This window comes from Pseudomonas sp. R84, from assembly GCF_009834515.1.
Classification (GTDB): domain Bacteria; phylum Pseudomonadota; class Gammaproteobacteria; order Pseudomonadales; family Pseudomonadaceae; genus Aquipseudomonas.
The window spans coordinates 4808397-4864495 of record NZ_CP019426.1 but is presented as its reverse complement, the minus strand read 5'-3'; the positions used below and the strand labels follow the sequence as shown (position 1 = coordinate 4864495).

The following is a 56099-nucleotide window of genomic DNA, read 5'->3' as shown; positions in this document are numbered from 1 at the left end:
CTACGACGTGGTCGCGGCGCTGAATGCACAGAAGATCGTCGACAAGGCGCCGACCAGTTTGCGCGATCTGGCCATTGTGCAGGATGTGTTCAATCAGTGGCATGAGCAGAGCGGCGGGCGGCCGATGAGTCAGATTTCGATGATGCTGGCTTACACCGTCAATCATTGAATAGCTAAAAGATCGCAGCCGTCGGCAGCTCCTACAGGGAAACGCATTTCAAATGTAGGAGCTGCCGAAGGCTGCGATCTTTTCAATCAGGCGACGGAGATTTCGCCTTCGCCAGCCAATTTACGATTCAACTGATACCGCCACCGCACATACAACAGCGCCGAGCAGAACACCGCCAGGCTCGCGATCATCTCCAGCACACCAAACCACTGGCGGCTCGGGTCATACGCCGCCAGTGCGCCCTTGATGAAATACAGATTCACCACAAAACACATCCACGAATGCCCGCGGGCGCTGCCCATGATCATCGCCGGGGCAAGGACGATCCACGGGATCAGTTCGACCAGTAGAATCACCCACGGTCGCGCGCCGTGCAGGTCGGCGAACAGCAGGTAGTAGGCCGCGAGCAGACCGGCGAGGGCAAAAAAGCTCAGCAGGCTGAGCGCCCGCATCGCCTTCACTCGCGGCTCAAGCCATTCGACCGAGGGCAGGACTTTCGGCTTCTTCGCCACTGTCAGCGCTCCAGTTTCTGCGCAGTCCTGGCCAAGCGCAGACCCAGCGCACGGCACAGCGCCACTTCATGCTGATCGAGGCCTTTTTTGCCGTCAGCCCCAGCGTGATGACTGGCACCGTAAGGCGTACCGCCACCCTGAGTTTCCAGAAGTGCCGACTCGCTGTACGGCAGACCGGTGATCAGCATGCCGTGGTGCAACAGCGGCAACATCATCGACAGCAAGGTGGTTTCCTGACCTCCGTGCAGACTGGCGGTAGACGTGAACACACCGGCCGGTTTACCGACGAGGGCGCCGGTCAGCCACAGATTGCTGGTGCCATCGAGAAAGTACTTCAGCGGCGCGGCCATGTTGCCGAAACGCGTCGGGCTGCCGAGGGCCAGCCCGGCGCAGTTCTTCAGATCATCCAGGCTCGCGTACAGCGCGCCTTCGTCCGGGATATCCGAAGCCACGGCTTCACATTCGGTGGAAATCGCAGGCACCGTACGCAAACGGGCTTCAAGGCCGGCCTGTTCGACACCGCGCGCAATCTGCCGGGCCATCTCGTTGGTCGAGCCGTTGCGGCTGTAATACAGCACCAGAATGTAGGGCGCGCTCACGGTAACAACTCCAGGATATTTTCCGGCGGACGACCGATGACGGCTTTGTTGCCGACTTCGAGAATCGGTCGCTCCATCAGTTTTGGATGCTGGGCGATGGCGTCGATCAATTGCGCTTCGCTGAGGCTTTCGTCAGCCAGTTGAAGCATTTTGTATTCATCTTCCCCGGTGCGCAGCAACTGACGGGCGCTGATCCCGAGCTTGCCGAGCAGGGCCTTGATTTGCGCCGCATTCAGCGGGGTTTCGAGGTAACGCACGACGTTCGGGGTCAGGCCGCGGGCTTCAAGAAGTTCCAGCGCGCCGCGGGATTTCGAGCAGCGCGGATTGTGATAAAGCGTCAGATCGGTCATGGCGGGTCGCTTCTGGCGTAAAGTGGCGGCTATTCTAACTGTGCAGCGCGCAATCCAGAACCTTCGGAGGCAATGGGTCGCAGGCGCCTTCAAATTTTCACAAGGAACACGACATGACACGGCGATTGGCAGCGGCATTGACGGTAATCGGGGCGTTGATGCTGGGGGGCTGCGGCAACGACTACGGCATTGACCAGAACGGTCAGAAGGTCGCGTCGGAGCGTCTGGACAAACAATGGGTGGTGCTGAACTACTGGGCCGAATGGTGCGGCCCGTGCCGGACCGAGATCCCGGAGCTCAACCATTTGGCTGATGAGCTGAAGAGCAAGAACGTCGGCGTGTTCGGGGTCAACTTCGACAATGTGCAGGGTGTGGAGCTGAAAGATGCCAGCGAAAAGCTGGGCATCAAGTTCACCGTGCTGGCGCAGGATCCGGCGGAACTGTTCGAGTTGCCGCGCAGTGAGGCATTGCCGGTGACGTACATCATCGACAACAAGGGCAAGGTGCGTGAGCAGTTGATGGGCGAGCAGACGGCGGCGGGGGTGATGGCGAAGCTTGAGGCGTTGCAGGCGACCAAGTAACGTCAAAAGCCCCTCACCCCAGCCCTCTCCCGGGGGGGAGAGGGGGCTGACCGAGGTGTCTGGCATCCTCCATCGACCTGAAAAATCCAGTCGATTATGAATTCGCCACAGCGGAACTCGGTCGATTATGGATTCGGCATAGGCCGTTCAGGTCGGCGTAGCTCTCCAATATCCCCCAATCAGTCCCCTCTCCCTCTGGGAGAGGGCTAGGGTGAGGGCTTTGGCGGCCTGAGGCTTAACCCTCTTCCAGCCACCAACGCAGAGGCTTGCCTTCAGCCGGCCAGAAACGCATCTGCTCGATCGGCGAGATGTCCCAGCGCTGGACATGCTCCAGCGCCTGCAGGAAGCGCTGCTCCTGCTCCATCAGCGCCGGCGCACACAGTTTGCGGGTCTTGCCGATCTTGCCGAAGGTCAGCTTGTCGCCGTCCAGCGTATATGGCGCGAACCAATGGTTGCAGCCACCGTTGCCGTAAGCACGGCCATCATCGCCCAGGGTCACGGTCAGATGGCTGTAATCCATCAGCGGCCGCTCACCGATCCACTCCAGAATGTAGCTGCGGTTCTGTTGCAGTTGCACAGGCTCTGCGGCGCAACCCACCAGGCCGGCACCGACGAGCGCGGTCAGGGCAAGGCGTTTGATCATGCCGACACCTGGCATTTCGGGCACACGTGCTTGTCGCCAACGGCTTTCCAGCCCAGTTCGGCGATGCGCGCGGTGGCTGCCGGTTTCTCTGCGGTTTTACCGAGTTTGGCATCCTCGGCGAATTCGAAGCTCAGATCTTTGGCGCAGCTGTCGCAGTTGACCTGCCAGGTGTGGATCGCCAGTTCACCAAATACCGGACCTGTGGTCATCGCGGTCCATTGGCCCGGCGGATTGATCAGGTGGCGGACGGTTTCAACGGTCAGGCGCATGGACAAGTCCTTGCTGCCTTTGAGGGTGACCAACAAGGCGTCACCGATGCGAATCGAGCCACCATTGCCGGTGACCTGATAGCGGCCCGGAACGAGGGCGCGGCATTCGGTGAGGGTGTGTTGCGGGTTCATCAGGGTGTAGCGGAAATCGTGTTCGACCATGGGTCCTCCAAATATGCGCGACATGCTAGCACGGGCTTGATTGCAGAATGATGCGCGCGTGCGACCTTCGATCCGGTTCAAATGCCGCGACACTCATGGCAAACTGCCGGCCTCGAATCTGAAGGAACGGAACATGGCGCTGATCGAATGTTATGAATGCAAAAAGAGCATCAGCTCCGAAGCCGATGCGTGCATTCATTGTGGGGCTCCAATGGCGGAGCAAGCAGTACACGCGCAGACCGTAGTCGCGCCTGTTCAGGCTGCGACAATCTCGTTCGGCAGTCTGCCGCGTAACAAGGCTGTGCCCGAAGTCAGTGCTCCAGCGCCTGAGCCGCAACCTTTGCCGAAAGTCATGCCCGCCGCCGCGCGGCGTCGGCGCCAGCAGCCCACCGAGCAACCGGCCACTGAGCAGGCCAATGCCGACGGCAGTCGTCCGGTGGAAGGCTGGCTGAAGATCATGATCTTCCTGCTGCCGATGTTTTTCGTCTGGTTCCTGCTGCGCTACGGCCACTCGATGAAACAGCGCTTTTTTGGCTTCGGCTGGCTGGCATTGCTGATTCTGGCGTCCTCGCTTTCCCCGAAATAAGCTGAAAAGCGCTCAGCCTACGACCTGGTTCTGTGGCGTTCCCGCCGCCCAGGTCGCGATGTTGTGCAAGGTGGTTGCGGCAATCGCACCCAGCGCTTCATGCGTCAGAAAGGCTTGATGCGCTGTAATGATCACGTTGGGAAAGGTCAGCAATCGCGCCAGCACATCGTCCTGCAAGGGCAGGTCGGAACGATCCTCGAAAAACAGTTGCGCCTCTTCTTCATAGACATCCAGACCCAGATAACCGAGTTGGCCGTCCTTCAATGCGTCAATCAGGGCCGGGGTGTCGATCAGACCACCGCGACCGGTATTGATCAGCATGGCGCCGGTTTGCATGTGCGCCAGTGAATTGCGGTTGATCAAGTGTTTGCTCTGCTCGTTGAGCGGGCAGTGCAGGCTGATGATCCGCGACTGCGCGAGCAGTTCCGGCAGGCTCAGATAGCGCGCACCCAACGCCAGAACATCCGGGTTCGGAAAGGGATCGTAGGCCAGCAGTTCACAGCCGAAACCGTGCATGATTTTCGCGAAGGTCGCGCCGATCTGACCGGTGCCGACGATCCCCACGGTTTTACCGACCAGGTCGAAACCGGTCAGGCCATGCAGGCTGAAATCGCCCTCACGGGTGCGGTTATAGGCCCGGTGCAGACGGCGGTTGAGGGCGAGGATCAGCGCCACCGCGTGTTCGGCCACCGCGTGCGGCGAGTAGGCAGGTACGCGCACCACGGCCATTCCCAGGCGTTTCGCGGCGGGCAGATCGACATGGTTGTAACCCGCCGAGCGCAGGGCGATCAGGCGTGTGCCGCCAGCGGCCAGACGCTCGAGCACTGGAGCGCTGAGGTCGTCATTGATGAAGGCGCAGACCACTTCATGTGCGTCGGCCAGCGCCGCCGTATCGAGGCTGAGTCGGGCCGGTTGAAAGTGCAGTTCGACACCCGCCGGGCAATCGGCGGCGAGGAAGCTGTCGCGGTCGTAGGTCTGGCTACTGAAAACGAGCGTGCGCATGAAATCCTCCTGGAGCATCGACACGGATTGAATCACCCGAACTCACTTTAGCGCTGCCGGTGTTGGCCGGCATTGCCGTGGATCAGGCGCTGATCTTCGCTTGCGCCGCGAGGCGGTTGATCGCGAGCTCCAGTTCTTCCAGCGCTGCCACGGCTTTCGGGTCGTCCTGCTTGAGCAGGGTTTCGCTGCGCTGACAGGCCGCGCGCAATTGCGGTACGCCGCAATAACGGGTGGCACCGTGCAGACGATGGACGCGTTCGATCAAGGCATTCTGGTCGCGGTTTTCGCACGCCGTGCGAATGGCTTCGCGGTCGGCTTCAAGCGAGGCGAGCAACATGGCCAGCATGTCCGCCGCCAAGTCAGCCTTGCCGGCGGCCAGGCGCAAGCCTTCCTCATGATCAAGCACCGGTAGTTCATTATTGCCCGCCGCACTGTCGCTGATCCGCTCCGGCGCTTGATTGCGCAATGCCAGCCCGGTCCATTTCAGTACCACCTGGGCCAGTTGCCGCTCGCTGATCGGTTTGGTCAGGTAGTCGTCCATACCGCTTTGCAGCAGCGCGCGTTTTTCGTTGGCCATGGCGTGGGCGGTGAGGGCGACGATCGGCAGCGGCGTGCAATGCCGTTCGCTTTCCCATTGGCGAATGGTTTCGGTGCTTTGGCGGCCGTCCATGCCCGGCATCTGCACGTCCATCAGCACCAGATCGAAGGATTCGCTTTGCACCGCTTTGACCGCCGCGTAGCCGCTTTCCACGGCGAGCACCTTGGCGCCCATATCTTCGAGCAGGGTCTGCACCAGCAGCAGGTTGGCCGGGTTGTCGTCGACACAAAGCACTTTCGGCGCACGGCTCGACAGCGGTTCGCCCGGCTCATTGCGCGGCTGACGCGGGTTGACCAGATCGGCCAGCGCGCGACGCAATTTGCGCGTGCAGGCCGGTTTCGCTTGCAGTTGGCTGTGCGGGTTCGGCACCGATAGATGAAACAGTGTCTGTTCGGTGGTCGGGCACAGCACCAGTACTTTGCAGCCTAGGTGTTCGAGGTCCCAGATGTGCTGGTTCAAACGCTCGGGCAGCATGTCGTTGCTGGTGATGCCGATGACCGCCAGATCAATCGCCTGATCGGTCTGGTGCGCGCCGGTGACGCCGTTGGTCAAGGTTTCGAGGGTGTTGAATGGCGTGACATCGAGGCCACAGTCCTCCAGTTGATGCTGCAAGGCCTGGCGCGCCAGTTCGTGATTCTCCAGTACCGCCACACGGCGCCCGAGCAGCGGCGCCGAGGGCAAGTCTTCGGCATCATCACGGGTCTTGGGCAGGCTCAGACTGATCCAGAACTCCGAGCCTTCGCCCGGCGTGCTGTCGACGCCGATTTCACCGCCCATCTGTTCGATCAGGCGTTTGGAAATCACCAGCCCCAGACCGGTGCCCCCCGGTTGCCGCGACAGCGAGTTGTCCGCCTGACTGAATGCCTGGAACAGTGCACGCACGTCCTGAGTGGACAAGCCAATGCCAGTGTCCTGAATACTGATTCGCAACTGCACACTGTCTTCGTGTTCTTCTTCCAGCATCGCTCTGGCGACGATAGTGCCTTCGCGGGTGAACTTGATCGCGTTGCTCACCAGGTTGGTGAGGATCTGCTTCAGACGCAGCGGGTCACCGACCAGCGACAGCGGCGTGTCGCGATAGACCAGACTGACCAGCTCCAACTGCTTGGCGTGCGCGGCCGGGGCGAGGATGGTCAGGGTGTCCTGCAGCAGGTCGCGCAGATTGAACGGAATATGGTCGAGCACCAGCTTGCCGGCTTCGATTTTCGAGAAATCGAGGATTTCGTTGATGATCCCCAGCAAGCTGTCGGCGGATTTTTCGATGGTGCCCAGATAATCGAGCTGGCGCGGGGTCAGTTCGCTTTTCTGCAACAGATGGGTGAAACCGAGAATGCCGTTGAGTGGCGTGCGGATCTCGTGACTCATGTTGGCGAGGAATTCGGATTTGATCCGGCTGGCTTCCAGCGCCTCTTTGCGCGCCAGATCCAGTTCGATGTTCTGGATTTCGATGGTTTCCAGATTCTGCCGGACGTCCTCGGTGGCCTGATCGACACTGTGTTGCAGTTCTTCGCGGGCGTTTTGCAGGGTGCCGGCCATGCGGTTGATGCCCGAGGCCAGCTCATCCAGCTCCTGACTGCCGAGCGGCGGCAAACGTGTTTCCAGATGGCCGTCTTTGAGTTGCGCGACGGCTTGTTTGATCTGGCTCAGCGGGCGATTGATGGTGCGGCCCATGCGCAACGCCAGCAGTGCCGCGCCGGCCAGACCGGCGGCAATCAGCAGCAGGCTGGCAAACAGGCTGCGATAACCGCGCAGCAGCATGCCGTTGTGCGATAGCTCCAACTCGACCCAGCCGAGCAAGCGGTCAGACTCTTGCGGGATCAATTCGCCAGCGAGATTGCGATGCTTGCCGAATACCGGCATCAGGTAACGCGTCGCGTCATTGCCGCTGCGCCGTTGCAAATGCGCGCTGTCGCCGCTGGGCGCCTGATTGAGCATGGTTGGCCCGGCGTGAGCCAGTGGCGAGCGATCCGGGGCGAGGAAGGTCACCGCGCGCACGTCCGGTTGTTCAAGGGACTGCGTGGCAATGCGCTCCAGCAGATCGCTGTTGCCGTGACCCATGGCGGGGGCCACCAGCGGCGCCAGTTGCTCGGCGATCATCTCGCCGCGCTGCATCAATTGGCTCTGCAAGTCGGACTGCTGCGTCCAGGTGAAATAACCACCCAGCACCAGCGCCATCAGGCTGGTCGGCAACAAGGTCAGCAACAACACGCGACCTTTGATTCCCAGTTTCTTGAGCACGCCTATCTCCTGCATCCCGCTGATCTGTTGACTCATGCGTGCATCCGGCACGCGACATGGGCGCAGTGTAGCGATTTGCTCGCGGGCAATCTTCGGAAAAATGCGCTCGCGTCGGGGCAGGGCCGCCGCTGTTCGTTTGTCGGCTGGGCCAACCTTGAGTTGCCCGATCCCCGGCAATCTTGAATAATCACTCTCAACTGAGAATTACTTGCAGATACTCATGACTCCTGTTTCCGGCCAGCCACGCATTCTTTCCATCGAAGACGATCCGGTGCTCGGCGCCTATGTTCACGAACATCTGGGCCGCAGCGGCTTTCAGGTGACCTGGTGCCAGAACGGCCAGGAAGGCCTGAGCATCGCCAAACGCCAGCCGTTCGACGTGGTGCTGATGGATATTCTGTTGCCGGGCATGGATGGTTTGAATGTGCTGACGCAGTTGCGCCAGAGTCATTCGACGCCAGTGCTGTTGATGTCGGCCCTCGGTGCCGAGGCGGATCGCATCAGCGGTTTCCGTCTGGGCGCCGATGACTATTTGCCCAAACCCTTCAGCATGGCCGAGTTGCATGTGCGCATCGAAGCGATCCTGCGTCGGGTTGCGCTGGATCGGCGCCCGGCCGAGCCTGCGATGCCCGTAGCCGCCGGTACGCTGAGGTTCGATGACGAACAGTGCGATGTGTTTTTCCGCGAGCAACCCGCCGGGCTGACCCGCAGCGAATACCGTTTGCTGGAAACCCTCAATCGCAATGACGAGGAAGTGCTGAGCAAAGCCTTCCTTTATCAGCACGTTCTGCAGCGCGGCTACGCGGCCCACGACCGCAGTCTCGACATGCACATCAGCCAGATCCGCCGCAAACTGAAAGCCATCGGTTACACCGAACGTGAAGTGCGCACTGTTTGGGGCAAGGGTTATGTCTTGAGTGCAGCAGATGAAACGCTCTGAACTGCCGGGGCGGCATTCACTGTTCTGGAAACTGGCGTTTCTGCTGGTGGCGTTTTGTCTGCTGATGATTTGGCTGAGCTGGTCGTGGGGACGTTATATGGAGGAGCGCAATCAGTTCCTCTCCGACGAGGCACGCGGCACTCTGACTCGTTACGCCGCGCAAGCGGAACAGGCGTGGCAGCACGGCGGACGCAGCGGTGTCGATGACTGGTTGCAGAGCATGGAGTTGCGCGAAGCCAGTTGGGTCGGCGTCATCGGCGGCAACTTGCAGTCGCTGAGCACTGATCCGCTGAATGAACAGGAGATCCAGCATCTGACTTTCCTGCGCGGTCTCGACTGGCCGATCCACAAACAGAACCGGCCGTGGCTGCGCATACCTTTCCCTAAAGAGCCGTCCGCCGGCAGCCTGGTGATCGAATTGCCCGAGCGATTTCTGCCGGGTAAATATCGGTTGTTCTGGCGCGTCATCACCAACGGCGTGATCCCGGGGTTGTTTACTTTGCTGCTGTGCGTCGGTCTCTATCGTCTTCTGGTAGTGCCGCTGAACAACTTGCGCGAACAGGCCAACGCCTGGCGCGCCGACCAGTTGAATGTGCGGTTGTCGAGCGGCATCACCCAGCGTCCGGATGAACTTGGAGAGCTGGCGCGAGCGTTCGACTCGATGTCCGAGCGCCTGCAATCGACCGTGGCTCTGCAACAGCAACTGCTGCGTGATCTGTCCCACGAATTGCGCACGCCGCTGAGCCGCTTGCGTGTCGCCAGTGAAAGCGAACAGGGTCTGGTGCAACTGCGCGAGCGCATCGGTCGTGAAGTTGACGGTATGCAAAGACTGGTCGGAGACACCTTGCAACTGGCCTGGCTCGATACCGACCGCACGCCGCTGCCCGAGGAAGCGATCCAGATTCAGGCCCTGTGGGAAATGCTCACGGATAACGCCTGTTATGAAAGCGGCTGGCCGAGTCTGCAATTGCAGTGTTCGGTCGAGGCGTCGTGTTGGGTGCGTGGCAACCTGAATACGCTGGCGCAGGCGCTGGAGAACATTTTGCGCAACGCCATTCGGCATTCGCCTGCGGGTGGGATTGTGCGTCTTGACGGACGGCGCGATGGCGATTTCTGGCACCTGTGGCTGGAAGATCAGGGTGGCGGCGTAGCGGAAGCTGATCTGGAACGGATCTTCTCGCCGTTCACCCGGCTGGATGGCTCGCGGCCCGGGGACGGTGGTTTTGGTTTGGGGCTGAGCATTGCGCGCAATGCCGTGCAGCGTCAGGGCGGAAGTATTTGGTCGGAGAATGGCGGGGCGGGATTGCGGCTGAATTTACGGTTGCTGGCGGATGATTGTGTTGCGCCGTCTGACGCTTTCGCGAGCAGGCTTGCTCCCACATTGGAACTCGGTTCGCCGCAGATTGTGTGATCAACAGTTAATAGTGTCATCACTGCTGACACTATTCTGCGAATGACACTACTCCCTGTGGGAGCGAGCCTGCTCGCGAAGAGTCTCTGCGCATCACCACCAATGAAAATGGCTCAACACAATAGTCTCACCAGTGGTGAGACTATTGTTCCTTATTCCCATAAACCATAAGCACCGCACTTTGCGTGATATGGCCTGCGCGGGTTTGCCGGTATGATAGGCGCCCCCGCACGTCTGGATTGCGAATACGCCATGACCCTGCAGTACCCAACCATCGCCGATTGCGTCGGCAACACTCCGCTGGTGCGTTTGCAGCGCCTGCCCGGTGCTACCAGCAACACCCTATTGCTCAAGCTCGAAGGGAACAACCCGGCGGGTTCGGTCAAGGACCGTCCGGCGTTGTCGATGATCACTCGCGCCGAGTTGCGCGGGCAGATCCACGCCGGCGATACGCTGATCGAAGCGACCTCGGGCAACACCGGGATCGCGCTGGCCATGGCCGCCGCGATCAAGGGTTATAAAATGATCCTGATCATGCCGGACAACTCCAGCGCCGAGCGCAAAGCGGCAATGACCGCGTACGGTGCCGAGCTGATTCTGGTCAGCCAGGAAGAAGGCATGGAAGGCGCGCGCGACCTCGCCCAGCGGATGGAAGCCGAAGGCCGTGGCAAGGTGCTCGATCAGTTCGCCAATGGCGACAATCCTGAGGCGCACTACACCACCACCGGTCCGGAAATCTGGCGTCAGACCCAGGGCACCATCACCCATTTCGTCAGTTCGATGGGCACCACCGGCACCATCATGGGCGTGTCGCGCTACTTGAAAGAGCAGAGCGACAGCGTGCAGATCGTTGGTCTGCAACCGATGGAAGGCTCGGCCATTCCGGGTATCCGCCGCTGGCCGCAGGAATACCTGCCGAAGATTTATCAGGCTGATCGTGTTGATCGCATCGTCGACATGGCGCAAAGCGAGGCCGAAGACGTCACCCGGCGTCTGGCCCGTGAAGAAGGCATTTTCTGCGGCGTGTCCTCGGGTGGTGCGGTGGCAGCGATGCTGCGCCTGTCCAAAGAAGTTGAAAACGCGGTGATCGTTGCGATCATCTGCGACCGTGGCGACCGTTACCTGTCGACCGGCATTTTCGACGCGCCCAACTGATGGCCAAGCACGAGAGAGGCCTGCGCTTCCAGCCCACTGGCGGCAGCAAGGCCGTGCAAATCCCGACCGGCAAAAAGCAGCGCTTGAGCATCGAGCGCCTGGCCAATGACGGGCGCGGTATCGCGTTTTTCGAAGGCAAAACCTGGTTCGTCCTCGGCGCCCTTGCCGGTGAAGAGGTCGAAGCGCGGGTGCTCGGCGCCCACGGCAAAGTGGTCGAGGCGCGTACCGAGCGCGTGTTCAAGGCCAGCGAACTGCGCCGCCCGGCACCGTGTCAGCACGCCGGCCGTTGCGGCGGTTGCAGCGTCCAGCATTTGCCCCACGACGAACAGCTTGCCCTGAAACAGCGCATGCTCGCCGAGCAATTGTCGCGTGTGGCCGGTGTCGAACCTGAAGAGTGGGCAGCACCGCTGACCGGCCCGGAATTCGGCTATCGCCGTCGCGCCCGGATTGCAGTGCGCTGGGACATGAAGGCGAAGAAACTCGAAGTGGGTTTCCGTGCCGCCGGCAGTCAGGACATCGTCGCCATCAACGAATGCCCGGTGCTGGTACAGCCCTTGCAACCGATCATGACCCGTTTGCCGGAGATGCTCCGTCGGCTGAGCAAGCCGCAGGCGTTGGGGCATGTCGAGTTGTTCAGCGGCTCGTCACTGGCGGTATTGCTGCGGCATATGGCGCCGTTGTCCGAAGCGGATCTGACCATCCTCAAGGACTTCTGCCAGTTCCATCAAGCGCAGTTGTGGCTGCATGGCGAAGGTGAGCCACAACCGGTGGATGCGACTCAGTCGCTGGGCTATCGCCTGGAACAGTGGAATCTGGATCTGGCGTACCGGCCGGGCGACTTTATCCAGGTCAATGCCGGCGTCAACGAAGCAATGGTGGCGCAGGCGCTGGACTGGTTGAAACCTGGCAGCGACGAGCGCGTGCTCGATCTGTTCTGCGGCCTGGGTAACTTTGCTTTGCCGCTGGCCAAAGCCGTGCGCGAAGTGGTGGCAGTTGAAGGCGTGCAGACCATGGTCGATCGCGCTGAAGCCAACGCCGCTGGTAACAATTTGCATAACACAAAGTTTTTTCAAGCCGATTTATCCCAGCCTTTGACCGATGCCCAGTGGATCGGAAACGGCTTTTCTGCGGTACTCTTGGACCCACCGCGTGACGGTGCTTTCGAGGTGGTTCGCAAGCTGGCGACCCTGGGTGCCAGACGGTTGGTGTATGTGTCGTGCAACCCTGCAACTCTGGCGCGCGACACGGTCGAATTGATCAAGCAGGGCTACCGGTTAAAACGTGCCGGGATTCTCGATATGTTTCCTCAGACGGCACATGTCGAGGCCATGGCGTTATTTGAAGCGAGCCAGGATGGCTCGTCTGAATCCGCCTGACCTGTCCGCGCAGCGCTCGCTTTAGCCCCGCGAGCGCGAATGGACACTGTAGGTCAGCGATTTGACGCATTGAATCTGCGTCGTAGGGAAGGTAAAGCAACATGGTACAGGTGAGAGCACACCAGCCGATCAACACTGACGGCAGTATCAATCTCGAGGCTTGGCTCGATCACGCGGTCAGTGTCGATCTGGCACTGGATCGCGAAGCCTTGAAAGAAGCCTGCGAGTTCGCTCGCGAGGCTGAACAACAGTCCAATGCCAAGAAGAATCTGTGGGCCGAAGGCTCTGGCAGTTTCAGTACTGGTTTGGAAATCGCCGAGATTCTCGCCGACCTCAAGCTCGATCAGGATTCGCTGGTCGCAGCGGTCCTGTATCGCGGTGTACGCGAGGGCCAGATCGAACTCGCGGCCGTCGGTCAGCGCTTCGGCCCGGTGGTGGCCAAACTGATCGACGGCGTGCAGCGCATGGCTGCTATCAGCGCCAGTCTCAGTCCGCGTCAATCGATGGTCATGGGCACGCAAGGGCAGGTGGAGAACCTGCGCAAGATGCTCGTGGCGATGGTCGACGATGTGCGCGTCGCGCTGATCAAGCTCGCCGAACGTACCTGCGCCATCCGTGCGGTGAAAACCGCCGACGACGAGAAGCGTAATCGAGTCGCCCGGGAAGTCTTCGACATCTATGCGCCGCTCGCGCACCGCCTCGGCATCGGTCATATCAAATGGGAACTGGAGGATTTGTCCTTCCGTTATCTCGAGCCGGATCAATACAAACAGATCGCCAAGTTGCTCCACGAGCGACGGCTTGATCGCGAGCGTTTCATCGCTGACGTGATGACCCAGCTCAAGGACGAATTGCAGGCCACCGGCGTCGATGCCGACATCAGCGGCCGGGCCAAACACATCTATTCGATCTGGCGCAAAATGCAGCGCAAGGGTCTGGAATTCAGCCAGATCTACGACGTACGTGCGGTGCGTGTGCTGGTGCCGGAAATGCGCGACTGCTACACCGCGCTCGGCATCGTTCATACCTTGTGGCGGCACATCCCGAAAGAATTCGACGACTACATCGCCAACCCGAAAGAGAACGGCTACCGCTCGTTGCACACAGCGGTGATCGGCCCTGAGGGTAAAGTGCTTGAGGTGCAGATCCGTACGCACTCGATGCACGAAGAAGCCGAACTCGGCGTCTGCGCGCACTGGCGCTACAAGGGCACTGACGTCAAATCCGGTTCGAACCACTACGAAGAGAAAATTTCCTGGCTGCGTCAGGTCCTCGAGTGGCATGAAGAACTGGGCGACATCGGTGGTCTGGCGGAACAGCTGCGCGTCGATATCGAGCCGGATCGGGTCTACATCTTCACTCCCGACGGTCACGCCATCGACTTGCCGAAAGGCGCGACGCCGCTGGACTTCGCTTACCGCGTGCACACCGAAATCGGTCACAACTGCCGTGGCGCGAAGATCAACGGGCGCATCGTGCCGCTCAACTACAGCCTGCAGACCGGTGAGCAGGTCGAGATCATTACCAGCAAGCACGGTACACCGAGCCGCGACTGGCTGAACTCCAACCTCGGTTACGTCACCACCTCGCGAGCGCGGGCGAAGATCGTCCACTGGTTCAAATTGCAGGCGCGCGACCAGAACGTTGCCGCCGGTAAAACCCTGATCGAGCGCGAACTGACGCGCCTCGGCCTGCCCGCGGTGGATTTCGACAAGCTGGCCGACAAGGCCAACATGAAAACCGCCGAAGACATGTTCGCCGCCCTCGGTGCCGGCGACCTGCGTCTGGCGCAACTGGTCAACCTCGCGCAGCAACTGGTCGAGCCGGAACGTGGCAACGAGCAACTGGAGCTGATTCCGCGCAAAGCCACCGGCTACAAACCGGGCAAGCGCGGCGATATTCAGATCCAGGGCGTCGGCAACCTGATGACGCAGATGGCCGGCTGCTGCCAGCCGTTGCCGGGCGATGCGATTGTCGGCTACATCACTCAGGGCCGTGGCGTGAGTATTCACCGTCAGGACTGCGCCTCGGTGCTGCAGCTGGGCGGACGCGAGCCGGAGCGGATCATTCAGGTCAGCTGGGGCCCGGTGCCGGTGCTCACCTACCCGGTGGACATTGTCATTCGTGCCTACGACCGCTCCGGGCTGCTGCGTGACGTGTCGCAGGTGCTGCTCAACGAGCGTATCAACGTGCTCGCGGTCAACACCCGCTCGAACAAGGAAGACAACACCGCGCTGATGTCCCTGACCATCGAGATCCCGGGGCTGGATGCGTTGGGCCGGTTGCTCGGGCGGATTTCGCAGTTGCCGAACATCATCGAAACGCGGCGTAACCGCACCCCGTGAAGATGACCAATGTAGGAGTGAGCCTGCTCGCGATGAGGGAGTGTCAGTCAGCATCAATGGTGACTGATACACCGCGATCGCGAGCAGGCTCACTCCTACAGGGTTTTGTGGTGAGACAGAAATATGATGTACAGCCTTGAAGACTTGCTCCATCTGATGAGCCGTCTGCGCGATCCGCAATACGGTTGCCCGTGGGACATCAAGCAAACCTACGCAACCATCGTTCCGCACACCCTCGAAGAAGCCTACGAAGTGGCCGACGCCATCGAACGTGGCGACTTCGATCATTTGCAGGGCGAGCTCGGCGATCTGCTGTTCCAGGTGGTGTATTACAGCCAACTGGCCAAGGAAGAAGGGCGCTTTGAATTCGCCGGCGTTATCGACAGCATCACCCGCAAGCTGATCCGCCGCCATCCCCACGTTTTTCCAACGGGTGATCTGTACGCACCGCTGGATGTGCCGCGCTTGAGCGAAAAACAGGTCAAGCAACGCTGGGAAGAGATCAAAGCCGAAGAACGTGCGGAGAAATCTACAGCGCCCGAGCAACTGTCGCTGCTCGATGACGTGCCGGCGACGCTGCCGGCCCTGTCGCGTTCGGCCAAGTTGCAGAAGCGCGCAGGTCAGGTCGGTTTCGACTGGCCGGACGCCTTGCCAGTGCTCGACAAAGTGCGCGAAGAGCTCGATGAAGTGCTCGAAGCCATGTCGGAAAATGACCCCGATGCCGTGGCGGACGAGATCGGTGACCTGCTGTTTTCCGTGGTCAATCTGGCCCGGCATCTGAAGGTCGACCCGGAAACTGCGCTGCGTGGCGCCAACGGCAAGTTCGAAAGACGTTTCCGATTTATCGAACAGGCATTGCGCGACACCCACCGTCCCATAGAAGATTGCACCCTCGAAGAGTTGGACGCCCTGTGGGGTGAAGCCAAACGTCAGGAAAAGAATGCGCCCAGCTGCGGCTGAGCAACTGCCCAAGTGAGTAAGTCCCATGAGTATTTCCCTTCGCGACCAGTTGCTCAAAGCAGGCCTGGTCAACCAAAAGCAGGCCAAGCAGGTCAGCAAGGACAAGCAAAAGCAGCAGCGTCTGGCGCACAAAGGCCAGATCGAGCTGGATGACTCGCAGCAACGTGCAGCTCAGGAAGCCATGGCCGAGAAGGTCAAGCGCGACCAGGAGCTGAACCGTCAGCAGAAAGAGAAAGCCGAGGCCAAAGCGCGCGCGGCGCAGGTCAAGCAGTTGATCGAAGTCTCTCGTCTGCCGAAGCTGACCACCGAGGACTACTACAACTTCGTCGACGACAAGAAGGTCAAGCGCATCTCGGTCAACACGCTGATGCGCAACAAGCTCAGCAGCGGTTCGCTGGCGATCGTCCACCATGCCGGCGGCTACGAAGTGATCCCGCGTGAAGCGGCCCTGAAGATCCAGGAGCGCGACCCGCAGCGCATCGTCCAGCTCAACGTGCAGACCGAAGAGGTCAGCACTGAGGACGATCCGTACGCGGCGTATCAGATCCCTGATGATCTGATGTGGTAAATCGATAAAGCTGTAACAACGACAAACCCCGCTCATGGCGGGGTTTGTCGTTTTCAATGCTGTGGTTGAATCAGGAGGAACGGGCTTCGCGTTGTTGCTCTTGCACTTCGAGTTCAGCCTTGTAGTTGTGGGCATCGATCTCGTTGTGGAACATGCCGACCAGCAAGTCTTGTTGATGCACATCCCAGATGCGGATACCGGCGGCTACGCCTTCGTGGGACATGTGTGAATCGTCGCGTTCAGTTACTTTTACAGTCATCTGCTAGCTCCAAATCTCAAGTTATCTGCAGCAAGGCGTGTGCAGGACTCTGTTATAGAATTTGTTAGCCTGCTAAGTAAACGGCTGATTTGTGCAAGGTGTTGTTGCGTTTTTTGCAACAGTGCTGCAGCCCGCGTAATCCGCGACATTCGGTCGCAGGGCGGTAAGTTTCATGACAGAAGTTTCATCTCCAGAACACCGTAGCCCCCTGTAGGAGCTGCCGAAGGCTGCGATCTTTTGACTGTGATTTTTAAAGACAAGATCAAAAGATCGCAGCCTGCAGCAGCTCCTACACAGGGAGTTCGTGTCGGCCATGAGTTTTGCGCAGGCGAAAAAAAACGCCCCGAACCAGTCGGGGCGTTTTTATGTGTGGGCTCAAGCGGGGGAAATTACTTGCCTTCCCAGCGCTTCAGTACCAGCGTGGCGTTGGTGCCGCCGAAGCCGAAGCTGTTGCTCATCACGGTGTTGATGGTGGCGTTTTCGCGGGTCTTGGTCAGCACCGGCAGATCGGCCACTTCCGGGTCCAGCTCGTCGATGTTGGCGGAGCCGGCAATGAAGTTGCCTTCCATCATCAGCATGCAGTAGATCGCTTCGTGAACGCCGGCAGCGCCCAGGGAGTGACCGGACAGGCTCTTGGTCGAGCTGATTGCAGGTGCCTTGTCGCCGAACACTTCACGCACACCTTTCATTTCCGCGACGTCGCCGACCGGAGTCGAAGTACCGTGGGTGTTCAGGTAGTCGATTGGCGTATCAACGGTGGACATCGCCATCTGCATGCAGCGGATCGCGCCTTCGCCACTTGGGGCAACCATGTCGTAGCCGTCGGAGGTTGCGCCGTAGCCAACGATTTCGGCGTAGATTTTCGCGCCACGGGCCAGAGCGTGTTCCAGCTCTTCAACCACGACCATGCCGCCACCGCCAGCGATGACGAAACCGTCACGGTCCTTGTCGTAGGCACGGGAAGCCTGTTCCGGGGTGTCGTTACGCTTGCTGGACAGAGCGCCCATCGCGTCGAACAGGAACGACTGGCTCCAGTGCTCTTCTTCACCACCACCGGCGAAGACGATGTCCTGCTTGCCCATCTGGATCTGTTCCATGGCGGTACCGATGCAGTGAGCACTGGTGGCGCAGGCAGAAGCGATGGAGTAGTTCAGGCCCTTGATCTTGAATGGCGTGGCCAGGCAAGCGGAAACGGTACTGCTCATGGTCCGCGTTACACGGTATGGGCCAACGCGTTTAACGCCTTTCTCGCGCAGGATGTCCAGCGCTTCCATCTGGTTCAGCGTGGAAGCACCGCCCGAGCCAGCCACCAGGCCGGTACGCGGATTGGACACTTGCTCTTCGGTCAGGCCGGAGTCAGCAATGGCGTCTTTCATGGCCAGGTAGGCGTAAGCCGCTGCGTGGCCGACGAAGCGATAGATCTTGCGATCGATCAGCTCTTCAAGGTTGAGGTCGATGGAGCCGGAAACCTGGCTACGCAGACCCATTTCGGCATATTCCGGGTTGAACCGGATGCCAGGGCGGCTTGCACGCAGGTTAGCGGAGACGGTCTCTTTGTCATTGCCCAGGCACGAAACAATGCCCAGACCAGTGATAACGACGCGGCGCATGCGAATAACCCTTAGAAGTTGTCAGTGGAGGTGAACACGCCGACGCGAAGGCCTTCGGCGGTGTAGATTTCGCGACCGTCGACAGTCACCGAACCATCGGCAATGGCCAGGTTCAGCTTGCCCTTGAGGACGCGTTTGATATGAATGTTGTAGGTGACTTTCTTGGCGGTCGGCAGGACCTGACCGAAGAACTTCACTTCGCCCGAACCCAGCGCACGGCCACGGCCCGGCAGGCCTTGCCAGCCCAGGAAGAAACCGACCAGTTGCCACATGGCGTCCAGACCGAGGCAGCCCGGCATTACCGGATCGCCTTCGAAGTGGCACGCGAAGAACCACAGATCAGGGTTGATATCCAGCTCGGCGACCAATTCACCTTTGCCGTACTTGCCGCCTTCTTCGCTGATCAAAGTGATGCGATCAACCATCAGCATGTTCGGGGCGGGCAGTTGCGCGTTACCTGGGCCGAACAGCTCACCGCGACTGCAGCGCAGCAGATCTTCCCGAGTAAAGGCGTTTTGTTTGGTCATGCGAGCTCCTCAATAATCCCATGCGGCAGGTGGGGCAAATCTTCCCGACCGTTCGAAGCGTTCATGCCTCGAACCGGCAGCCTACTCATAGACTATTGCGTTGTGGTGAAAGTCACAGCACCAAGGACATGAATGTACACTTGTGCACTGAAATTTTTAATCAAGCCCCTTTTGAGGCTCGTTCGGGTGCCTAAGACTGCCGCACTTTCGCTTTTCACGCCAGTCGCAGATGGTCGAAAGGCCCACACTACGACACCCAGCGCTGCAGAATCTGCTGCAGATCATTACGTTTGAACGGCTTCGCCAGATAATCGTTCATGCCCGCCGACAGACAGGTTTCACGGTCGCCCTGCAACGCGTTGGCGGTCAGCGCGATGATCGGCACTTCACTTCGTCCGGGCAGCCGCCGGATCTGCCGGGTAGCCTCGTAGCCATCGATGATCGGCAAACGGCAATCCATCAGAATCACCTCAAAGTCGCTGCCCTCGGCACTGCGCACCGCTTGTGCTCCATCGGCGGCAACACTGACAGTAAAGCCCAAGCTGCGCAGCATCGCTTCAATAACTGTCTGGTTCACCGGATTGTCTTCGACCAGCAAGACATTGCGCCCTTCGCCCTGGCCCTTGCCGTTCAGTGCACGCGGCGCGGCCAGTGGCGGCAGCGCCTGCTTATAGAGTGCCAGCGGAATTTCCAGAGTGAATACCGAGCCGCGACCTTCCTCGCTCTGTGCGCGCAAGGTGCCGCCCATGCGTTCGGCCAGCGTACGGGCGATCGGCAGACCGAGGCCAGTGCCGCCGTAGCGCCGAGAAATCGAACTGTCGGCCTGCTGGAACGCGTTGAACATCAGCTCCAGGCTCTCGGACGAAATACCGATGCCGCTGTCGCGCACCGAGCAGGTGAACCACAGCAGTTCGTGATCCAGCGACTGCCACTGCGCCTCGATGCTGACGCGACCTTGCTCGGTGAATTTCAGTGCGTTGCCGACGAGGTTGACCAGAATCTGCCGGATCCGCGTCGGATCGCCCTGCACCTGCAAACCGCGCATGTCGTCCGGGATGCGCAAATTCAAAGCCAGGCCGCGTTGCACCGCGCTGTGCTGGAACGACTGCGCGCAGGCGCCGATCAGTTCGGCAAGGTTGAACGGGATGTGTTCCAGTTCCAGCTCGGAACGTTCGATGCGCGAGAAGTCGAGAATATCGTTGATCACTTTCAGCAGGTGTTCGGTGGACTCCGAGGCGAGGGCGGCGTACTCGACCTGCTCCTCGGTCATCTCGGTGGTTTCCAGCAATTGCAGCATGCCCAGCACGCCGTTCATGGGCGTGCGCAGCTCATGGCTCATCATCGCCAGAAAGTCGGACTTGGCGTTGTTGGCCTTTTCCGCTTCTTCGCGGGTCTGGATCAGTTGCGCCATGGCTTGATGCTGCTCGCGGCTGGCCTGCTCCAGCGCCTCGGCGAGGTTATTGATGTGTTGTGACAGGGCGCCCAGTTCCGTGTCATCGACAATGGGCAGTGGCGTTTTGTAGTCGCCTTCCTGAATCGCCTTGACTGCATCGCCGATGTCGCGGATCGGCTGAGAAAGACTGCCGGCCAGACGCCGCGCCAGGACGAAGGTAAACAGCAGTGCAAACAATGCGAGGATTGCGGCCTTGAACAGGATTTCCTGCTGGCGCTGGCTGAAGGCATCGTTGGACAGGCCGACGATCACCCGACCCAGATAATCTTCGCTGGCCCCGCCATTGTTGACCTTGCCGTCCTGGAAGAAATCGTTGTGCAGGGCGATGCGCTGCAAGCGCACCGGTGCCTGGAACACTTCGACCTGATGCGGTCGGCTGTGCGCTGCGGCGGGTTGCTCGACGTACACCAGAATCCGGTTGGCGCTGTCCTGCACTTCAAGAAAACGCACATTGGGCGTGGCCAGCGTGGCTTTGAGCAGACTTTCCAGCACTTCGTTGTTGCCGGAAATCACTCCGTATTCGGTGGCAGGCGCGAGTTGGTTGGCGATCAATTGGCCGGTGTGGTTCAGCTCCTGGCGCAAATCCTGAATGCGCACGAAGGTGAAGAAGCTGATCAACAGAAGGGTCAGCAACAGCGCCGGACCCAGGCTGATCAGCTGGGTGCGGGTATTGATGTCCCAACGGCGACGGAAACTCATGGGCGGTGTTCTCCTTCAGCCAGTGCGCTGGCAACAGATGCGTCATTCAGCGGTTCGATACCGAGTGAACGAGCGACCTGCGCATTACTTGAGACTTTAAAACGTGCGGGGTAGAGCGTCCGCGGCCAACTGGCCGAGGGGTGGTCGAGCAATTGATCAAGCATCGCCAGCCAGTCGTTCTGATCGCTGTACGTGCTGGCCAGGCTACCGGCGCGGACAAACGCAACGTTGGGGCCGACCAGTGCGACTTGCCGTGAGTAGCTGCTGAGCAGCAGGTTCTTCGCGGTTTTCGGGTTGTACAGATCGGGATCGTCGAGCCCCAGCAGTACGTCGCTGTTTTTCAGCACCGTTTGCAAAGGGCGGCTGTCGTGGGTGTTGTCCCAGCGCTCGCTGACGATTTGCAGATTCAGCGGCGCGGCGGCGAGATTCAGCTCCTTGAGGAGGAATTCGCTGTGCTCATCGAACAGCACGCCGATCCTTCGGGCCTGGGGCAGAATGCGCCGGATCAACTGCAACTGGCGGCTCAGCGGCGGGTCACTCCAGAGCAGACTCAGGTGCGCCGGTTGCGTATCGCCAAGACGCTGGCGAGCCTGCAGACGACTGATGCGCAGTACCAGCGTTGCCGGGCCCTGGGTTTCTTGCAGACGCCAGTCGAGGCTGGGTAGGTCGAGCAGAATCAGGCGCAGACTGGCGGGCAGTTTGCCCGGTGCCGGTAGACTGGCCAGTGGCTGGAAACGTACGTTGTCGGTCGGGCGCAATTCGCTGAGTGCCTGCACGAACGCTTGCACGCCAGGACTTTCCTCGGCTCCGGTCAACAGAATATCGGCGGCCTGCACCGCCACCCCGTGCAGCCACGCGGTCACAAACAGACAGACCCCGGCCAGCCAGTGGCCCAGGGTTGGCATCTTCCGTGACTGCCGGCAGCGCATACTAGAACTCCAGCTCGGCGCTGAAATACATCACCCGGCGTTCGTCGTAATTGTTGTCGACGAAAGTGCTCGGCTCATGGTCGAGGCGTTGCTGCAGCACGCCGGCCAATTGCAGCTGCGCTTTGCCCAGCGGGATGCGTTTGGCGATGCGCGTGTCGACCCGTTCGAAACGGTAGCCGTTGAGTGCGTTGTCGCCGTAATAGAAGAGGGCGCTGTTCCAGCCATGGCCCCAGTCGCGCAGCCAGCCGGCCGAACCGCTGTTGCGTGAAGTGAACTGCTGATCGAGCGGATTACTCGCCTCGGCATCGACGAAGGCATAGGTGAAACGCAAGCGGTCGGCCAGGCTCACGCGCCAGTCGAGCTGGGTTTCCGTGCCGCGAAACCGTGAGCTGTTGGCGTTGCTGGCGATGTACTGGTTGTTACGCAGCGGCTCGCTGATCATCCCGGTGATCTCGTCATAGAACAGCTTCACATCCAAAGCCAGACCCAATTCGGCGAAATAGCCGTTGTAGCCCAGCTCGCGTGAGCGCATGTGTTCCTGATCGAGATCGCCTGGCCCCCGCGTCTTGACGAAGTAGCGCGCCGAAGACTGGCCGTAGGCCGAGGGGCGCAGGTTGCTGACCTGATAGCTCCAGTTCACATTGTTCTCGAACATGTCCGGCGAACGGATCGCCTCCGAATACACCGCACGCAGGCCGTGGCGCGGGTTGATCAGGTAATTGACGGCGAAACGCGGGGTCAGCGAACTGCCGATCAGTCGCGTGTTTTCGAACATCGCACCGCCCTGTAGCAGCCAGTGTTCGGTGGCGCGCCATTCCAGTTGGCCGAAGGCGCGCCAGGTGGTGTCGTCCAGTGTGCCGTTGAAGTAGGTCTCGGAGTCGGCGCGGTCGTAACGATAGTTCATGCCGCTGACCAGGCGCAGGCTATCGGACAGGCTGAGAGTGTCCTGCAATTCGAGGTCGTAGCGCGATTCCCGGGCACTCTGGTCGATGTCGCCGCACAGGGTTCGGCTGGCGCCGTTGCGCCATTGATCAAGCACCTGATTGGCCAGGGCCATTTCCTGCGGGGTACCGGGCTCAGCGCCGGGGCCGGTGAAACGGGTGATGTTGCGCGCCAGGCGTTCGGTGTAATTCGGGTTGAGTTGCCACAGTTGCGTCAACTCGGGGCTGAACGACACCTCGGCATCGCAGGCGCGCCAGGTCTGCTGACGATCCCAGTGTTGCGCCGAGCCTTGTATATAAAGGCTGTGTTCGGGGTTGATGTCGAGGTTCCAGCGCACCGAGCCGGCATAGTCCTTGGCGACCACGTCGGAATTGTTCCCGGCGGCGGTAATCCCGGAGAACACCGGGCGGTAGGTGTACGGCCGCTGGTTTGTCCCGTCCTTCGCGTTGACCTGCCAGTCGAGACTCTGGTTATCGCTGAGGGTTTGGCTGACCGCAAGACTGAAGCGATTCAAACGGCGGCTGTCGCGGTAATCGGCGCCGCTGCGATCGCTGTCGAAACCATCGTCTTCCTGGCCGGACAACGACAGGCGCAAATCACCGCCATTCCAGCCGATGCCCTGGCTGGCATAAAAGTCATTGATGCCGCGCTGGCCACGGGTGTACTTCAACCGCGTGCCGTGGCTGTCCGCCGGGTTCCGAGTGATGATGTTGACCACCGCCATCAGCGCGTTGGCGCCGTAGCTGACGGTGTTCGGCCCGCGAAAAACCTCGATGCGTTCGATGTCTTCCATGGCCACCGGAATATCGCTCCAGTCCACCGTCGACAAACCGGCGCGATACACCGAACGGCCGTCGATCAGCACCTGCATGCGCCGCGCTTCGCTGGCGTTGGTGCCGTGATAATTGACCGCCGCCTGATTGCCGCTGATGTTGCCGACCATCATCCCTGGCACCAGGCGCAGCAGTTCGCTGATGTCGCGGGCACCGCTGGCGTTGATCAATTCGCTGTCGAGTACGGTCATGCTCCCTGGCACTTCCGCCGGGGTTTGCTTCAGGCGCGTGGCCGTCAGCACTTGCGGCAGTGCTTCGTTGTCCGTGAACAGGTCGTCCGCCAGCACAAGCGGGCTGAACAACAGCGCCAGCAAAAGGGACGAACGGGGAGGGGGAGGAGCGAAAAACACGACGCAGCCTTGATCGCAAAGATTTGGCGCGCATGTTAACCGAGCACCGTGACTTTTCCATTCACGTTAGTAGCATTTTCCTAGGTTTTATTGGTCTTCTTCCTACAAGTGTCGGTAATTGTTGCTGGGGCTGGCCGCGACCGGGCCGCCCCGTATAATGCCGCCATCGCCACTGGTATGGATTAACGGATTGCATATGACTGAACAGCGCCCGATTGCGGTCCTGGGAGGCGGAAGTTTTGGTACCGCCGTGGCCAATCTTTTGGCCGAGAACGGCCATCAAGTCCGGCAGTGGATGCGTGACCCCGAGCAGGCCGAGGCCATCCGGGTCAATCGCGAAAATCCGCGCTATCTCAAAGGCATCAAGATTCTGCCGGGGGTGACCGCCGTCACCGACCTGCAGGAAACCCTCGACGCCTGTGATTTGTGCTTCGTCGCACTGCCGTCCAGCGCATTGCGCACGGTGCTCGCCGCCCACGCCGAGCGCCTGAGCGGCAAGATGCTGGTCAGCCTGACCAAGGGCATCGAAGCACAGACTTTCAAGCTGATGAGCCAGATTCTCGAAGAGATCGCTCCGAATGCGCGCATCGGCGTGTTGTCCGGGCCGAACCTGGCGCGGGAAATTGCCGAGCACGCACTGACGGCCACTGTGGTCGCCAGCGAAGACGAAGAACTGTGCAAAGCCGTGCAAGCCGCGCTGCACGGTCGCACTTTCCGCGTTTACGCCAGCGCCGATCGTTTTGGTGTCGAACTGGGCGGTGCGTTGAAGAACGTCTACGCGATCATCGCTGGGATGGCGGCGGCGCTGGAGATGGGCGAGAACACCAAGAGCATGCTGATCACTCGCGCCCTCGCCGAGATGACCCGCTTTGCGGTGAATCAGGGCGCTAATCCCATGACCTTCCTCGGTCTGGCTGGTGTCGGCGATCTGATCGTGACCTGTTCGTCGCCGAAGAGTCGCAACTATCAAGTCGGTTTCGCACTGGGTCAGGGCCTGAGCCTCGACGAAGCGGTGTCGCGTCTTGGCGAAGTTGCCGAAGGCGTCAACACGCTGAAAGTGCTTAAGGCCAAGTCGCAGGAAGTCGGCGTGTATATGCCGCTGGTCGCCGGGCTGCACGCGATCCTGTTCGAGGGACGCACGCTGGAGCAGGTGATCGGTCTACTGATGCGAGCCGAACCGAAAACCGACGTCGATTTTATTTCCACCAGCGGTTTCAACTGAATCCTGCTTTTATCTACGGACAGGGGAGCAAGCCATGAACGATCCGAAAACCGAAGCCAAGTACGAATCCATCCTCCTGCGCGTGTTGTGGATGATCGTCTACGTGCTGGTCTGGCAAGTGGCGCAGTTCATCCTCGGCGCGGTGGTGCTGGTGCAACTGATCTATCGTTTGATCTATGGCGCGCCGAGCGGCAGCCTGATGAACTTCGGCGACAGCCTGAGCCAGTTCCTGGCGCAGATCGGCCGCTTCGGCAGTTTCCACAGCGACCAGAAACCGTGGCCGTTCGCCGACTGGCCAACGCCGCGTACCCCGGAAGGTGAGGCGCCACACGCCGTCGCGCCGGCACCGCATCCGGTTCGAGATGAGGAACCCAAGCTATGAAACTCTGGGTATTGCGTCACGGTGAAGCCGTGCCTTATGGCTCGTGCCCCGACTCCGAACGGGAACTGACCGAGCACGGTCGCAAAGAGGCCTTGAGCAGCGCCGCGCATTTGATCGGCCAGCCGCTGACGGCGATTTACGCCAGCCCTTATCTGCGCGCGCAGCAGACCGCGCAGATTGTCCGTGAGGCACTGGGGTTCGAACCGGAGATCCGCACGGTCGAGTGGTTGACGCCGGAGGTTGATCCGGACAAGGTCACCGATCAACTGGTGTCGGTGAGTAATGTGCTGCTGGTCAGCCACAACCCGCTGGTGGGCAATCTGCTCAGCTATCTGCAGCATGGCGCCGGTTATCCGCCGGAGAAGGTCAGCACCGCCGGGTTGGCTGAACTGGAAAGCCCAGAGTTGTTGATCGGCTCGATGACCCTCAACAGCCTCAAACATCCCTGAAGTTGTAAACACCGACCCCTGTAGGAGTGAGCCTGCTCGCGATGAGGCCATTTCAGTCGACATCAATGCTGACTGATACACCGCTATCGCGAGCAGGCTCACTCCTACAGGTACCGCGTACACCATGAAATTATTTGTGTGAATTTTCCAACCAAGCACTTGCTTGGTTGACTACGCTTGCTCCAGACCCAAAAAACAGGAGCGAGTCGCATGTCTGCCGCCTTCCGTTTGCCGCTGGACGTGTTTTACGAACGTGAAGCCCGGCACCCACGTCAGCGCTTCCTCGTGCAGCCCAGCGGCGGCGGTCAGATCGAGACGCTGAGCTGGGCCGACGTTGGCCATCAGGCTCGCTGCACCGCGCACTGGTTGCGGGCCCGTGAGTTGCCACAAGGCAGTCACATCGCCCTGATCTCGAAAAACTGCGCGCACTGGATCATCGCCGACCTGGCGATCTGGATGGCCGGGCACGTCTCCGTTCCGTTGTATCCCAACCTCACCGCCGACTCCGTCGCGCAAGTGCTCAATCACTCGGAAAGCGTCCTGGCCTTCATTGGCAAACTCGACGATTGGCCGGGCATGTCCAAAGGCGTGCCGGCGGATCTGCCGACCATCAGCCTGCCGCTGCACCCGTCTGGGGATTTCGATTTCAGCTGGGCGGACTTGCAGCGCAGCTCACCGATTCAGGACGACCCGCGTCCAGCGGCCGAGCAACTGGCAACGATCATCTACACCTCCGGCACCACTGGCCTGCCCAAAGGCGTGATGCACAGTTTTGCCAATCTCGGTTTCGCTACCACGCGCGGCACCCAACTGTTCGGGCTTAACGAGAACGACCGGCTGCTGTCGTACTTGCCGCTGTGCCACGTCGCCGAGCGGATGTTCGTGGAACTGGCGTCGATCTACACCGGGCAGACAGTGTTCTTCGCCGAGAGCCTCGACACGTTCATTACCGATCTGCAGCGTGCACGGCCAACCGCAATGTTCGGCGTGCCGCGCATCTGGACCAAATTCCAGATGGGCGTGTACAGCAAGATCCCGGCGCAGCGTCTGGATTTTCTCCTCGGTCTGCCGTTCATTGGCAAACGTGTCGGGCACAAAGTGCTGGCGGGGCTGGGTCTGGATGCCTTGCGTGTCGCGCTGTCCGGCGCCGCGCCGGTGCCGCAGACATTGCTCGCCTGGTATCAGAGACTCGGCCTCGATGTGCTGGAGGTCTACGGCATGACCGAGGGCTGCGGTTATTCGCACATCTGCCTGCCGGGGCAATACAAGCAGGGCTGGATCGGCAAGCCGTGCCCGGATGTGGAGGTGCGTATCGATGAGTTGGGCGAAGTGCAGGTGCGCAGTCAGGCAAACATGCTCGGCTATTTCAAGGAGCCGCAGAAGACCGCCGAGACCCTGACTGAGGACGGCTTTCTGCGCACCGGCGACAAGGGCGAACAGGATGCCGAAGGGCGCCTGCGCCTGACCGGTCGACTCAAGGAGATCTTCAAGACCAGCAAGGGCAAATACGTTGCCCCGGCACCGATCGAAAATCGCCTGGCGGTGCATTCACGCATCGAGCAGGTCTGCGTGGTCGGTGACGGCTTGAGCGCACCGCTGGGGTTGTGCGTGCTGTCGAGCGTCAATCAGGAGGAGGGCCGGGCGAGTCTGCATTCGAGCCTGGAAAAACTCCTGGAGGAGGTCAACGCCGTGCTCGACAAGCACGAACGCTTGCGTCGACTGGTGGTGGTCAAGGACAGTTGGGCGGTGGAAAACGGCTTTCTCACGCCGACGTTGAAGATCAAGCGCAACGTCATCGAAGACACCTATGGCGCGCGTTTTGAAGAATGGAGCGAGCATAGCGAGGCGGTGCTGTGGCAGGATTGAGCGACCACTAAAACAACAAAGGAAGTCTGCGATGAGCCTGTGGCGTACCACTCCCGACATCGAGCAGTTGAATGCAATCCAGAAGAACACCATCGGCGAAGTGCTGGACATCCGCTTCGAAGCGTTCGGCGAAGACTCGCTGACGGCGAGCATGGTCATCGACCATCGCACCCATCAGCCCTATGGTTTGCTGCACGGCGGCGCCTCGGTGGTGCTGGCGGAAAGCGTCGGTTCGATGGCCAGTTATCTGTGCATCGATGCCAGCAAGTTTTATTGCGTTGGGCTTGAGATCAACGCCAATCATTTGCGCGGCTTGCGCAGTGGCCGGGTGACGGCAGTGGCCAAGCCGATTCACATCGGCCGCACCACCCATGTGTGGGATATCCGTTTGACCAGCGATGAAGGCAAGGCCAGTTGTGTGTCGCGGTTGACCATGGCGGTCGTGCCGCTGGGTGAGCAGCCGCCCTCACCCTAACCCTCTCTCCGAGGGAGAGGGGACTGACCGGGCTGGATGTTCGAGTTGCGCCGACCTGAGTTATCGAGCCGAACTCAGGTTTTGAAACTCATGCAAATCTGCTCCCTTCCCCCTCGCCCCCTTGGGGGAGAGGGCTGGGGTGAGGGGGACGCGATCTCCCTGACACACCATCACGCTGACCAGACTGTCATCATTCCTGGCAGTTACGGTCATTGCTGTAAAGCGCGGTCTTACGGACAATCAACGCCACGTTTCCCGCTCATGGATTTGCCAGCATGTCGCAACCGATCTTTTTCACCCACGCCAACGGCTTCCCTTCGGGTACCTATGGCAAGTTGTTCGCGGCGCTGGCGCCCGAGTACCGGGTTGCGCATCTGGAGCAGCATGCCCATGACCCGCGTTTTCCGGCGGACGACAACTGGTACAACCTGGTTGATGAGCTGATCCACCATTTGCAGCAGCAGGATCAACCGGTGTGGGGCGTCGGCCATTCTTTCGGCGGCGTGCTGCACCTGCATGCAGCTTTGCGTTGCCCGGAGCTGTATCGCGGCGTGGTGATGCTTGATTCGCCCGTGCTGACCCGCACCGATCAGTGGGTGATCCGTGCCGCCAAGCGTTTTGGTTTTATCGACAAGCTGACCCCGGCCGGCCGCACCCTCGGCCGGCGTGAAGAATTCGCCGATCTCGACAGTGCGCGCAGCTACTTTGCTGGCAAAACACTGTTTCGCGGTTTCGATCCGGAATGCTTCGACGCCTACCTGCAACACGGTTTGCATCGGGTCGGCGACAAACTGCGGCTGCGTTTCGATCCGGCCACCGAGATCAGTATCTATCGCGGCGTGCCGCACACCAGCCCTGGCCGCACCGGTCAATTGCAAGTGCCGCTGGCGGTGGTGCGCGGGCATACGAGTCGTGTGGTCATGCGTCATCACACCCGTTTCGTTTCGCGTTTGGCCCAGGGTGAGGCATTGAGCATGCCCGGCGGGCACATGTTCCCGCTTGAGCGCCCGCAGGACACCGCACGGTTGTTGAAGAATCTGTTTATCCGTTGGCAAAACCGTCAGGACAAGGATTGCGCATGAGCCCGACTTTCGAAGAAGTGCGCCTGAGCCTGCCGCATATCGAACTGGCCGCGCATTTGTTCGGGCCCGAGGACGGTGTGCCGGTAATCGCCCTGCACGGCTGGCTGGATAACGCCAACAGCTTTGCCCGTTTGGCGCCAAAGCTCAAAGGCTTGCGCATCATTGCTTTGGACATGGCCGGGCACGGGCATTCAGGGCATCGACCAAACGGCGCCGGGTATGCACTGTGGGACTACGCCCATGACGTGCTGCAAGTCGCCGAGCAATTGGGCTGGAAGCGGTTCGGCCTGCTCGGGCATTCGATGGGCGCCATTGTCTCGATGGTGTTGGCGGGTTCGTTACCGGAACGCATCAGCCATCTGGCGCTGATCGACGGCGTGATTCCTCCTACAGACAAAGGCGAAAACGCCGCTGAACGTATGGGCATGGCTCTGCAAGCGCAACTGGATCTGCGCGAGAAACGCAAACCGGTCTACAACACCCTCGACCGCGCCATTGAAGCGCGCATGAAAGGTCTGGTCGCAGTCAGTCGTGAGGCGGCTGAACTGCTGGCTCAGCGCGGATTGATGCCGGTGCCGGGCGGTTACACCTGGCGCACCGACAATCGCTTGACCCTGCCATCGCCGCTGCGCCTGACCCAGGAACAGGCGATGGCTTTCGCGCTGCGGGTCAGTTGCCCGGCGCATTTAGTGGTCGCGGCGGACGGCATGCTGGCCAAACATCCCGAGTTGCTGGAGCGTCTACCCTTTAGCCGGGAACAGTTGGCGGGCGGGCACCATTTGCACCTGAATGACGAGGCCGGAGCGAACCTTGTCGCAGACTGTTTCAATCGGTTCTTCGCCATTCCTTGACTTGCTGCGGGCAACTGTCGAGGCTGGTCGGGTTGAAATGGGAGACAACCACGATGGATTTCTACACCGCTGCGACCTCGAATTACCCAGTCATGCCGATCCGATGAGCCTGACTATGCGGTCACTCAGTCTGTTGGCACTGTGCTGTTTCAGTACCGTTTCGTTCGCCGCCGATGTGCCGGGCAGTCAGGATCTGCAGATCGTGCCGCGTCTGGCCGATGCACAGATCGTCGACTATCGCCCTCCGGTTGAACTGGAGCGGATCTATCCGCTGGGCTCGATCCGCAAGATCAGTGGCCAGCTGCGTTTCGACGGTCAGGTCACCGCACGTGGCCAGACGACCTCTGTCACTTACGAGCTACCGCCCGAACATTCCGCCACCGAAGCCTTCACCGCCGCCCGCGAAGCCTTGCAAAAGCAGGACGCCGAATTGCTGTTCTGGTGTCAGGCGCGTGATTGCGGCGAAAGCAGTCTGTGGGCCAATGAGGTGTTCGGTAGCGCCAAACTGTATGGCGCCGACGAGCAACAGGCCTATCTGCTGTTGAGGCTGGCGGCACCGCGTGACAACACGCTGGTGGCGCTTTACAGCATCACCCGCGGCAACCGCAAAGCCTATCTGCATGTCGAACAGTTCGAGGCGGTAGCACCGCTGGGTGAGCTGCTGCCGACCTCGGCGACCCTGTTGCGTCAACTGAAAAGCACCGGTGAGCTGGATTTTCCGGATCGCGTGAATGAGCCGGATGACACCTGGCTTCGGCTGATTTCCCGTGGACTTAACCTCGACACGACGTTGCGCGTGACGGTGTCAGGGCCCAAGGCCGAAGCCTGGCGTCAGGCGCTGATCAATCAGGGCGTGCGGGCGGCACGCATGGAAACCGGCAGTGTCGAAGGCTCTGGCCTGCGCATCGATCTGTTGCGTTAAGCTGTTTCGGGCGAGCACGCGCGGCGTGTTCGCCTACTCTTTGCCTGACTGACTTTTTCGAGACCTTAAATGCTCAATAACGATCGCCTGCTGGTGCAGATCCTGTTGCTGGTGTTATTTGGCGCCAGTCTGTGGGTGATGGCGCCGTTCTGGTCGGCGCTGTTCTGGGGCGCGGTGCTGGCGTTTGCCAGCTGGCCGCTGATGCGCCTGTTGACCCGCTGGCTCAATGGTCGTGAATCGCTGGCTGCGGCGATTCTGACGCTGGGCTGGATGTTGCTGGTGGCCGCGCCGCTGGTCTGGTTGGGGTTCAACGTGGGGGATCATGTGCGTGATGCCACAGCGTTCATCAAGGATGTGCAGGTCGACGGTCTGCCGGAGGCACCGGTGTGGCTGGTGACTGTGCCATTCGTGGGCGAGCGACTGGTCGGGCTGTGGAACAGCATCGATCAGCAGGGCGCCGCACTGATGGTGTCGATCAAACCTTATCTGGGGCAGGTCGGTAACTGGCTGCTGGCGCGCAGTGCGCAGATCGGCGGCGGGATTCTCGAGCTGACTCTGAGCATTGTCTTTGTGTTCTTTTTCTATCGTGACGGTCCGCGACTGGCGGCATTTGTGCACAGTCTGCTGGAGCGCTTGATTGGTGATCGTGCCGGGTATTACATCGAGTTGGTGGCGGGGACGGTGCAGCGGGTGGTCAACGGGGTGATCGGGACGGCGGCGGCGCAGGCGGTTCTGGCGTTGATCGGGTTTTTGATTGCCGGGGTGCCGGGGGCGTTGGTGCTCGGGATCGTGACCTTTCTGTTGAGTCTGATTCCGATGGGGCCGCCGTTGGTGTGGGTGCCGGCGACGGCCTGGCTGGCGTGGAGGGGTGAGTACGGGATGGCGGTGTTTCTCGGGATCTGGGGGACATTTGTCATCAGTGGCGTGGATAACGTGCTCAAGCCGTATCTGATCAGTCGCGGCGGGAATTTGCCGTTGGTGATTGTGTTGCTTGGGGTGTTTGGCGGGTTGATTGCGTTTGGGTTTATCGGGTTGTTTATCGGGCCTACGCTGTTGGCGGTGGCTTATAGTTTGCTGACGGATTGGAGCAAGAGTCAGGGGCGGGTTGAGGAACGGCGGTAGCAGGTTTGGGTTTGGGGTTGGGTGAATATCCGTTGCTGCGGTAACGGCGGCTTAGGGTTCCGCCCTTACGGCGGGTCACTTTTGGCAAACGCCCCAAAAGTAACCAAAAGGGCTTGCTCCTGCGTGCGGCCCGCTCGCTGGGGCTCGGGGTTCCTTCGCTTCGGGATCGATCCGGGCGCAGCGCCTACGGTTTGCTTCGCTGCACCTCCTCTCGCTGTGTTTGGCTGCGCCAAACGGTCGCTGCGCTCCCACGCCCGGATCAATCCCTCCACTCAGCCTTCCGACGTCGCCCGTGGATCAAGATCAAGATCAAGATCAAGAGCAGGCGAGCTGACACTCGGCCTATTGAGTGGTGAAGAGCGGGGGGGGCGGCTTTTGATTTGCGTTGTTGCTGCCCCTCACCCCAGCCCTCTCCCGAGGGAGAGGGAGCCGATTTGTGGTCTTTTCAAGATTTTCGTTCAACTCGGTATTTCACGTCGGCGTATCTCGCCCAAACACCTCACCCTAGCCCTCTCCCAGAGGGAGAGGGCTAGGGTGAGGGGCTGTTGATTTTCCGCGGCAATAATGGCGTCGACTCAAGTCGCCACATTTAAATACTTGCCCACCGACGCCGTCTTCTCCAGCGAGTACTGCTTGCTCAAATTGGCAATCATGCGGTTCAGCGCTTCAGTGGTGCTCTGGGTCGAAGCGGTCTGTTCTTCATCCGGCCGTTCTCGCCCTGCCTGTAAAGCCGCTTTCAGCTCGTCGCTGCTGACACCGCCGCTGCTGTCGCTATCGAGAACCTTGAGCAGCGCGGCACTGGTGTCAGTGCTGGTGGTTGAAGTCGCGCTGTCGCTGGTTTGCAGTGCGCTGCTGAGTTCTGTCGCGATCACGCTGCCATCGCCATCCGCATCGAGCTGGCTGAACAGTTCGTCGCTGCTGATGTGTGGCGGCGGAGGGGGTGGGGTCAGGCTGGCGGCGAGTTCGTCCTGATCCACTGCGCCGTCGCCGTTGCTGTCGAGTTTGGCAAACAGTTCTTTTTGCAGTTGCTGGCTGCGCGCGTTTTGCGTGGAGGTGCTGCTGGTGCTGGTATAGCTCGTGTAGTTGCTGACGCTACCGATCATCGGACTCACTCCCTGGATTGGAAAACCGGTGGGTGTACCGGCTTATGCAGCGTCAGGGCGCAAGTTGTCGGGGGTATGTGGGGTTTGTACCGGTGGGTACACACGATGCAATGAACACCGCTGAACCCTGTGGGAGCGGTGGTGTTCTCAGAGGCGGGGCAGGCGAATGACGGCAGTGAGGCCGCCGCCGGGGGTTTCTTCGAGGTTAAGCTGTCCGCCCAGACGCTGCGCCGCCTCTCGGGCAATGGTCATGCCTAGACCCACGCCGCCGGAGTTGCGATTGCGCGAACCTTCCAGGCGATAAAACGGCTCAAACACTGCTTCCCGCTTGTCCTCGGCAATCCCCGGGCCGTGGTCGATCACGCGGATCAGCAGTTGCTCGCGCTGATCCTGCAACTCGATGCGTGCCTGACCGGCATAACGCAGGGCATTGTCCATGAGGTTGTTGATGCACGAACGCAGCGCCATCGGCTGCACCGGCAGCGGTGCGCAATGGCCGCTGACTTGCACGTCGGCGCCTTGGTCCTGAGCGTTTTCGCACAGTGACTCGACCAGCGCCTGCACATCCATCAACTGCAATGCTTCACTGGTGCGCTGTTCGTGCAGGTAGGTGAGGGTGGCGTCGAGCATGCCGATCATGTCGTCCAGATCCTGACGCATCTGCCCTTGCAGCTTTTCATCGCTGATGTTTTCCAGGCGCAGTTTCAGGCGTGACAACGGTGTGCGCAGGTCGTGGGACACGGCACCGAGCATCCGCGCGCGCTGTTGAACCTGTTCGCGAATGCGCCGTTGCATCAGGTTGAAGGTGTGCGCCGCTTGCCGTGCTTCCCGTGGGCCGGACTCGTCGAGCGGCGGGCTGTCGAGGTCTTCGCTGAGGCGTTCGGCGGCATCGCTCAGGCGCTGGATCGGGCGACTGAGCAGTTTGGCGCCGTACCACGCCGCGATCATCAGCGTGATGAACTGAAAGGTCAGCGGCACCACCGGCCCACCGAACCATGGGCGCGGGGGCCGTGGCGGGTAGCGCGGGTCCTGCGCCATCGGTTGGCCGTCGGCGCCCTGGGAGAACTCCGGAGGTGGCGGAGGCGGGGGCGGGCCGTAGAGGCGGAACCAGGTGAAAGCCAGCAGGTGCGCGAGGACGATCGCCACGAACAGCACACCAAACAGGCGCCCGAACAGCGTGTCGAAGCGCGCCCGCATCAGCCGATGTCTCGTGCGTCGAACAGGTAACCCTCACCGCGCACGGTTTTGATCAGCTGTGGCGCTTTCGGATCGTCACCAAGTTTCTGCCGCAGGCGCGACACCAGCAGATCGATGCTGCGGTCGAAGGCTTCGATCGAGCGACCCCGGGCCGCGTCGAGCAATTGTTCGCGGCTGAGCACCCGGCGCGGACGTTCGATAAACACCCACAGCAAGCGGAATTCGGCGTTGGACAGCGGCACCACCAAGCCATCGTCGGCGATCAACTGGCGCAGGACGCTGTTCAGGCGCCAGTTGTCGAAACGGATGTTCGCCCGTTGTTCGGTACGGTCGTCACGCACCCGACGCAGAATGGTCTGTATGCGTGCGACCAGTTCGCGCGGTTCAAACGGCTTGGCCATGTAGTCATCGGCGCCCAGTTCCAGGCCGATGATACGGTCGGTCGGCTCACAGCGGGCGGTGAGCATCAGGATCGGGATGTCCGATTCGGCGCGCAGCCAACGGCACAACGACAAGCCGTCCTCGCCGGGCAGCATCAGGTCCAGCACGACAACGTCGAAATGTTCGGCCTGCATCGCCAGACGCATTGCCGCACCGTCGGTCACGCCGCTGGCGTGGATATTGAAACGGGCGAGGTAATCGATCATCAGCTCGCGGATCGGCACATCATCGTCGACGATCAGCGCACGAATGCTCCAGCGCTTGTCGTCTTTAGGCTCATCCGTCGCGGTCATTTGGGTGTTGTGCATGAGGCTGTTCATCTGCCAGTAGGCCGCCAACCACAAAAGATGGGCTGCGAGGTTGTGGTTTCAGCATAGGCGTCCGGCCGTGAAGCGGGAAGTGCTGATGTAAGGACGTGTTGCGGCTGGCGAGGCTAGCGCGGGTGCTTGTTGCTGGCATGTCGGTTGTGTATCGGAGTCGACACAATAGCGGCGAGCGCTATGCTGATCACGGTCGGCGCGACGATTTACCGATCATCGGGTGCCGCGCCGCCGCCGGTTCCGCTACAATGCGCGCCGATTTCGACCTGCCTGAGAGCCCATTCATGTCCGCCTGCCAGACTCCTATCATCGTCGCCCTGGATTTTCCCACCCGTGACGCCGCACTGAAGCTGGCCGACCAGTTGGACCCGAAACTGTGCCGGGTCAAAGTGGGCAAGGAACTGTTCACCAGTTGCGCCGCAGAAATCGTTGGCACCCTGCGTGACAAGGGTTTTGAAGTATTCCTCGACCTGAAATTCCATGACATTCCCAACACCACAGCGATGGCCGTGAAAGCTGCTGCCGAGATGGGCGTGTGGATGGTCAACGTGCATTGCTCTGGTGGCCTGCGCATGATGGTTGCTTGCCGGGAAGAGCTGGACAAGCGCAGCGGCCCGCAACCGCTGCTGATCGGCGTGACCGTGCTGACCAGCATGGAGCGTGAAGACCTCGCCGGTATCGGTCTGGATATCGAACCGCAAGAGCAGGTTCTGCGTCTGGCGGCACTGGCCGAGAAGGCTGGCATGGACGGTCTGGTGTGCTCGGCGCTGGAAGCCACGGCACTGAAAACCGCACATCCGTCGCTGCAACTGGTGACTCCGGGCATTCGTCCGGCCGGCAGCGCGCAGGACGATCAGCGCCGCATTCTGACCCCGCGTCAGGCGCTGGATGCCGGTTCCGATTATCTGGTGATCGGCCGTCCGATCAGCCAGGCGGCGGATCCGGCCAAGGCGCTGGCTTCGGTTGTTGCCGAGATCGCCTAAGCAAACACTGCAAAACCCTGTAGGAGTGAGCCTGCTCGCGATAGCGGTGTGTCAAACAACGTTAATGTTGACTGACACACCGCTATCGCGAGCAGGCTCACTCCTACATTTGTTTTGTGGTGGCCTTAAACTTTCAACACCAACTTGCCGAAGTTCTCACCGCTGAACAATTTCATCAGCGTCTCCGGGAACGTCTCCAGGCCTTCGACGATATCTTCCTTGCTCTTGAGCTGCCCCTTGGCCATCCAGCCAGCCATTTCCTGCGCCGCGCTGGCGTATTGCGCGGCGTAATCCATCACCACAAAACCTTCCATCCGCGCACGATTGACCAGTAGCGAAAGGTAGTTGGCCGGGCCTTTGACCGCTTCCTTGTTGTACTGGCTGATCGCACCGCAGATCACCACCCGCGCCTTCATGTTCAAACGGCTCAACACCGCATCGAGGATATCGCCGCCGACGTTGTCGAAATACACGTCCACGCCTTTCGGACATTCGCGTTTAAGCCCTGCCACGACATCTTCGGACTTGTAGTCGATGGCCCCGTCAAAGCCCAATTCGTCGATGAGGAATTTGCACTTGTCGGCGCCGCCGGCAATGCCGACCACACGGCAACCTTTGATCTTGGCGATCTGCCCGGCAATGCTGCCCACCGCTCCGGCTGCGCCGGACAACACCACGGTGTCACCGGCCTTCGGTGCACCGACATCCAGCAGGGCGAAGTAGGCGGTCATGCCTGTCATGCCCAGTGCCGACAAATACACCGGCAGCGGTGCCAGTTTCGGATCGACCTTGTAGAAACCTCTTGGCTCACCGAGGAAATAATCCTGCACGCCAATGGCTCCGTTGACGTAGTCCCCGACCGCGAAGCCCGGATTGTTAGACGCGATGACTTTACCCACGCCCAGCGCACGCATGACTTCGCCGATACCGACCGGCGGGATGTAGGACTTGCCTTCGTTCATCCAGCCACGCATGGCCGGGTCGAGGGACAGGTATTCGTTCTTGACCAGAATCTGGCCCGCCGCCGGTTCTCCGACCGGTACTTCCTGATAAGTGAAGGTCTCGCGGTTGGCCGCACCCACCGGGCGTTTGGCGAGCAGGAACTGACGATTGGTCTGGTTGGTCATGGCAGGCACTCGAACGGAATGAAGCCTTGTTGATAGACCCTAGGCGGCATTGGCGCAAGGTTGGCTGACGCGGCGAATGCACGCCGATCCAGTGCAGTGATAGTCACCAGCGCGGTTTTATCACTGCCATGCATGGGCGCATAAACAGCCATTGGATAGTGCTGACGCGCGGCAGATCTCAATGACTATGCTGCGAAGCTACAAATTCCCTGCAGCTATCCCTTCGAGGACATAACAATGAGCATGACGTTTTCCGGTCAGGTTGCCGTAGTCACTGGCGCGGCCAACGGCATCGGCCGTGCAACCGCGCAGGCGTTCGCCGCCGAAGGCCTGAAAGTGGTGGTCGCCGACCTGGACGCAGCAGGGGGCGAGGGCACCGTCGCGCTGATTCGTACCGCTGGCGGCGAAGCGACCTTCGTGCGTTGCAACGTGACCGTCGAAAGCGAAGTGAAGAATCTGATGGACGAGGTGATCAATGCCTACGGCCGTCTGGACTACGCCTTCAATAATGCCGGTATCGAAATCGAAAAAGGCAAACTGGCTGAAGGCTCGATGGATGAGTTCGACGCGATCATGGGGGTCAACGTCAAAGGCGTCTGGCTGTGCATGAAGTATCAACTGCCCTTGTTGCTGGCGCAGGGGGGCGGGGCAATCGTCAATACTGCGTCGGTGGCGGGGCTGGGCGCGGCGCCGAAGATGAGCATTTACGCGGCGTCGAAGCATGCGGTGATTGGCTTGACCAAATCGGCAGCCATTGAGTACGCGAAGAAGAAAATCCGCGTCAACGCTGTGTGTCCGGCGGTGATCGATACCGACATGTTCCGCCGCGCTTATGAGGCTGACCCGAAGAAAGGCGAATTCGCCAACGCGATGCACCCGGTGGGTCGCATCGGCAAGGTCGAGGAAATTGCCAGTGCCGTGTTGTACCTGTGCAGCGACGGTGCCGCCTTCACCACAGGCCACTCTCTGGCAGTGGATGGCGGCGTCACCGCATTCTGAGCAAAGCGCAATCAGAACAGCCCGCATTCGTTGCGGGCTTTTTTGTGGATCACGGTCAGTTCCGTGAAGCCCCTTAAACAATGTGTATCAAACGGTTAGAACGGTCGCTTTTGGCGGCGTTGTCGCACAGCCTGTCCGGCGCGGCTGTGATTTACTGCCGCCAGCAAAACGGACAGGAGTTTGCTTGCTCATGGAATTGAGAATTGATCGACAGGCAATGGTGCCGGTCGTGCAGCAGATTGTTGACGGACTGACGGAGTGGATCCTGCAAAATGACGTACCGCCGGCCACTCGTTTGCCCTCCGTGAGGCAAATCGCCCGGGGTAATCTGCTCAGCCAGTCGTGTGTGGTCGAGGCCTGTGAGCGGCTGGTATCGCAGGGCGTTCTAAGCACATGCCAAGGCACTGGGTTCATTGTCGCCGCCTCGCCGTCGACACTGGGCGCAGAGGATGAACTGGCGCTATTCGGAGGGCGGTATGCCTGGTGCGATGCAGTGTGCGAGACGGCTGGTGGTTTGAAGCTGGGTGCAGGTGGTCTGCCGCAAAGCTGGCGCGAGCCTGACGACCTCAGCTATGCGCTGCGCGAGGTGGCGCGCACCGATATGGCCAGTCTGTTCAACTACAGCACACCCTTTGGGCTTCCAGCGTTGCGCGAGCAGATCGTCAAGCGCCTGAAGCTGCTCAATATCGAGGCACGCAAAGCGCAGTTGCTGAGTACCTGCGGTGCCAGCCATGCGCTGGATCTGATCGTGCGTACATTGTTCAAGTCTGGAGACTGCGTGGTGGTCGAAACGCCCGGTTACGCGCCGCTGTTTGATCTACTGCGTCTGCATGGCGTGCACATGCTCGAGGTGCGTCGTACCCCGAACGGGCCGGATATCGAAGCGCTGGAGGCTGTGCTGCAACAGTTTCGCCCCGGCGCATTGTTCATCAACAGCCATCATCACAATCCTACCGGCACTTGCCTGTCGCCGAGCGTTGCGCAACGCATCCTGCAACTGAGCAAGACTTACGATTTGCGCGTGATTGAAGACGACGTCTATGCGGACTTGCATACGGACAACGGCACACGACTGGCGGCGCAGGACCATGAGGGGCGCGTCATTTACGTGGGCAGCTTTTCAAAGACGCTGAGCAGCTCGTTGCGGGTCGGGTTCGTCTGCGCCGACAGCGAAGTCGTCAGGCGTCTGGCGCAGGTCAAGATGATCAGTGGTTTGGGGGTGTCGAGGTTTTCCGAAGCGGTGCTGGCCAGTCTGATGGGCAGTGGCGCTTACCGCAAACTGGTGCAGCGTCAGCGCCAACGTTTGAATGCCGATCGCGCCGCCGCGCTGCAGGCGCTCGAGGACGCGGATTGGGAGGTGTTCGGCAAACCTGCGGGTGGGCTTTTCATTTGGGCGCGCTCGCGCATGACCGATCAGGTTCGAGTGCGTCGACACGCTCAACGCTGCGGCGTGTTGCTGTCAGCGCCTGACGCGTTCAGTCCCAGTGGTGAGTCGGGCGACTGGCTGCGCATCAACGTTGCCTATGCATGCGATCCACGCGCTCGGCAGTTTTTCCGCCACACCGGTTCGGATCGACCTCAAGTGTTCTGAAAACGACGCGGGCGTAGCTTTTTGCCATTATTCCGACGCCAGAGACTTGTGCGGGTGAGTGGCCGTTGCGACTCTTCGCTCTACTGACAATGGCAGGGGGACTACGCGCAATGATTTCGGCCATGCAAGGACGTTTTGCCAACCTCGGTATGGCGAAAAAACTGGGTATCGGGTTTGTGCTGGTTTTGCTCTTGACTGCGCTGGTGGCGGCCATTGGCGTCTGGTCCCTGCAAACCATCAGTCAGCGTTTCGACGGGCTGAAACAGATGTCCTCGCTCAACAGTGGCCTGCTCAAGGTGCGTCTGCTCGAGCAGGAATATGCCTTGCGAGGCGATCCGAAGACGGCCGATGCGTTACGTAAGGGCGTCGACGAACTGGTTGCGCTGGCTGATCAGCTCAAGGCGCAGTCGGCGGCGAATGGGCCGGTCATGAATGATGTGCAGCAGTCGCTGGGAGCCTATCGCAAGGCGTTCGATGAATTTGTGTCGTTGACTCAAGCCAAGGATCTGGCACTGGAAATGGCCAGTTGGTCGGTGTCCAGTGTGGCCAACAATCTCGACGTATTGCAAGCCGGGCTTGCCGACGACGGTGCATATACCTTGAAGGACACCGAGGGCAAGGACGGGGTGCAATTCATCGAGCAGGCCAGTCAGGTCAGCCAGGTTTCGCGCTTGATGCTGCAAGCGATGAACGAAGCACGGATTCGTTTGGATCAAAGCCGCAAGGGCGATGCCGACAGTGCCGGCAAGGGCAATATCGAACAGGCCGCACAGGCCCAGGCTCAGGCCGAAGAGCTGAAGACCACGGTCAAGGACGAGGGTTACCTCACCGTGCTCAATGAAGTGTCCGGGCATATTGCAGGTTTCAACGACAAGCTGGCCGAATACACCGGATTGCTCGCGCAGGAAAAAACCGTCTACGAGCAATTGCACCAGCGTGCCGACCAAGTGGTCGAGCGGGTGAATCAGGCTTATGTCGCTGAAGACGGCGCGATGCAGGCGGAACTGAAGGAAAACTCGCTGCTGATCATTGGTTCATCGGCGCTGGCGCTGTTGGTCGGCTTGCTCGCGGCGTGGTTGATTACCCGATTGATCGTGGCGCCATTGCGCAGCGTGATTCAAGTCGCGCAACAGATTGCCGCCGGCGACTTGAGTGCGACCGTGGAAGTGACCCGTCGTGACGAGATCGGTCAGTTGATGCTGGCGATGCAACAGATGGGGGCGGGGCTGAGTACGATTGTCAGCGGCTTGCAGGCTGGGATCGAACAATTGGCCAGTTCGGCGCAATCGTTGTCGGCGGTCACCGAGCAGACCAACCTTGAGGTCAGTAGCCAGAAGGAGGAAACCGAGCAGGTCGCCACGGCGATGAACCAGATGACCGCCACCGTGCATGACGTCGCGCGCAATGCCGAAGAGGCTGCGTTGGCCGCGCAGACGGCAGATGACAAGGTCGAGAGTGGTCAGCAAGTGGTGCGCCAGAGCATGGCGCGCATCGAGCAGTTGGCTGATTCGGCGACGTCGGCCAGTTCCAGCATCGAAAGCCTCAGTGCTGAAATCCAGAATATCGGCACGGTGCTGGGGGTGATCAAGAGTGTCGCTGAACAGACCAATCTATTGGCGCTGAATGCTGCGATCGAGGCAGCACGGGCCGGTGAGCAGGGCAGGGGCTTTGCGGTGGTGGCCGATGAGGTGCGTGCACTGGCTCGGCGTACGCAGCAATCGACTGAGGAAATTGAGCGGCTGGTGAGTGCGTTGCGCTCGGCGGCGCACGCGTCGGTGCAGCAGATTCAGAGCAGCGGCGAGTTGGTGAAGCTGGCGGTGAGTGATGCTTTGCAGACCGAGAGTGCGCTGGGGAGTATTGCGGTAGCGGTGTCGTTGATTCAGCAGATGAATCAGCAGATTGCGGCGGCGGCCGAGGAGCAGAGTTCGGTCGCGGAGGAGATCAATCGCAGTGTGACGAGTATTCGTGCGAGTGCGGATCAGTCGTCGATCGCGATGCGTGGGAATGCGGCTTCGAGTGTTGAGCTGGCGCAGTTGGGGAGTGAGTTGCGCGGGATGGTTGGGCATTTTCGGCTTTGACGCTTTGGGGTTGGCGGCCTTTGGGCCGGCCAGGCTCTTGGGGTTTTTGGGGGTATATCCGTTGCTGGGGGGGGTGCGGCTGGCGGTTCCGCCCTTACGGCGGGTCACTTTTGACAAACGCCTCAAAAGTAACCAAAAACGCTTGCTCCTACGTACGGCCCGCTCGCTGGGGCTCGGGGTTCCTTCGCTGCGGGATCGATCCGGGCGCAGCGCCTCCGGTTTGCTTCGCTGCACCTCCTCTCGCTGTGTTTGGCTGCGCCAAACGGTCGCTGCGCTCCCACGCCCGGATCAATCCCTCCACTCAGCCTTCCGACGTCGCCTTACAGATCAAAAGCTGCAGCCGAGCTAACGCTCATCCTGTTGAGTGGTGAGAAGCGACGCGGTGCGAGGTGGGCGCTGTTTTGCTTTTGCTTTTCTGTGGGAGCGAGCCTGCTCGCGAAGGCGGCCTGACAGCCGACCAATCCCTGTCAGATGTACTCAACTCCATTGTAGGAGTGAGCCTGCTCGCGATCGCGGTCTGACAGCCAACCCCATCTCTACCGGATGTACTCAAACCATGTGGGAGCGAGCCTGCTCGCGAAGGCGGCCTGACAGCCGACCAATCCCTGTCAGATGTACTCAACTCCATTGTAGGAGTGAGCCTGCTCGCGATCGCGGTCTGACAGCCAACCCCATCTCTACCGGATGTACTCAAACCATGTGGGAGCGAGCCTGCTCGCGAAGGCGGCCTGACAGCCGACCAATCTCTGTCAGATGTACTCAACTCCATTGTAGGAGTGAGCCTGCTCGCGAAGGCTGCCTGACAGCCGACCCCATTTCTGCCGGATGTACTCAAACCATGTGGGAGCGAGCCTGCTCGCGAAAGCGGCCTCGCATCCATCGGGTGTCTATCGTGTTCACTCCCGCGAACCCACAAAAAAGCCACCTCTCGGTGGCTTCTCTCTCTACATCTGCGATCAGTCGTAGATCACTTTCTTCTTCCAGTCTGCATCGGCCTCTACATCTTTTAGGCCGGCAGTCAGTTGGTTCTCTTCACCTTCAACCGGTGCAATCTTGTCCATGACCTGGGCGTTGGCGCGGGCCAGCAGTTTTTCCAGGTATTGCAGTTGTTCTGCGTACATCTGCGGATCCTGCTGTTTGCGCAGGTATTGCACGCCGCGTTCGAAGGCGAGGCGGGCCTGGCCGGGCTGGTTTTGTTGCAGGGACTGTTGACCGAGGTTGTTGAAGAATTCGATGTGCAGCAACACCAGAATGTGGCGGACTTCGCGGATCCAGTGCTTGGCTTCGTTCGGCGGCAGGAAGCCGTCGTGGGCGGCGCGGGTGATCTGGCCGTGGAGGGCTTCAAGCAGGAAGCGCACGTCTTTGGCTTTGGCTTCGGTCAGGATCGGTGCCGGCGGGTTGTTGACCGGGATCGATTCGCCTTGGGCGACCAGGGCGCTTAGTTCGGTGATGCGCGCTTTTATGGTGGCGCTGGTTTTTTCCAGGTTCAGCAGGCGCTGGCAGACGTTCAATTCCAGGCGGGTCAGCAGCAGCTTGAGGGCCGGGGTCATGAACTGGCCCGGGAAGGTCTCGGTCAGTTCGCCGCAGCGGCGCAGGCGGTCGTTAAGCTCGACCTTGGTGCGGGCCTTCTCCAGTTTGTTGTTTTCCACCACATGGTTCATATAGCCAATGGCGATCAGAATTGCGATCCCGGCTATGACTAGCAGGGTGATCATGAGTGGTGTCACCGGTAAGACCTCTTTATAGGGTTCGCATGCGAGTGTAGTGGCTGGGCATTTAGCCGCCTAGCGCCGCTCGACGAGTTGGATCGGCAGGTTCAATCTGTATCGGCCGCACGCTGCTTATATGAATGCTGGCGCTGCGGGTGCAGATTGCCATCACTGTGCGGTGGACTATAACGTCTTGGCGAGTGGCAGAATATAGGCGTCAATCGTCGGGCGACGGAAAAGCCTGATTGCCGCCGTAAAGCAGGTCGAAGTCATTGATTTAAATAAATTTATATCAAGGGGTTGACGACCTCTCAATCCATCCATAGAATGCGCGCCACTTGCAGCGTAAAGCACACAGCGAAGCGCGGCAGGGAGTGAATGTTGTAGTGTGTCCCCTTCGTCTAGTGGCCTAGGACACCGCCCTTTCACGGCGGTAACAGGGGTTCGAGTCCCCTAGGGGACGCCAATGCGGGAATAGCTCAGTTGGTAGAGCACGACCTTGCCAAGGTCGGGGTCGCGAGTTCGAGTCTCGTTTCCCGCTCCAATTTTAAACAGCTCTGCTTTCCGGCGGTGCTGAGTGAAACCAGAACCCAGTCTTCGGATGCGGATCTGGACACCGAAACACACACCATGTGTTCCGGGTAGCGTGTCCCCTTCGTCTAGTGGCCTAGGACACCGCCCTTTCACGGCGGTAACAGGGGTTCGAGTCCCCTAGGGGACGCCATTTGCGGGAATAGCTCAGTTGGTAGAGCACGACCTTGCCAAGGTCGGGGTCGCGAGTTCGAGTCTCGTTTCCCGCTCCAAATTCTAAAGACGCCGCTCAGTGAGCGGCGTTTTTATTAGTGAAAGTTGTAGCCTGTGTCCCCTTCGTCTAGTGGCCTAGGACACCGCCCTTTCACGGCGGTAACAGGGGTTCGAGTCCCCTAGGGGACGCCATTGCGGGAATAGCTCAGTTGGTAGAGCACGACCTTGCCAAGGTCGGGGTCGCGAGTTCGAGTCTCGTTTCCCGCTCCATATTCACAAAAACGCCGCTCAACAGAGCGGCGTTTTTGTATGCGCGTGATTTGTGTTTGTGCCATCAGGTCATGAAGAAAAAGGCCCGTCGAAGCGATTCGACGGGCCTTTTTGCGTTTTCCGTCTGTTTACCAAGACAGCATCAAGCGCCCGGCAAACAGAATCAGCACCACGCCCATGGTGCGTTCGAACCAATGCCCCATGCGCATGAACAGCACTCGAACCCGACTGCTCGAGAAAAACAGCGCGACCACGACAAACCACAGCGCATTCACAAAACACATCCACAAACCATAGAACGCCTGGATTTGCAGAGGTGTTTCGGCGCTGATGATCGTTGTGAAAATGGCCAGGAAAAACAGCGTGGCCTTGGGGTTGGTCGCATTGGTCAGAAAACCGGTGCTGAACGCTTTGAACAGGGTTTGCTCAACCAGCGGTTCCTCGCTGGTTTTCTCACCTTCAATGGCTGACTTTGGCTTGCTGCGCAGCAGGCTGACACCCAGATACAGAATGTAAGCACCGCCAACCACTTTGGCCACGGTCAGCAACCACGGGGTGGTGTGCATCAATGCCCCTACACCCAACAGCGTGTAGAGCACGTGCACGGAAATCCCTGCGCCGATCCCCAGCGCCGTGCAGATTCCCACCAGTCGGCCGAAGCGTACGCTTTGGCGAATGGTGACCGCGAAGTCCGGGCCGGGAGCAACCACGGCCAGAAAGTGAATAGTAGCCAGCGCCAGAAACTCGCCCAGATAATTCGAATACATCTCAGCTCCAGTACGTCAGGGGTGAAGCATTGCCGCGATAGCCGACAAAAAAGGAAAGGCTCAAGCGCGGATCGGCCACGCCCGGGGTCACCGAGTGCATGCGCCGCGAATTGAACATGATGAAATCGCCGGGTTGTGGCCGGACTTCGAGGGCGGGAGGGCCGAGCAGCGCCGGTTCGATGCCATAGCTGTCACCACGCATTTCGTCGAATTGATCCGGGCTGATGTCGTCGTCCCACATCTGCAGCGCGCCGCCCTCGGTCGGCATGTTCAGATAGACGTTGCAGGCGAACTGCGCCTCCAGGCTGCGGGCCTGGAAACTGTCCGGGGCGTCTTTGGCGAAGATGTCGTGGTGGGCGAGGAAGCACACGCCTGGTTTCACCACTCGCGAAAGGCCGACATACATTTTGCGGCCGTAGAGGTTTTCCAGGTGTGCGCCAGCCGGCCAGGATTCGTCGAGCATGCAGCGCAAGGTATCGATCGGTGAGGGGTAGGGCGCGCAGCGATTGCGCAGTTCCGCGATGTTGCTGGTGGCGCGATCGAAGTAGTCCTCGATCAGCAGCGGCTGGTTTTCTGCCTCGTAAAACGCCATGCCGATGCGGCCGATGCTCGGTGCGTTGATGTAGCCCTCAAAGCCTGGAGCGAGAATCTTGTCGCCAATCTGAATGGCCAGTGGCTCAGGCAAAAAGCCTTTGACGCGGATGGCGAGGACTTCTTCGTTGGCCAGTTTTTTTATGCACGTCTCATCGAGACGCTCGACGTCTAGCATCATTTTTTTAGGTCCATCTATCGATAGTCAACGGAACCTGCGAATGCGGTTCCCCGGCGTCGGACGTTGCGTGAGGCAGCGTCCGAAATGCTCAATCCACGTGGTAGTGGACGGACAGCGTGCCCTTCTTCTGCGAAAGGGACGCGATCGTGACTGTGCCCAGATCCTTCAGGCTGCGTACATGGGTGCCGCCGCAGCCATAGGCGGGCAGGTCACCAAAACTGATTTCCCGCGCGCCTTCGCGCAGTGAGGTCAGGCGCGGCAGATCGTGCTCGATCCACTGGCCAATGCCGTATTGAACGGTCTCTGCGTCGACTTCCTGCGCGGCATCGCCGGGTTTGAATTGCACTCGGCCTTCATCCGGCCAGTGGTGCGCCTTGATCGGCGTCCAGCCCAGTGCTTGAACGAAATGCCCGATCAGGTGACCGGCTGAATGCATGCGCGTGTTGAAGTGGCGGCGCTGTTCGTCGATGCGGATACAGGTCATGCCGAGCGCCACCGGCCGGTCAACAAAATGAATGATCCGCTCTGGCTCCTGCACCACACGCATTACCTGGCTTTCGCCGATCCAGCCGGTATCACACGGCTGGCCACCGCCTTGCGGATGAAACAGTGTGGCGCGCAATACCACGGCGAATTCGTGCTCTTGGGGCGTGCAGTCGAGGACTTCCACATTGGCCTTGAGGTCATCACTATGGAAAAAGAGGCGAAGCGTCATATTCCATGCCCTTATTAAAGTTTCTTTTTTTATTATATGAATCGTGCAATAACGTGATAATCCGTTCAAACATCAAAGGACTTGTGCGCTGTGAGCATCAATCTGCCGCTACCGCTGCTCGGTGAAATGGCGATTTTCGTCAAGGTCGTGGAGACCGGCAGCTTCTCTGAAGCCGCTCGGCAACTGGGCTCATCGCCCTCAGCGGTGAGCCGCAGTATTTCGCGGCTGGAAAAAGCCTTGGCCACGCGGTTGTTGCAGCGCACCACGCGCAAGCTGCGTTTGAGTGACGGTGGCGAAGAGGTGTTCAAGCGCTGCCAGGAAATGGTCAGCGCGGCCAAATCGGTGATGGAAATCAGTGGTCAGTTTACCCATGAAGCGGAAGGTCTGGTGCGCGTCAGCGTGCCGAAAGCAGTGGGTCGCTTCGTGATCCATCCGCATATGCCTGAATTTTTGCGGCGCTACCCCAAGGTCGATGTCGAGTTGCTGCTGGAAGATCGTCAGGTCGATTTGATCGACGACCATGTCGATCTGGCGATTCGCATCACCGATCGCCCCCCGGCCGGGCTGGTTGGGCGGCAGTTACTGACCATCGACCACCTGCTCTGTGCCACGCCGCAATACCTGGCCGAACACGGCACGCCGACCCATCCCCATGATTTGCTCAATCACAGCTGTGTTTATCTGGGGGAAACTCCGAGCGATGCGCGCTGGAAATTCAAGAAAGGCAACAAAGCGGTGACGGTAGGGGTGCGTGGTCGCTATGCCGCCAATCATACGGGCGTGCGCTTGGGCGCGGTGTTGCAGCACATTGGCATCGGCAGCCTGCCGTATTTCACCGCCCGTTACGCACTTGAGCAGAAGTTGATTGTGCAGGTGCTGCCGGACTGGACTTTCCTGGCGTCCTACCATGGCGGACTGTGGTTGCTGCATTCGCCGACGCGCTATCTGCCTCCCAAGTTGCGGGTGTTTATCGACTATCTGGTGGAGTGTCTGCAGAAAGAGCCGACTTTGAGCAAGCCGGGCAAGTCTGGTAGTGCGAGTAACGCAGCCATGGCGTATGAATTACCGGAAAGCGAGGGATTGCTGTAACGCAGAAGCAAAAGATCGCAGCCTACGGCAGCTCCTACAGGGGATTGCGTGATTCCACTGTAGGAGCTGCCGAAGGCTGCGATCTTTTGATTTTCAACCAAACAGTTAAATCAGTGCTTGCTGTCCTGAGCAGACATCGCCAGCAGCTGTTTTTCCTGATTCCAGTCGAACGGTTCGTCGTTCTGTTCAGCTTCGTAACGGCGCTCTTCCAGCGCCTGATACAGGTCGATCTCTTCATCGGACAGGTAGTGCAGGCAGTCACCGGCGAAGAACCACAGCAGATCGCGCGGGATCAGGTGGGCGATCTGCGGGTAACGGCTAATCACTTGAGTCAGGATGTCCTGGCCCAGGTACTGGCTTTCGATCGGATCGATCGGCAGCGATGCGAGCAGTTCGTCGAAGCGCTCCAGGAACAGGGCATGGCTTTCTTCGGGAACCTGTTCGGCCTCACCTACGGCGACCAGGATGCTGCGCAGGTGGTCGAGTAAAACAAGATGATCGGCAACGACGTTGGACACGAGATAAGTCCTCAAGAGCAAAACGGGCGCGGGAGTATAAAGCTCCTGCGCCCTCTTGGACATGGTTGTCAGGATCAGCGGACTTTGCCCTCTGCGAGCGCCAGCTCCTCTTTGTCGAAATCATCGACGTCGATCACCTTGCGTCGCGCTGCTTCGGCATCGCGCAGGCTCTGCGCTTCCACCGGTTGCAACACTCCGGCCTCCAGTGCTGCATCGATGGCGTGTTCGCCCGCCACCGGTTTGACCTGACCGCTTTTCAGCGAAGTGTGCAGTTTTTTGTGTAATGGCTGCGCAGCATTCAGCAGATCGCTGGCGTGTTGCAGCGCGCCGACCGCATCGTCTGCCGACTGTGGGCGATAGCAACCGGCAAGCAGTTCTTCCAGCGCCGGATCGCCCTTGGCGCGACCAATGACGCCAGCCACTTCCGCTCCGAGTTTGTCCGACGGGCCTTTGTGACGACGGCCAAACGGGAAGACGATGACGCGCAGCAGGCAGCCGAACACCTTGTTGGGGAAGTTGCGCAGCAACTCATCCATTGCTCGTTCCGCCTGGCCGAGACTTTCTTCCATTGCCCATCGGAACAGCGGCTCCATGTACGCCGGCGAATCCAGATCGTGATAGCGCTTGAGCGCGGCAGAGGCCAGATACAGGTTGCTCAGCACATCTCCCAAACGGGCCGACAGACGTTCGCGACGCTTCAGTTCGCCGCCGAGCAGCATCATGCTGAAGTCGGCGAGCATGGCAAACGCCGCTGCCTGACGGTTGAGTGCGCGGAAGTAACCCTGACTGATCTTGTCGCCCGGCGCATGCTCGAAGTGGCCGAAACCCAAGTTCAGTACCAGCGTGCTGGCAGCGTTGCTCACAGCGAAACCAATGTGTTTGAGCAGCAGACCATCGAACTCTTTCAGCGCCTGATCCTTGTCCTCACGACCCGCCAGAGCCATTTCCTTCAGCACGAATGGATGGCAACGAATCGCGCCCTGACCGAAGATCATCAGGTTGCGCGAAAGAATGTTCGCGCCTTCCACGGTGATGAAGATCGGCGCACCGTTCCAGCTGCGCCCGAGGTAGTTGTTCGGCCCCATGATGATCGCCTTACCGCCGTGCACGTCCATGGCGTGGCTGATGCACTCGCGGCCGCGCTCGGTGAGGTGGTACTTGAGGATCGCCGAAAGCACCGAGGGTTTCTCACCGAGATCCACTGCGTTGGCGGTGAGCATCCGTGCCGCGTCCATCATCCACGCGTTGCCGCCGATGCGCGCCATGGCTTCCTGAATACCTTCGAAGGCCGACAGCGGTACATTGAACTGTTCACGAATCTGCGCGTACTGACCAGTTACCAGACTGGTGAATTTGGCTGCCCCGGTACCGACTGCCGGCAACGAGATCGAACGGCCCACCGACAGACAGTTCATCAGCATCATCCAGCCCTTGCCGAGCATTTCCTGACCGCCGATGAGGAAGTCCAGCGGGATGAACACGTCCTTGCCCGAGTTCGGGCCGTTCATAAATGCCGCGCCCAACGGTAGGTGACGGCGACCGATTTCGACGCCAGCGGTATCGGTCGGGATCAGTGCGAGACTGATGCCGAGGTCTTCCTTGTCACCGAGCAGGTGCTCCGGGTCATACGCCTTGAACGCCAGACCGAGCAGGGTGGCCACGGGGCCAAGAGTGATGTAACGCTTTTCCCAGTTCAGGCGCAGTCCGATGACTTCCTGACCTTTCCACTGACCTTTGCAGATGATGCCGGTGTCGGGCATCGCGCCGGCATCAGAACCCGCAAGCGGGCCGGTGAGGGCGAAGCACGGGATGTCATCGCCACGGGCCAGGCGTGGCAAGTAGTGATTGCGTTGTTTGTCGGTGCCGTAATGCAACAGCAGTTCGGCCGGGCCGAGTGAGTTCGGCACCATCACGGTGGAGGCGAGGTCACCGCTGCGTGTGGCCAGTTTCATTGCCACTTGCGAGTGAGCGTAAGCAGAGAACCCTTTACCACCGAATTCTTTCGGAATGATCAGGGCAAAAAAGCCGTGTTCCTTGATGTGCGCCCAGGCTTCCGGCGGCAAGTCCATCGACTGGCCGATCTGCCAGTCAGTGACCATCGCGCAGAGTTCTTCAGTCGGGCCATCAATGAAGGCCTGTTCTTCTTCGCTCAGTTGCACCTTGGGGTAGGCCAGCAGTTTGTCCCAGTCCGGACGGCCGCTGAACAGCTCGCCATCCCACCAGACAGTGCCGGCATCGATTGCGTCGCGTTCGGTCTGCGACATGGGCGGCAGGGTTTTCTGAAACCAGTTGAACAGCGGCGCCGTGAAATGCTTGCGGCGCAGGTCAGGCAGCAGCAACGGTGCAGCGACCACCGCCAGCAGGACCCAGAACACCAGCAACAGCCATCCCGGCGCATGACTGAAAATACCCATCGCCAGCAAGTAGACGGCAACGATGCCCAACGCGGGCAGAGGCGAAATACGCCGGTGGGCGAGATATGCCACGCCAACGATCAAAACCAGTATCCACAACAACAGCATATTCAGTCCTCCGTGAACCAAGGCAAATCGACCCTCCAGAGCTTAGACGGCATCTGTAAAACCGGGTGGTCAGACCAAGGTGATTGAAATCGTGGGAAACCCCGGATGGTTTTCGTAGGTTCGGTGGGCAACACGTGTGGGAAATCGTTCGCCGATCCCGCGTCTTTGCGTCCAAGTTTGGCCGAAACGTCGTTATCTCTGTGCTGAAGCTGTCGCTAGACTCGGGACTCACCCAGGAGATTGTCGTCATGCACGAGTATCTGAGCCCCGGCCGCTTCATCGATAGTGACCACCCGGCGGTGGTGGAGTTCGCCGAACAGCATCGGGGCGCCAGCCGCGATCCGCTTGAGCAGGCGATCAATCTTTATTACGCAGTACGTGAGGCGGTGCGCTACAACCCTTACACCTTCAGCCGTGATCCGCAGACTTTGTGTGGCAGTTATGCATTGGCGACGGCGGAGAGTTATTGCGTACCGAAAGCCACGCTGCTGGCGGGCTGCGCGCGGCATTGCGGAATCGCGGCGCGGATCGGCCTGGCCGATGTGAAAAATCACCTGTCGACCCCGCGTCTGCTCGAGTTATTGAAAAGCGACATGTTCGCCATGCACGGCTACACCGAGTTTTTTCTCAATGATCGCTGGGTCAAAGCCACCCCGGCGTTCAACCAGAAGCTCTGCGAGCTGTTCAACGTCGCGCCACTGGAGTTCGACGGCATCAACGACAGCGTTTTCCACCCGTTCAACCGCGACGGTGCACAGTTGATGGAGTATCTGGTCGATCACGGACAATTCGCCGATGTACCGGAAACCTTCTTCTTCGAACATCTGCAAAAGTGCTATCCGCATCTGTTCACTGATGAGCAGCCGCAACTGCTGGGCGATATGCAGAGTGATTTGAGCCGCGTCTGATCCGGCGTATGCTGCCTGCCCACGCATTTGCAAAGAGGCGGTCATGCTGAAGATCTGGGGACGGAAAAACTCATCGAATGTCAGGAAGCCATTGTGGGCCGCCGAGGAGCTCGGCCTGGCCTACGAGGCAATCGATGCCGGCGGCGCATTCGGCGTGGTCGACACACCCGAGTATCGGGCGATGAACCCGAACGGGCGGGTGCCAGTGATCGAAGACGACGGTTTCGTGCTGTGGGAATCCAACGCCATCGTGCGTTATCTGCTGGCCAAGCATGCGCCTGATAGCGCTTGGTATCCGGCCGATCCGCAAGCCCGCGCCATCGCCGACAAGTGGATGGACTGGACCACGTCGAGTTTTGCCGGGCCATTCCGCACGGTGTTCTGGGGCGTCTTGCGCACCCCGGCGGACAAGCAGGACTGGCCAGCGATCAACGCCGCGATCAAGGAATGCAGCGAGTTGCTGAGCATGGCCGACGAGGCGTTGGCCAGCCAACCGTATCTTTCCGGCCAAGACATCGGCATGGGCGATATCCCGCTCGGCAGTTTCATTTATGCCTGGTTCGAGATGCCCATCGAACGCGCCCCGCAAGCGCATGTGCAGGCTTGGTACGAGCGCCTGAAGCAGCGTCCGGCCTACCAGAAAGCAGTCATGACCGCGTTGACTTAATACCTACTATCGACACACTTGACTGTACTTGTACGGCGGCGGCAAGCACCATTGCGCACTTGCGCTGCGGTTCGATCTTTCGCCGCCGTCTCCTTTTTTCCTTCAATGGTGCGTAAATCAGATATGAGTTCCGCTCTGTCCATCCGGCAGCTAACCAAAACCTACGGCAACGGGTTCCAGGCCTTGAGTGGTATCGATCTGGACGTCGCCGAAGGTGACTTTTTCGCCTTGCTCGGCCCCAACGGTGCCGGCAAATCCACGACCATCGGCATACTCTCGACCCTGGTCAACAAGACCAGCGGCACGGTGAATATCTTCGGTCACGACCTCGACAAAAATCCTGCGCAGCTCAAGCGCTCGATCGGCGTGGTGCCCCAGGAATTCAACTTCAATCAGTTCGAAAAGACTTTCGACATCGTCGTGACCCAGGCCGGTTACTACGGCATTCCAGCGAAAATCGCCAAGGAACGCGCCGAGCAGTACCTCACTCAACTGGGCCTGTGGGACAAGCGCGACGTGCCGTCGCGGTCGTTGTCCGGCGGCATGAAGCGCCGTTTGATGATCGCCCGTGCGCTGGTCCATGAACCACGTCTGCTGATCCTCGATGAACCGACCGCAGGCGTCGATATCGAGCTGCGCCGGTCGATGTGGACGTTCCTCACCGAACTGAACCAGAAAGGCATCACCATCATCCTCACCACGCACTATCTGGAAGAGGCTGAGCAGTTGTGCCGCAACATCGGCATCATCGACCACGGCACCATCGTCGAAAACACCAGCATGAAACAATTGCTCGGCCAGCTGCACGTGGAAACCTTCTTGCTGGACCTGAAAAACGACTTGAGCGTCGCGCCGCAATTGCTCGGCTATCCGGCGCGGTTGATCGACAGCCATACCCTGGAAGTCCAGGTCGACAAATCCATGGGCATCACGGCGTTGTTCACCCAGTTGGCGCAGCAGAACATCGAAGTATTGAGCCTGCGTAACAAAACCAATCGCCTCGAGGAGCTGTTCGTGTCCCTGGTGGAGAAAAATCTGTCGAAGGTGGCGGTATGAGTTCCGAATTCCGTCCCAACCTCGTCGCGCTGCAGACCATTGTTTACCGCGAGGTCAAACGTTTCACGCGGATCTGGCCGCAGACCCTGCTGCCGCCAGCGATCACTATGGTTCTGTACTTTGTGATCTTCGGTAATCTGATCGGCCGGCAGATCGGCGACATGGGTGGCTTCACCTACATGGAGTACATCGTGCCGGGGCTGATCATGATGTCGGTGATTACCAACTCCTACGGCAATGTCGTCTCGAGTTTCTTCGGCAGCAAGTTCCAGCGCTCCATCGAAGAGCTGATGGTCTCGCCGGTGTCGCCGCACACGATTCTGATCGGCTTCACCATTGGTGGGGTGTTGCGTGGCCTGATGGTCGGCGTGATCGTGACGATTCTGTCGCTGTTCTTCACTCATTTGCAGGTGCATCACCTCGGTGTGACTATTCTCGTGGTGGTACTGACAGCAACGATCTTCTCGCTGCTGGGCTTCATCAATGCGGTGTTTGCGCGCAACTTCGATGATATTTCAATCATCCCGACCTTTGTGCTGACGCCGCTGACCTATCTGGGTGGGGTGTTCTATTCGATCACGCTGCTGCCGCCATTCTGGCAAACCGTGTCGCTGGCCAACCCGGTGTTGCACATGGTCAACGCCTTCCGTTACGGCATTCTCGGTGTGTCAGATATCAAGATCGGCATTGCGATCACCTTTATGCTGGTGGCGACGGTGGTGCTGTATCTCGGTTGTGCACGGTTGCTGGTGAGTGGGCGCGGGATGCGTACCTGACTCCAGACCGAGTCGTGGCCATCGCGAGCAGGCTCACTCCTACAGGGGAACGCATTCCAATGTAGGAGTGAGCCTGCTCGCGATAGGGCCAATCCAGACGCCACAAATCAAAACGGCCTCCCACTGCGGAGGCCGTTTTGCATTCAGCGCATGCGGCTTTTCTTGCGCCGCGCCCATTGCCGCGCGACCCACCAACGCCAATACATCATCACCAGGCAATAGGCGAGGGCGCCAAGCACCAGCCCTACCACTACCGAACCGAGCAAGAACGGCTGCCACAACGTCGACAACTCGCCGCTGATCCATTCCCAGGTCAGCTCATCCGGAAGATGCCGGGCAGGCACGTCCATCAAAAACGCCCCAGCCTGATACGTACAGAAGAACACCGCCGGCATGGTGATCGGATTGGTCAGCCACACCAGGCTGACCGCAATCGGCATGTTCCCCCGCACCATGACGGCGAGGGCGGCGGCCACCAGCATCTGCGCCGGAATCGGCAGGAACGCAGCAAACAGGCCGACCGCCATCGCCCGGGCGACCGAGTGGCGATTGAGGTGCCAGAGATTCGGGTCATGCAGCAACTTGCCGAGAAAGCGTAAGGATTTGTGTTCCCTGATGCTCGTCGGGTCGGGCATGTAACGTTTGAATAAGCGCCGGGGCATAAGGCTTCTCGGTCGGTTAAGGCGGCAAGTATGTCTGGATTCTACGAAGCGCCCATTCAGACTTTGTGACAATTGTTGACGACGCCTGTGCCCGACACCCGCTATGCCTAAGTGCGGGACTCTCAAGGACGGGCTTATGCGCACAGGGATGATGGCGCTGGCAGTTGGTCTGCTGGCCCCGGTTTTTATGCCGGCATTACCGCCGGTCTGGTTGATGCTGTTGCTGCCGGTGGCTGCTTTGATGCTGCTGCCGTTTCGCAGCTATCCGTTGGCGTTTTTGCTGTTGGGTTTTACGTGGTCCTGTGTCAGCGCGCAGTGGGCGTTGAATGATCGTTTGCCGACTGAACTGGATGGCGAAACCCGCTGGCTCGAAGGACGGGTCATCGGCTTGCCGCAGAGCGCCGAGGGTGTGGTGCGTTTCGAGTTGGCGGATGCGCGCTCGCGTCATGAAAAGCTGCCATCGCTGATGCGCCTCGCCTGGTACGCCGGGCCGCCGGTCAACAGTGGCGAGCGCTGGCGATTGGCAGTCAAACTCAAGCGCCCCGCTGGTTTGCTCAATCCGGATGCGTTCGATTACGAGGCTTGGCTGCTGGCGCAACGCGTCGGTGCGACGGGCACGATCAAGGACGGTCAACGCCTGAGCGAAGC

54 protein-coding genes and 6 tRNA genes (2 of these 60 cut by a window edge) are annotated in these 56099 nt (G+C 59.9%); 35 read left to right on the top strand and 25 right to left on the bottom strand.

Annotated elements, in window-relative coordinates:
* On the top strand, positions 1 to 169 hold the end of the coding sequence (locus PspR84_RS21520; RefSeq protein ID WP_160059065.1) for a DNA-3-methyladenine glycosylase I. The gene continues 506 nt to the left of window position 1, outside the view; only the last 169 of its 675 coding nucleotides appear in the window; the start codon falls outside the window, past its left edge; its stop codon occupies positions 167 to 169.
* Between the two features lie 86 nt (positions 170 to 255).
* Here PspR84_RS21520 and PspR84_RS21515 read toward each other — a convergent pair whose 3' ends face one another.
* Genes PspR84_RS21515 through arsC form a run of 3 tightly spaced genes read right to left on the bottom strand, consistent with a single transcriptional unit; the run spans position 256 to position 1630 of the window.
* Positions 256 to 681, bottom strand: coding sequence for a DUF2069 domain-containing protein (locus PspR84_RS21515; RefSeq protein WP_160059064.1), 426 nt, complete (start codon positions 679 to 681; stop codon positions 256 to 258).
* A gap of 2 nt (positions 682 to 683) precedes the next feature.
* On the bottom strand, positions 684 to 1280 hold the full coding sequence (gene wrbA / locus PspR84_RS21510) for an NAD(P)H:quinone oxidoreductase (protein WP_160059063.1): 597 nt from the start codon (positions 1278 to 1280) through the stop codon (positions 684 to 686).
* Positions 1277 to 1630: an arsenate reductase (glutaredoxin) gene (gene arsC / locus PspR84_RS21505; protein WP_160059062.1), complete on the bottom strand. Its 354-nt coding sequence runs from the start codon at positions 1628 to 1630 to the stop codon at positions 1277 to 1279. The genes wrbA and arsC overlap by 4 nt, the downstream gene beginning before the upstream one ends.
* A 113-nt stretch (positions 1631 to 1743) precedes the next feature.
* Between arsC and PspR84_RS21500 the strand changes: the two genes are divergently transcribed.
* Positions 1744 to 2211, top strand: coding sequence for a TlpA disulfide reductase family protein (locus tag PspR84_RS21500; protein ID WP_160059061.1), 468 nt, complete (start codon positions 1744 to 1746; stop codon positions 2209 to 2211).
* A 235-nt stretch (positions 2212 to 2446) separates the two neighbouring features.
* On the opposite strand, the gene PspR84_RS21495 is transcribed toward PspR84_RS21500, so the two are convergent.
* Together PspR84_RS21495 and PspR84_RS21490 are read right to left on the bottom strand one after the other, a co-directional pair.
* Complete coding sequence (locus PspR84_RS21495; RefSeq protein ID WP_160060127.1) at positions 2447 to 2851, bottom strand: META domain-containing protein; 405 nt, start codon at positions 2849 to 2851, stop codon at positions 2447 to 2449.
* On the bottom strand, positions 2851 to 3285 hold the full coding sequence (locus tag PspR84_RS21490; protein ID WP_160059060.1) for a hypothetical protein: 435 nt from the start codon (positions 3283 to 3285) through the stop codon (positions 2851 to 2853). The genes PspR84_RS21495 and PspR84_RS21490 overlap by 1 nt, the downstream gene beginning before the upstream one ends.
* A 133-nt stretch (positions 3286 to 3418) precedes the next feature.
* Here PspR84_RS21490 and PspR84_RS21485 point away from each other — a divergent pair, with 133 nt between their 5' ends.
* Positions 3419 to 3871, top strand: coding sequence for a hypothetical protein (locus tag PspR84_RS21485; RefSeq protein WP_160059059.1), 453 nt, complete (start codon positions 3419 to 3421; stop codon positions 3869 to 3871).
* Between the two features lie 12 nt (positions 3872 to 3883).
* Here the strand turns inward: PspR84_RS21485 and PspR84_RS21480 are convergent, their stop codons facing one another.
* Positions 3884 to 4873 carry a 2-hydroxyacid dehydrogenase gene (locus PspR84_RS21480; protein ID WP_160059058.1) on the bottom strand — a complete coding sequence of 330 codons (990 nt, stop codon included), beginning with the start codon at positions 4871 to 4873 and terminating at the stop codon, positions 3884 to 3886.
* An 82-nt stretch (positions 4874 to 4955) separates the two neighbouring features.
* Positions 4956 to 7709 (bottom strand): response regulator, encoded by a 2754-nt coding sequence (locus PspR84_RS21475; RefSeq protein ID WP_160060126.1) that lies wholly within the window; start codon positions 7707 to 7709, stop codon positions 4956 to 4958.
* 220 nt (positions 7710 to 7929) lie between these two features.
* Between PspR84_RS21475 and PspR84_RS21470 the strand changes: the two genes are divergently transcribed.
* The 7 genes from PspR84_RS21470 to PspR84_RS21440 all read left to right on the top strand — a co-directional run bounded on the left by PspR84_RS21470 (position 7930) and on the right by PspR84_RS21440 (position 16464).
* Positions 7930 to 8649: a response regulator transcription factor gene (locus PspR84_RS21470; RefSeq protein ID WP_160059057.1), complete on the top strand. Its 720-nt coding sequence runs from the start codon at positions 7930 to 7932 to the stop codon at positions 8647 to 8649.
* The gene (locus PspR84_RS21465; RefSeq protein ID WP_160059056.1) at positions 8636 to 10060 is read left to right on the top strand and encodes a sensor histidine kinase; all 1425 of its coding nucleotides are present in this window, start codon (positions 8636 to 8638) and stop codon (positions 10058 to 10060) included. Before PspR84_RS21470 ends, PspR84_RS21465 begins: the two co-directional genes overlap by 14 nt.
* A 252-nt stretch (positions 10061 to 10312) precedes the next feature.
* The gene (cysM, locus tag PspR84_RS21460) at positions 10313 to 11215 is read left to right on the top strand and encodes a cysteine synthase CysM (RefSeq protein ID WP_026000780.1); all 903 of its coding nucleotides are present in this window, start codon (positions 10313 to 10315) and stop codon (positions 11213 to 11215) included.
* Positions 11215 to 12591, top strand: a complete 1377-nt coding sequence (rlmD, locus tag PspR84_RS21455) for a 23S rRNA (uracil(1939)-C(5))-methyltransferase RlmD (protein ID WP_160059055.1) — start codon at positions 11215 to 11217, stop codon at positions 12589 to 12591. The genes cysM and rlmD overlap by 1 nt, the downstream gene beginning before the upstream one ends.
* Before the next feature lie 101 nt (positions 12592 to 12692).
* Positions 12693 to 14936, top strand: a complete 2244-nt coding sequence (gene relA, locus PspR84_RS21450) for a GTP diphosphokinase (RefSeq protein ID WP_007917476.1) — start codon at positions 12693 to 12695, stop codon at positions 14934 to 14936.
* Positions 14937 to 15062: 126 nt separating this feature from the next.
* A complete protein-coding gene (mazG, locus tag PspR84_RS21445) occupies positions 15063 to 15896 on the top strand; it encodes a nucleoside triphosphate pyrophosphohydrolase (RefSeq protein ID WP_160060125.1) in 834 nt (277 codons plus the stop codon).
* A 25-nt stretch (positions 15897 to 15921) separates the two neighbouring features.
* On the top strand, positions 15922 to 16464 hold the full coding sequence (locus PspR84_RS21440) for a DUF2058 domain-containing protein (RefSeq protein WP_016987455.1): 543 nt from the start codon (positions 15922 to 15924) through the stop codon (positions 16462 to 16464).
* A 70-nt stretch (positions 16465 to 16534) separates the two neighbouring features.
* Here the strand turns inward: PspR84_RS21440 and PspR84_RS21435 are convergent, their stop codons facing one another.
* The 6 genes from PspR84_RS21435 to PspR84_RS21410 all read right to left on the bottom strand — a co-directional run bounded on the left by PspR84_RS21435 (position 16535) and on the right by PspR84_RS21410 (position 24066).
* Entirely contained in the window at positions 16535 to 16723 is a 189-nt protein-coding gene (locus PspR84_RS21435) for a hypothetical protein (RefSeq protein ID WP_034155814.1), read from the bottom strand.
* A 389-nt stretch (positions 16724 to 17112) separates the two neighbouring features.
* Entirely contained in the window at positions 17113 to 18333 is a 1221-nt protein-coding gene (gene fabB, locus PspR84_RS21430; RefSeq protein ID WP_008087472.1) for a beta-ketoacyl-ACP synthase I, read from the bottom strand.
* 11 nt (positions 18334 to 18344) lie between these two features.
* The gene (gene fabA, locus PspR84_RS21425; RefSeq protein WP_003227150.1) at positions 18345 to 18860 is read right to left on the bottom strand and encodes a 3-hydroxyacyl-[acyl-carrier-protein] dehydratase FabA; all 516 of its coding nucleotides are present in this window, start codon (positions 18858 to 18860) and stop codon (positions 18345 to 18347) included.
* A gap of 247 nt (positions 18861 to 19107) precedes the next feature.
* On the bottom strand, positions 19108 to 21012 hold the full coding sequence (locus PspR84_RS21420) for an ATP-binding protein (protein ID WP_160059054.1): 1905 nt from the start codon (positions 21010 to 21012) through the stop codon (positions 19108 to 19110).
* Positions 21009 to 21941: an ABC transporter substrate-binding protein gene (locus PspR84_RS21415; RefSeq protein WP_160059053.1), complete on the bottom strand. Its 933-nt coding sequence runs from the start codon at positions 21939 to 21941 to the stop codon at positions 21009 to 21011. The genes PspR84_RS21420 and PspR84_RS21415 overlap by 4 nt, the downstream gene beginning before the upstream one ends.
* Position 21942: 1 nt before the next feature.
* Positions 21943 to 24066 carry a TonB-dependent receptor gene (locus tag PspR84_RS21410; protein ID WP_160059052.1) on the bottom strand — a complete coding sequence of 708 codons (2124 nt, stop codon included), beginning with the start codon at positions 24064 to 24066 and terminating at the stop codon, positions 21943 to 21945.
* 196 nt (positions 24067 to 24262) lie between these two features.
* Here PspR84_RS21410 and PspR84_RS21405 point away from each other — a divergent pair, with 196 nt between their 5' ends.
* The 9 genes from PspR84_RS21405 to PspR84_RS21365 all read left to right on the top strand — a co-directional run bounded on the left by PspR84_RS21405 (position 24263) and on the right by PspR84_RS21365 (position 32437).
* On the top strand, positions 24263 to 25288 hold the full coding sequence (locus PspR84_RS21405) for an NAD(P)H-dependent glycerol-3-phosphate dehydrogenase (protein ID WP_160059051.1): 1026 nt from the start codon (positions 24263 to 24265) through the stop codon (positions 25286 to 25288).
* 34 nt (positions 25289 to 25322) lie between these two features.
* Complete coding sequence (locus PspR84_RS21400; RefSeq protein ID WP_160059050.1) at positions 25323 to 25670, top strand: DUF4389 domain-containing protein; 348 nt, start codon at positions 25323 to 25325, stop codon at positions 25668 to 25670.
* Positions 25667 to 26119, top strand: a complete 453-nt coding sequence (gene sixA / locus PspR84_RS21395; protein WP_160059049.1) for a phosphohistidine phosphatase SixA — start codon at positions 25667 to 25669, stop codon at positions 26117 to 26119. The genes PspR84_RS21400 and sixA overlap by 4 nt, the downstream gene beginning before the upstream one ends.
* Before the next feature lie 210 nt (positions 26120 to 26329).
* Entirely contained in the window at positions 26330 to 27985 is a 1656-nt protein-coding gene (locus PspR84_RS21390) for an AMP-binding protein (protein ID WP_160059048.1), read from the top strand.
* A 31-nt stretch (positions 27986 to 28016) separates the two neighbouring features.
* Positions 28017 to 28460, top strand: a complete 444-nt coding sequence (locus tag PspR84_RS21385; protein ID WP_160059047.1) for a hotdog fold thioesterase — start codon at positions 28017 to 28019, stop codon at positions 28458 to 28460.
* A gap of 275 nt (positions 28461 to 28735) precedes the next feature.
* Complete coding sequence (locus PspR84_RS21380; protein WP_160059046.1) at positions 28736 to 29542, top strand: alpha/beta hydrolase; 807 nt, start codon at positions 28736 to 28738, stop codon at positions 29540 to 29542.
* Positions 29539 to 30393 (top strand): alpha/beta hydrolase, encoded by an 855-nt coding sequence (locus PspR84_RS21375; RefSeq protein ID WP_160059045.1) that lies wholly within the window; start codon positions 29539 to 29541, stop codon positions 30391 to 30393. Before PspR84_RS21380 ends, PspR84_RS21375 begins: the two co-directional genes overlap by 4 nt.
* A 115-nt stretch (positions 30394 to 30508) precedes the next feature.
* Positions 30509 to 31315 (top strand): DUF4892 domain-containing protein, encoded by an 807-nt coding sequence (locus PspR84_RS21370; protein ID WP_160059044.1) that lies wholly within the window; start codon positions 30509 to 30511, stop codon positions 31313 to 31315.
* A 69-nt stretch (positions 31316 to 31384) separates the two neighbouring features.
* The gene (locus PspR84_RS21365; RefSeq protein WP_160059043.1) at positions 31385 to 32437 is read left to right on the top strand and encodes an AI-2E family transporter; all 1053 of its coding nucleotides are present in this window, start codon (positions 31385 to 31387) and stop codon (positions 32435 to 32437) included.
* Positions 32438 to 33012: 575 nt separating this feature from the next.
* On the opposite strand, the gene PspR84_RS21360 is transcribed toward PspR84_RS21365, so the two are convergent.
* The 3 genes from PspR84_RS21360 to PspR84_RS21350 form a co-directional block, all read right to left on the bottom strand.
* Positions 33013 to 33540 (bottom strand): EF-hand domain-containing protein, encoded by a 528-nt coding sequence (locus PspR84_RS21360; protein ID WP_160059042.1) that lies wholly within the window; start codon positions 33538 to 33540, stop codon positions 33013 to 33015.
* Positions 33541 to 33687: 147 nt separating this feature from the next.
* Positions 33688 to 34737: an ATP-binding protein gene (locus PspR84_RS21355; RefSeq protein ID WP_160059041.1), complete on the bottom strand. Its 1050-nt coding sequence runs from the start codon at positions 34735 to 34737 to the stop codon at positions 33688 to 33690.
* Complete coding sequence (locus PspR84_RS21350; RefSeq protein ID WP_160059040.1) at positions 34737 to 35498, bottom strand: response regulator; 762 nt, start codon at positions 35496 to 35498, stop codon at positions 34737 to 34739. Before PspR84_RS21350 ends, PspR84_RS21355 begins: the two co-directional genes overlap by 1 nt.
* 284 nt (positions 35499 to 35782) lie before the next feature.
* Here PspR84_RS21350 and pyrF point away from each other — a divergent pair, with 284 nt between their 5' ends.
* The gene (gene pyrF, locus PspR84_RS21345) at positions 35783 to 36481 is read left to right on the top strand and encodes an orotidine-5'-phosphate decarboxylase (RefSeq protein WP_174244475.1); all 699 of its coding nucleotides are present in this window, start codon (positions 35783 to 35785) and stop codon (positions 36479 to 36481) included.
* A gap of 125 nt (positions 36482 to 36606) precedes the next feature.
* Here the strand turns inward: pyrF and PspR84_RS21340 are convergent, their stop codons facing one another.
* Positions 36607 to 37608 carry an NADP-dependent oxidoreductase gene (locus PspR84_RS21340; protein WP_160059038.1) on the bottom strand — a complete coding sequence of 334 codons (1002 nt, stop codon included), beginning with the start codon at positions 37606 to 37608 and terminating at the stop codon, positions 36607 to 36609.
* Complete coding sequence (locus tag PspR84_RS21335; RefSeq protein ID WP_160059037.1) at positions 37605 to 37760, bottom strand: hypothetical protein; 156 nt, start codon at positions 37758 to 37760, stop codon at positions 37605 to 37607. The genes PspR84_RS21340 and PspR84_RS21335 overlap by 4 nt, the downstream gene beginning before the upstream one ends.
* Before the next feature lie 85 nt (positions 37761 to 37845).
* Between PspR84_RS21335 and PspR84_RS21330 the strand changes: the two genes are divergently transcribed.
* From PspR84_RS21330 to PspR84_RS21320, 3 genes are all read left to right on the top strand, one after another.
* A complete protein-coding gene (locus PspR84_RS21330; RefSeq protein ID WP_160059036.1) occupies positions 37846 to 38607 on the top strand; it encodes an SDR family oxidoreductase in 762 nt (253 codons plus the stop codon).
* 190 nt (positions 38608 to 38797) lie between these two features.
* On the top strand, positions 38798 to 40198 hold the full coding sequence (locus tag PspR84_RS21325; protein ID WP_160059035.1) for a PLP-dependent aminotransferase family protein: 1401 nt from the start codon (positions 38798 to 38800) through the stop codon (positions 40196 to 40198).
* 110 nt (positions 40199 to 40308) lie between these two features.
* Positions 40309 to 42276 (top strand): methyl-accepting chemotaxis protein, encoded by a 1968-nt coding sequence (locus PspR84_RS21320; RefSeq protein WP_160059034.1) that lies wholly within the window; start codon positions 40309 to 40311, stop codon positions 42274 to 42276.
* Positions 42277 to 43232: 956 nt separating this feature from the next.
* Here the strand turns inward: PspR84_RS21320 and PspR84_RS21315 are convergent.
* Positions 43233 to 43991 (bottom strand): hypothetical protein, encoded by a 759-nt coding sequence (locus PspR84_RS21315; RefSeq protein ID WP_174244474.1) that lies wholly within the window; start codon positions 43989 to 43991, stop codon positions 43233 to 43235.
* Positions 43992 to 44375: 384 nt separating this feature from the next.
* On the opposite strand from PspR84_RS21315, the gene PspR84_RS21310 reads away from it, so the two are divergent.
* The 6 genes from PspR84_RS21310 (at position 44376) to PspR84_RS21285 (ending at position 44999) form a co-directional block, all read left to right on the top strand.
* Positions 44376 to 44451: transfer RNA gene (locus PspR84_RS21310), tRNA-Glu, on the top strand.
* A 2-nt stretch (positions 44452 to 44453) separates the two neighbouring features.
* Positions 44454 to 44529 (top strand) — tRNA-Gly (locus PspR84_RS21305).
* A 104-nt stretch (positions 44530 to 44633) separates the two neighbouring features.
* Positions 44634 to 44709: transfer RNA gene (locus PspR84_RS21300), tRNA-Glu, on the top strand.
* A 3-nt stretch (positions 44710 to 44712) separates the two neighbouring features.
* Positions 44713 to 44788 (top strand) — tRNA-Gly (locus PspR84_RS21295).
* Between the two features lie 57 nt (positions 44789 to 44845).
* Positions 44846 to 44921, top strand: a tRNA-Glu gene (locus tag PspR84_RS21290).
* A gap of 2 nt (positions 44922 to 44923) precedes the next feature.
* Positions 44924 to 44999: transfer RNA gene (locus tag PspR84_RS21285), tRNA-Gly, on the top strand.
* A gap of 128 nt (positions 45000 to 45127) precedes the next feature.
* Here the strand turns inward: PspR84_RS21285 and PspR84_RS21280 are convergent.
* The 3 genes from PspR84_RS21280 to PspR84_RS21270 all read right to left on the bottom strand — a co-directional run bounded on the left by PspR84_RS21280 (position 45128) and on the right by PspR84_RS21270 (position 47253).
* Complete coding sequence (locus PspR84_RS21280) at positions 45128 to 45766, bottom strand: LysE family translocator (RefSeq protein WP_160059032.1); 639 nt, start codon at positions 45764 to 45766, stop codon at positions 45128 to 45130.
* A 1-nt stretch (position 45767) separates the two neighbouring features.
* Positions 45768 to 46538, bottom strand: a complete 771-nt coding sequence (locus PspR84_RS21275; protein ID WP_160059031.1) for a 2OG-Fe(II) oxygenase — start codon at positions 46536 to 46538, stop codon at positions 45768 to 45770.
* 88 nt (positions 46539 to 46626) lie between these two features.
* On the bottom strand, positions 46627 to 47253 hold the full coding sequence (locus PspR84_RS21270) for an alanyl-tRNA editing protein (RefSeq protein ID WP_160059030.1): 627 nt from the start codon (positions 47251 to 47253) through the stop codon (positions 46627 to 46629).
* 90 nt (positions 47254 to 47343) lie between these two features.
* On the opposite strand from PspR84_RS21270, the gene PspR84_RS21265 reads away from it, so the two are divergent.
* A complete protein-coding gene (locus PspR84_RS21265; RefSeq protein ID WP_160059029.1) occupies positions 47344 to 48342 on the top strand; it encodes a LysR family transcriptional regulator in 999 nt (332 codons plus the stop codon).
* Between the two features lie 110 nt (positions 48343 to 48452).
* Here the strand turns inward: PspR84_RS21265 and PspR84_RS21260 are convergent, their stop codons facing one another.
* Together PspR84_RS21260 and PspR84_RS21255 are read right to left on the bottom strand one after the other, a co-directional pair.
* Complete coding sequence (locus tag PspR84_RS21260) at positions 48453 to 48860, bottom strand: PA2817 family protein (RefSeq protein ID WP_039760212.1); 408 nt, start codon at positions 48858 to 48860, stop codon at positions 48453 to 48455.
* A 74-nt stretch (positions 48861 to 48934) separates the two neighbouring features.
* A complete protein-coding gene (locus PspR84_RS21255; RefSeq protein WP_160059028.1) occupies positions 48935 to 51382 on the bottom strand; it encodes an acyl-CoA dehydrogenase in 2448 nt (815 codons plus the stop codon).
* 248 nt (positions 51383 to 51630) lie between these two features.
* On the opposite strand from PspR84_RS21255, the gene PspR84_RS21250 reads away from it, so the two are divergent.
* The 4 genes from PspR84_RS21250 (at position 51631) to PspR84_RS21235 (ending at position 54789) form a co-directional block, all read left to right on the top strand.
* Positions 51631 to 52290: a transglutaminase family protein gene (locus PspR84_RS21250; protein ID WP_160059027.1), complete on the top strand. Its 660-nt coding sequence runs from the start codon at positions 51631 to 51633 to the stop codon at positions 52288 to 52290.
* Between the two features lie 43 nt (positions 52291 to 52333).
* The gene (locus PspR84_RS21245; protein ID WP_160059026.1) at positions 52334 to 52957 is read left to right on the top strand and encodes a glutathione S-transferase; all 624 of its coding nucleotides are present in this window, start codon (positions 52334 to 52336) and stop codon (positions 52955 to 52957) included.
* 123 nt (positions 52958 to 53080) lie between these two features.
* Complete coding sequence (locus tag PspR84_RS21240; protein WP_160059025.1) at positions 53081 to 54013, top strand: ABC transporter ATP-binding protein; 933 nt, start codon at positions 53081 to 53083, stop codon at positions 54011 to 54013.
* On the top strand, positions 54010 to 54789 hold the full coding sequence (locus tag PspR84_RS21235; protein WP_008087860.1) for an ABC transporter permease: 780 nt from the start codon (positions 54010 to 54012) through the stop codon (positions 54787 to 54789). Before PspR84_RS21240 ends, PspR84_RS21235 begins: the two co-directional genes overlap by 4 nt.
* Before the next feature lie 143 nt (positions 54790 to 54932).
* Here the strand turns inward: PspR84_RS21235 and PspR84_RS21230 are convergent, their stop codons facing one another.
* Entirely contained in the window at positions 54933 to 55451 is a 519-nt protein-coding gene (locus tag PspR84_RS21230) for a DUF2062 domain-containing protein (protein WP_007908202.1), read from the bottom strand.
* A gap of 136 nt (positions 55452 to 55587) precedes the next feature.
* Between PspR84_RS21230 and PspR84_RS21225 the strand changes: the two genes are divergently transcribed.
* Positions 55588 to 56099, top strand: partial view of a DNA internalization-related competence protein ComEC/Rec2 gene (locus PspR84_RS21225; protein ID WP_160059024.1) — the 5' end (the start) only. 1723 nt of this gene lie beyond the right edge of the window; only the first 512 of its 2235 coding nucleotides appear in the window; its start codon is at positions 55588 to 55590; its stop codon lies off the right edge, out of view.

Coding starts and splice junctions, on each gene's coding strand:
- PspR84_RS21335 (WP_160059037.1), bottom strand. CDS start 37,760: ATGGCTGTTTATGCGCCCATGCATGGCAGTGATAAAACCGCGCTGGTG.
- PspR84_RS21280 (WP_160059032.1), bottom strand. CDS start 45,766: ATGTATTCGAATTATCTGGGCGAGTTTCTGGCGCTGGCTACTATTCAC.
- PspR84_RS21385 (WP_160059047.1), top strand. CDS start 28,017: ATGAGCCTGTGGCGTACCACTCCCGACATCGAGCAGTTGAATGCAATC.
- PspR84_RS21315 (WP_174244474.1), bottom strand. CDS start 43,991: ATGATCACCCTGCTAGTCATAGCCGGGATCGCAATTCTGATCGCCATT.
- PspR84_RS21320 (WP_160059034.1), top strand. CDS start 40,309: ATGATTTCGGCCATGCAAGGACGTTTTGCCAACCTCGGTATGGCGAAA.
- PspR84_RS21325 (WP_160059035.1), top strand. CDS start 38,798: ATGGAATTGAGAATTGATCGACAGGCAATGGTGCCGGTCGTGCAGCAG.
- fabB (WP_008087472.1), bottom strand. CDS start 18,333: ATGCGCCGCGTCGTTATCACTGGTCTGGGCATTGTTTCGTGCCTGGGC.
- PspR84_RS21465 (WP_160059056.1), top strand. CDS start 8,636: ATGAAACGCTCTGAACTGCCGGGGCGGCATTCACTGTTCTGGAAACTG.
- PspR84_RS21415 (WP_160059053.1), bottom strand. CDS start 21,941: ATGCGCTGCCGGCAGTCACGGAAGATGCCAACCCTGGGCCACTGGCTG.
- PspR84_RS21400 (WP_160059050.1), top strand. CDS start 25,323: ATGAACGATCCGAAAACCGAAGCCAAGTACGAATCCATCCTCCTGCGC.
- PspR84_RS21470 (WP_160059057.1), top strand. CDS start 7,930: ATGACTCCTGTTTCCGGCCAGCCACGCATTCTTTCCATCGAAGACGAT.
- rlmD (WP_160059055.1), top strand. CDS start 11,215: ATGGCCAAGCACGAGAGAGGCCTGCGCTTCCAGCCCACTGGCGGCAGC.
- PspR84_RS21370 (WP_160059044.1), top strand. CDS start 30,509: ATGCGGTCACTCAGTCTGTTGGCACTGTGCTGTTTCAGTACCGTTTCG.
- PspR84_RS21340 (WP_160059038.1), bottom strand. CDS start 37,608: ATGACCAACCAGACCAATCGTCAGTTCCTGCTCGCCAAACGCCCGGTG.
- PspR84_RS21375 (WP_160059045.1), top strand. CDS start 29,539: ATGAGCCCGACTTTCGAAGAAGTGCGCCTGAGCCTGCCGCATATCGAA.
- PspR84_RS21365 (WP_160059043.1), top strand. CDS start 31,385: ATGCTCAATAACGATCGCCTGCTGGTGCAGATCCTGTTGCTGGTGTTA.
- PspR84_RS21485 (WP_160059059.1), top strand. CDS start 3,419: ATGGCGCTGATCGAATGTTATGAATGCAAAAAGAGCATCAGCTCCGAA.
- PspR84_RS21250 (WP_160059027.1), top strand. CDS start 51,631: ATGCACGAGTATCTGAGCCCCGGCCGCTTCATCGATAGTGACCACCCG.
- PspR84_RS21245 (WP_160059026.1), top strand. CDS start 52,334: ATGCTGAAGATCTGGGGACGGAAAAACTCATCGAATGTCAGGAAGCCA.
- PspR84_RS21380 (WP_160059046.1), top strand. CDS start 28,736: ATGTCGCAACCGATCTTTTTCACCCACGCCAACGGCTTCCCTTCGGGT.
- PspR84_RS21390 (WP_160059048.1), top strand. CDS start 26,330: ATGTCTGCCGCCTTCCGTTTGCCGCTGGACGTGTTTTACGAACGTGAA.
- pyrF (WP_174244475.1), top strand. CDS start 35,783: ATGTCCGCCTGCCAGACTCCTATCATCGTCGCCCTGGATTTTCCCACC.
- PspR84_RS21240 (WP_160059025.1), top strand. CDS start 53,081: ATGAGTTCCGCTCTGTCCATCCGGCAGCTAACCAAAACCTACGGCAAC.
- PspR84_RS21235 (WP_008087860.1), top strand. CDS start 54,010: ATGAGTTCCGAATTCCGTCCCAACCTCGTCGCGCTGCAGACCATTGTT.
- PspR84_RS21270 (WP_160059030.1), bottom strand. CDS start 47,253: ATGACGCTTCGCCTCTTTTTCCATAGTGATGACCTCAAGGCCAATGTG.
- PspR84_RS21440 (WP_016987455.1), top strand. CDS start 15,922: ATGAGTATTTCCCTTCGCGACCAGTTGCTCAAAGCAGGCCTGGTCAAC.
- sixA (WP_160059049.1), top strand. CDS start 25,667: ATGAAACTCTGGGTATTGCGTCACGGTGAAGCCGTGCCTTATGGCTCG.
- PspR84_RS21490 (WP_160059060.1), bottom strand. CDS start 3,285: ATGGTCGAACACGATTTCCGCTACACCCTGATGAACCCGCAACACACC.
- arsC (WP_160059062.1), bottom strand. CDS start 1,630: ATGACCGATCTGACGCTTTATCACAATCCGCGCTGCTCGAAATCCCGC.
- mazG (WP_160060125.1), top strand. CDS start 15,063: ATGTACAGCCTTGAAGACTTGCTCCATCTGATGAGCCGTCTGCGCGAT.
- PspR84_RS21355 (WP_160059041.1), bottom strand. CDS start 34,737: ATGCGGGCGCGCTTCGACACGCTGTTCGGGCGCCTGTTTGGTGTGCTG.
- cysM (WP_026000780.1), top strand. CDS start 10,313: ATGACCCTGCAGTACCCAACCATCGCCGATTGCGTCGGCAACACTCCG.
- PspR84_RS21500 (WP_160059061.1), top strand. CDS start 1,744: ATGACACGGCGATTGGCAGCGGCATTGACGGTAATCGGGGCGTTGATG.
- PspR84_RS21330 (WP_160059036.1), top strand. CDS start 37,846: ATGAGCATGACGTTTTCCGGTCAGGTTGCCGTAGTCACTGGCGCGGCC.
- PspR84_RS21480 (WP_160059058.1), bottom strand. CDS start 4,873: ATGCGCACGCTCGTTTTCAGTAGCCAGACCTACGACCGCGACAGCTTC.
- PspR84_RS21420 (WP_160059054.1), bottom strand. CDS start 21,012: ATGAGTTTCCGTCGCCGTTGGGACATCAATACCCGCACCCAGCTGATC.
- fabA (WP_003227150.1), bottom strand. CDS start 18,860: ATGACCAAACAAAACGCCTTTACTCGGGAAGATCTGCTGCGCTGCAGT.
- PspR84_RS21230 (WP_007908202.1), bottom strand. CDS start 55,451: ATGCCCCGGCGCTTATTCAAACGTTACATGCCCGACCCGACGAGCATC.
- PspR84_RS21255 (WP_160059028.1), bottom strand. CDS start 51,382: ATGCTGTTGTTGTGGATACTGGTTTTGATCGTTGGCGTGGCATATCTC.
- PspR84_RS21350 (WP_160059040.1), bottom strand. CDS start 35,498: ATGAACAGCCTCATGCACAACACCCAAATGACCGCGACGGATGAGCCT.
- relA (WP_007917476.1), top strand. CDS start 12,693: ATGGTACAGGTGAGAGCACACCAGCCGATCAACACTGACGGCAGTATC.
- PspR84_RS21405 (WP_160059051.1), top strand. CDS start 24,263: ATGACTGAACAGCGCCCGATTGCGGTCCTGGGAGGCGGAAGTTTTGGT.
- PspR84_RS21275 (WP_160059031.1), bottom strand. CDS start 46,538: ATGATGCTAGACGTCGAGCGTCTCGATGAGACGTGCATAAAAAAACTG.
- PspR84_RS21360 (WP_160059042.1), bottom strand. CDS start 33,540: ATGATCGGTAGCGTCAGCAACTACACGAGCTATACCAGCACCAGCAGC.
- PspR84_RS21435 (WP_034155814.1), bottom strand. CDS start 16,723: ATGACTGTAAAAGTAACTGAACGCGACGATTCACACATGTCCCACGAA.